The organism is Corynebacterium jeikeium (genome assembly GCA_003955985.1).
GTDB lineage: Bacteria > Actinomycetota > Actinomycetes > Mycobacteriales > Mycobacteriaceae > Corynebacterium > Corynebacterium jeikeium_D.
The window spans coordinates 2,479,877-2,520,251 of sequence record CP033784.1 but is presented as its reverse complement, the minus strand read 5'-3'; the positions used below and the strand labels follow the sequence as shown (position 1 = coordinate 2,520,251).

Here is a 40,375-nt window from a genome sequence, read left to right as displayed (position 1 = left end):
AGCGCGCCAGTGCTTTCGGGCCGTGGATGCTCACGGCCGATGCTTTCGATGCGGACTCCGCGCGGGTGCGCACATACGTCGACGGAGAGCTGCGCCAGGATGCACCGATTGCGGACCTTGTTTTCTCCCCGGCGAAGTTGATCGCCTACATCTCACAGTTCGTGCAGCTGAACCCGGGCGATGTCATCTCCACGGGAACGCCGGCGGGTGTTGGACACGGCATGAGCCCGCAGACCTACCTTCAGGATGGTCAGGAAATGGTCATCACCATCGATGGCCTGGGTAAACAGGCCAACACTGTCCGCATCAACCACTAGCTCGCGCCGCTTTACGACGTTCCCGCGAACCCGGCGGGAATGAATCGACCCCCGCGTGCGTTGTGGGAGACTAACGGGTAAAAACCTACGTAAAGAACGTGAAGTTAGAACACGACGTTAAAGAGTAAGAGGAGTTAGACCCATGGCAACTGTTGATATTACGAACGAGACTTTCGCTGAGACTATTCAGAACAACGACATCGTGCTCGTTGATGCCTGGGCATCCTGGTGCGGTCCGTGCCGCCAGTTCGCCCCGATTTATGAGAAGGCTTCCGAGAAGCACTCAGAGGTAGTGTTCGCAAAGCTGGACACCGATGCCAACCAGGAGGTTTCGGCAGCCATGGGCATTCAGTCGATTCCGACGCTGTTTGTTTTCCGCGAGGGAATCCTGCTGTTCCAGCACTCTGGTGTGCTGCCGGAGGCCGCCCTGAGCGATCTGGTTGGCCAGGCTTCGGAGCTGAACATGGATGATGTCCGTGCGCAAATTGCCGAGCAGGCCGCACAGGATAGCGCTACCGAGTAAACTCTGCGGTTCAGCCCGCATACTGTGCGTTTTCCGACTTGGAGCACTTCCGCGTAAGCCCCCGCGCCTGAACTAGCCCTCAAGCGCGCGGGGGCTTTTTGTATCTAGTCCGCGCGCTGGCCACGAATGAGCCAGCCAATACCAAAGCCAGCGAGTGCTGCTACTAGCGCCCACAGGGCTGGAGCGACTTTGTTTGAGTCCTCCTCAATCGACAGTGGTGCGCTGGTGCGGGCGTGCTTTGTCTCCTTCTCACCTGTTGGCAGAACCTGCCCGTCTGGGAACACGTGCTTGACAGCTTCGGTGAGTTCGTTGGCGGTCAGGTTTTTGCCCAGAACCGCGATAGCGTAACGGTCATCGTCGCCAAGGAATCCGGCAGTGGTGTGCTGCTCTTCGTACCAACCGGACTTGTTGGCAATCGTTTCCTTCGGTAGCGCTGCACGCAGACCGAAGTTCTGGTCTGCATCGCCGTAGGAGTAGCGCGGCAGTGAGTACATCAGCTGACGCATGTATTTGGTCTCCGTGTCGCTCAGCCCGCCTTCTTCGCTCAGCATCCGGTCAAAGTAGGCAACCATGTCGGCTGGCGTACTGGTGGTGGCTCCCCACATAGGTGAGCCGACAGTCTTATCCGAGAGGCCGTAGCGCTGTCGGACATTGTCAACGATGCGTACACCGCCGTAGGAATCCCACAGCTCGTCAGTTGCTTCGTTGTTGGAGTATCGAATCATGTCGTCGCGCAGCATGGCGTCGGGGTTGCCCTCAACCGGCATATCACCCTGGCCAGCGACAATCTCGCCCTTCTTCGGCTGCGTGTAGTTGGAATAGGCCACAACGTCGGCGACGAATACCTTCATCAGGCTGGCGAGGCGAAAAACATCATCACAGTGTGAGTTGCAGATGAACTCACCGGTCTGGCGATCCAGAATGCCCATGCCGAGCATGCCGCCCTTAGCGTCGAACTTCTCAGTCACTTCGTCGAGACGAGTTTGCACGCCAAGGCCCCACTGGGTCTTCGCCCCTGGCACAAGTGGGGGAAACTCCTTCGGCTCACTTTTCACAGTGCTTTCCGACGGCTCCGTCGAGGACGTTTCCGATGTCGGTGAAGAGGTTTTCTCGGTCGACTTCTCAGCCGACTGTTCCGCCGACTTCTCTGCGGTTCGCCCTGTGCTCTTCTCGGGAGCCTTTTCAGTTGGCTTTTCGGTGGTCTTCTTGGTTTTTGCGTCGGAGGGCTTAGCCGGCTCCGTTGACGATGGAGCTGCTACGACTACCTGCGAAAATGCACCGGTATCGGTGGAGTCAGCAGTTGCGGTGACTGTCGCGTTAGCCAGCGGCGCAGTTGCTGACAGAGTAATTACCGCGGCGAGACTCGCGGCCAGTCCGCGGTACGTGCGTTGAGGGCAATGAACCATGTTTAGAGAGTTTACAACTCTGGGGGAGTCTTGCTTGTCGGTAACCAGCTCTTTCCGTTTGCCGAGAGAGAGCGAGCTAGCTCACGTACAATTTTTTAAGAGATGGAATCTTCTCGGTTCCGATTAGTTATTCCGCATATGTTGAGGAAGGTTGGATTTGCATGGCTAATCCATTTGCCAAGGGCTGGAAGTACATGATGTCTTCGTTCGATAAGAAGATCGAGGACAATGCGGATCCTAAGGTTCAGATTGCACAGGCAGCTGAGGCCGAGCGTCAGCGCCATCAGGAGATTCAGCGTCAGGCTGCGGCTATCATCGGCAACCGCAATCAGCTGGAAATGCAGCTGGGGCGGTTGACCTCTGAGCGTGACAAGATTACCGAGAACACCCGGCAGGCACTCGCCAATGCGGATCAAGCTCGTGCCAAGGGCGATGAGGCCACTGCACAGAAGATGGAAAGCACTGCTGAGGTGTTTGCCACCCAGCTGGTGAATGTTGAAAAGGAGCTGGAAAATACTACGCAGCTCCACCAGCAGGCCGTATCTGCTGCTGAGGAGGCACAGCGTCAGGCGCAGCAGTCGCAGGCTCGCTACGAGCAGATTAAGCAGGATATCCGCAAGCTGGAGTCGCAGGCCGATCAGGCCAAGATGCAAGAGACCGCGTCGAAGACTCTCCAGAGCATGCAGGGTATTTCCGAGGATCCGAATGTGCCGACTTTGGATTCGGTCCGTGAGAAGATTGAAGGCCGCTACGCCAATGCGTTGGGCGCTCAGGAGCTCGCGGAATCCTCACAGGCAGGTCGTATGGCTGAGATCGAGACTTCGACTCGCGATGCCGCTGCTGACATGCGTCTGGCCGAAATTCGTGCCCAGATGAATAATGAAAACGCTGCTCTCGAATCCGGTTCTGCCGCGAAGGATAACGCCGGCGAGCTGGAGGCCGCCGAGTCCGCCGAGTCCGTTGAGGCCGTTGAGGACACCACAACGGACGCAGACGAAGCGAAGTAGCGTTCACCAGTTGCCAACAATCGTCAACAAGAAAGTGTCGGGGTTTATGTCAGTTTGAGCGGGAAAAACCACCCTAAACTGACATAAACCCCGACACTTTCTCGCACCAGCAGCGCCAGCAGCGACAGTAGCGCCAGCAGCGACAGTAGCGCCAGCAGTGCTGAAGCCACCGAAACTGCCGAATCCGTGAGGCGCGCTATTACTCCAATTCGCCGTTCTTCCGCGCGAGCAGCACTCCGCGGATACCGGCGTGGAAACCATCGCGCAGATTGACGCGCTGCGTCTCCGTCAGCGTGTATTCGTGCAGGGTTTCGCACGCAAACTGCAGCAGCGGACGATCAATGTCCGGTGGCAGCCCACCACCAGAGAGCAAGTGGGCACTATCGCGCGCCTGCTCGTTTGCAATATTCTCGTACCACCAGTTCGCGTACTGCTGTCCCACATCGAACGGCGTCTGAAAACCCGCGGATGCCCACACCTCGTTCGGCAGGGGCACGTATCGACTACGCAGCTTCCTCCTTGGCGCCATCATCGAAGGATTCGGCCGCGGGCTTGGTTTCGGCGTACTCGTGTTGGCACCGTCTTCGCTTGTCGACGACTCCGTCGCCGACTCCCCACTGCCGGTTGCAGTCGACGACGCGGAATCGGAGGCAGACGCGCCTGCATGCTCGGCTCCGGTGTTGTTCACAGTGTCGTTACCAGCCCCACTGCCAGTGTTGACTGTCGCGCCGGGCATGGTCGCTGGAGAAGGCTGTGCTGGCTGCGTTGGCTGCGTTGGTGAGGCAGCCGAAACGCCCGAAGCAGCGGAATCCACCCGTGTAGCTTCCGAACCGCCGGTGCGCTCTACCTCAGCGCGGTGCTCAGCCTGCGCCGGGATTTCCCGGGCACCCATCTTGGCCGCGTGCTCGACCTCGTTGAACTTCGGCGAGTCGGCCTTGGCCGTCGGCGTGGCTGCGGCATTGTCTTCGCTGCGACAGTCGGAGTCGCTGTCAGCCGTGGGGGATGGCACAACGCGCTGGTCCTGCGGAACCTCCGGAGTGCCGGCCTCCGGCGAAGCAGCGTCACCGTCGGCAGCGGAGGGAGTGTTCTCCGTGCCGTCGTCAAGCGAGCCCTCGCCCGGAGGAGTGATGCGCGTATCCGGCACGCAGGTGGCGCCGAGATCCTCGATTGGTTCGGCATCGCCCAGCGGCTTATTCGTGCGGACGACCGGTGGGATTGGGCCTTCAAGGACGTTGAGCTGCATGGCGTCGGCGAAGTCCTCGCGGGGATCGAGGATTGTCGTCGAATCGCAGGCATGGCGAAGTGCACCGGACATGGAGTCCCAGCCGAAGCCGTAGAGATGCACACGCACACCGGCAGCCGAAGCCTCAGCGACGCCGGGCAGCATGTCCGCATCGCCCGAGACCAGCACGATATCGGAAACTTGGTTGCGCAGGCCGGCGACGACCATGTCTGCGACGAGTCGCGTATCGACGGCCTTCTGAGTCCGTCGGTCACCCCATTCAATGAGCTGACCTGCGCGCAGCTGCACACCATCAATCGTGCGCAGTGAGCGCTGGTAACGATGCGGCCCCGACTCCGGGATGCCGTCGTACCAAAGTTGCCGCTGAACTGGCTGGTTCAGCTGCTGGTTAATCATTCGGTCAAGGACACTAACTACTTCTCTAAGGTCGATTTCTAATTGCCCGCGGGCTCCGGTTTCCCACGAGTTGTAAAAGCTCGCCAATAAATATGACGTATCGACGAACACCAATGTGCGTTCAAGCATGGCTCCTAATTCCTGATTCTTTATTAACTAAATAAGCAAACCGGTTACATCGACAAGGATGCCCGAATAATTCATTCTATGCGCTAAACATGTTTAACTTCAGGGACTATTCTTAATAAGCCGCATCACTTTGACCGCCCTTCGCGGGTTGGCAGGAGTGCGAGTCGACGAGAAGGCACCGATCAATTTAGGTATTGACGTGCAAAGAAATCGCCCCGCGAAGAGTACGACCACACAGGAGAAGGGGAGTTACAAACAGGTATGAGACGCTGGTTCGGCCTATTGGTTCTCATTACTGTGTTGGGACAAGCGGTTTTCAACGGCGGTCGCGTGCTGCTTTCTTGGCGAGTCCTCGATTTTGGCGGTTCCGCCGCCACCGTCGGCTGGTTCACTGCCGCATTTTCACTTGTACCTCTTATTATTGCGCTTCCCGCCGGCAAGCTTGTCGACAGTCATCGCGCCACCGAAGTCATGTACTCCGGTCTCGTCGCCACCGTCATCGCGGCAGCAGTAATGGCGCTCTCGCCGAACCTACCTATTCTTCTGCTCGGCTACGTGGCCCTGGGTTTTGCCCACATGACCACGCTCATCGCCGCTCAAGGCATGGTTTCGCACCTGCGTGGCGGCGTCGCCGGGCTCGATAGCCTCTTTGCTTATTTCACGCTCGGAATTTCCGTCGGGCAGTTCCTCGGCATTGTCGGTGCAGGTCTGCTCACTCCCAACCACGACGGCAGCGCCATGACCGCCACCACTTCTGCGCTCTGGGCGATGACGGGAATCGGCGCGGTCGCCCTGGTCATCGGCTGGCCGGTCGCAACTGCTTATCGACGGCACGAAGCGAATGCAGCCGCCGAAGTGCAAGCTGCTAGCTCAACTGAGCAATCCCCGGCGTCGACTGTTAGCGACCGCAGCCGGATGGACAAGAGGCGGCCGGCGCAGGCCGAAGCCAGCGGCGCATCGGTCCTAAGCATCCTGCGTATCGACGGCATGTCCAGCGCCATGGCTGTATCAATTGCGGTCATCGTAGCCATTGACCTGTTGACGGCATATGTGCCGGTGCTGGGACGCGAACTGGGCTTTAGTGTTGCCGAGGTGACGGCAATCCTTGGTGCGCGTAGTGGCCTCGCGATTATTTCCCGAGCCCTCATGCCGACTGTTTTGAACCGAGCTAATCGCAATCGAGTCCTTATCATTGCAGTTTGTGCCGGTGTCCTGCCGCTTTTGGCAATGCCGTGGCTACAGAGTGCGTGGCTGATGGTTGTCGCGGTTGGTATCTGTGGCTTGGCGTGGGGTTTTGTCATGCCCATGTCAATGACGTGGGTGAGCTCCCTGGTGGATGCCGAGGTGCGCGCTCAGGCGCTATCCATCCGACTGATGGGTAACCGCTTGGCGCAGGTCATCCTGCCGCCGGTTGCTGGTTTGGGTGCTACCGCGATGGGTGCAGGCAGCGTGTTTCTGGGTGCGGGTGCGCTGATGGGGGTCGCGTCTGCCACTGCTTGGCGACGACTCGCAGGTGACAAGGCGGCTCTGACTAAGTAATTGGTCGATTGCTGAGTTGCTGAAAAGTAGCGCCCGAGCCGTAGGAAGGCTCAAATCTGGCGTACAGAGTTAACTAAAGTGATTCGTTTTCCAGGTTCTACCAGCGGATTCGCTTAAATAGGGGCATGTGTGTAATGTATCTGGAGGTCAGCGTGGCCAGGCAGTTTATGTGTTTGGTTGGTTGATGTGGGGGAAATGTTTTCGTGCGGTTAGCCGCTGGGAGTCGTTGGTTTGACTTTCTGGTTAATTGTTTGTTAATGTTTTCTCTCGCTGCTCACGTGGTGGTTGCCCTGGTTTGGGGTGGTTGTCTTCGTGGGTGTGTGTTGTGTGAGAACTCAATAGTGTGCCGATGTACTAACTAATACTTTTTTGGGAAAGTGCTTGTTTGGTTGTCGTTTGCGCGTGTGTGTTGCTGGTGGGTGCCGGGGGCCTTTGTTTGTTTTGGGTCCTTTTGTGCTTGCGGGTGATGGATTGCGTGGCGGCGCCTTTGTTTGGGTGCTTTTCGCGTGGTTTTTTCATTTGTGGGAAAGATCATGGTTGTTCTCTTCTTTTTTGGCCTCGTCGGTTCGAAGGGGAGAACGTTTTATTTTTGGATAACGGCCAGGCCGCGCACTGTTTTTGGTGTGTGGTGGTTGTTTGTCTGTTTTTGTCAGGTTTTTGGGCCTTTCATTGTTTTTTTGATTCTTCTGATTTGAAGGGTTTTTGATGGAGGGTTTGATCCTGGCTCAGGACGAACGCTGGCGGCGTGCTTAACACATGCAAGTCGAACGGTAAGGCTCCAGCTTGCTGGGGTACACGAGTGGCGAACGGGTGAGTAACACGTGGGTGACCTGCCCTGCACTTCGGGATAAGCCTGGGAAACTGGGTCTAATACCGGATAGGACCGCACCGTGAGGGTGTGGTGGAAAGTTTTTTCGGTGTGGGATGGGCCCGCGGCCTATCAGCTTGTTGGTGGGGTAATGGCCTACCAAGGCGGCGACGGGTAGCCGGCCTGAGAGGGTGGACGGCCACATTGGGACTGAGACACGGCCCAGACTCCTACGGGAGGCAGCAGTGGGGAATATTGCACAATGGGCGGAAGCCTGATGCAGCGACGCCGCGTGGGGGATGACGGCCTTCGGGTTGTAAACTCCTTTCACCATCGACGAAGGGTTTCTGACGGTAGATGGAGAAGAAGCACCGGCTAACTACGTGCCAGCAGCCGCGGTAATACGTAGGGTGCGAGCGTTGTCCGGAATTACTGGGCGTAAAGAGCTCGTAGGTGGTTTGTCGCGTCGTCTGTGAAATTCCGGGGCTTAACTCCGGGCGTGCAGGCGATACGGGCATAACTTGAGTACTGTAGGGGAGACTGGAATTCCTGGTGTAGCGGTGAAATGCGCAGATATCAGGAGGAACACCGGTGGCGAAGGCGGGTCTCTGGGCAGTAACTGACGCTGAGGAGCGAAAGCATGGGGAGCGAACAGGATTAGATACCCTGGTAGTCCATGCCGTAAACGGTGGGCGCTAGGTGTGGGTTTCCTTCCACGGGATCCGTGCCGTAGCTAACGCATTAAGCGCCCCGCCTGGGGAGTACGGCCGCAAGGCTAAAACTCAAAGGAATTGACGGGGGCCCGCACAAGCGGCGGAGCATGTGGATTAATTCGATGCAACGCGAAGAACCTTACCTGGGCTTGACATATACAGGATCGCGCCAGAGATGGTGTTTCCCTTGTGGCTTGTATACAGGTGGTGCATGGTTGTCGTCAGCTCGTGTCGTGAGATGTTGGGTTAAGTCCCGCAACGAGCGCAACCCTTGTCTTATGTTGCCAGCACGTTGTGGTGGGGACTCGTAAGAAACTGCCGGGGTTAACTCGGAGGAAGGTGGGGATGACGTCAAATCATCATGCCCCTTATGTCCAGGGCTTCACACATGCTACAATGGTCGGTACAGTGGGTTGCCAGTCCGTGAGGGCGAGCTAATCCCGCAAAGCCGGTCTCAGTTCGGATCGGGGTCTGCAACTCGACCCCGTGAAGTCGGAGTCGCTAGTAATCGCAGATCAGCAACGCTGCGGTGAATACGTTCCCGGGCCTTGTACACACCGCCCGTCACGTCATGAAAGTCGGTAACACCCGAAGCCAGTGGCCTAACACATTTTGTGGGGGAGCTGTCGAAGGTGGGATTGGCGATTGGGACGAAGTCGTAACAAGGTAGCCGTACCGGAAGGTGCGGCTGGATCACCTCCTTTCTAAGGAGATTATTTTTTCTTTGTGTCATGTGTCATCGTGTTGGTGGCGTGTGGCTATTTTTTGTTTTTTGGGTGGAACACCTACTGGTTAGATCACTGAAGTGGTGGTCTGCGCGTGCGTGTGATGATTTTAAACGTTTGTGCTTTCCTTTTTGTGTTGGTTGGTTGTTGGTGCGCTGTTGGGTGTCTGGGATGACACATGTTGTTGTTCCTGTTTACAGGTTGCTGCGTGCTGCGGGCAGGCTGCTGTTTGGTGGTTTGTGTGTGGTGTGTGGGTGTTGTGTGAGAACTGGATAGTGGACGCGAGCATCTTGTTTTTCTGTAAGTTCGATTTTGTCAAGCAGTTTTTCTGTTTGTGATTGTTCTTAGTTATTTGTTTGTGTGTTGTGTTGTAAGGGCGCATGGTGGATGCCTTGGCATAGTAGGCCGATGAAGGACGTGAGAGGCTGCGATAGGCCTCGGGGAGCTGCCAACTGAGCGTTGATCCGAGGGTGTCCGAATGGGGAAACCTGGCCGTCGTTGTGGGCGGTCGCCGTTAGATGAATTCATAGTCTAATTGGTGGTTACGCGGGGAAGTGAAACATCTCAGTACCCGTAGGAGTAGAAAACAATTGTGATTCCGTTAGTAGTGGCGAACGAACGTGGATGAGGCTAAACCGCGTGCGTGTGATACCTGGCAGGGTTTGCGTGCGTGGGGTTGTGGGGATGCATTGTGCAGGGTCTGCTAGTCCTGCGTTGTGTTGTGTGGGTGTAGCGGAAGTGGATTGGAATGTCCTGCCGTAGACGGTGAGAGTCCGGTACGTGAAACACCCGTGCGTGCAATTGGTGTGTTGCCCGAGTAGCAGCGGGCTCGTGGAATCTGCTGTGAATCTGCCGGGACCACCCGGTAAGCCTAAATACCTGCTTATGACCGATAGCGGATTAGTACCGTGAGGGAATGGTGAAAAGTACCCCGGGAGGGGAGTGAAATAGTACCTGAAACCATGTGCTTACAATCCGTCAGAGCCCTTTTTTGTGGGGTGATGGCGTGCCTTTTGAAGAATGAGCCTGCGAGTCAGCGGCATGTCGCGAGGTTAACCCGTTTGGTGGGGTAGTCGTAGCGAAAGCGAATACTAACTAGTGTGTTGTCAGTGGCATGTCCTGGACCCGAAGCGGGGTGATCTACCCATGGCCAGTGTGAAGCAGAGGTAAGACTCTGTGGAGGCGCGAACCCACTTAGGTTGAAAACTGAGGGGATGAGTTGTGGGTAGGGGTGAAAGGCCAATCAAACTCCGTGATAGCTGGTTCTCCCCGAAATGCATTTAGGTGCAGCGTCGTGTGTTTCCTCCTGGAGGTAGAGCTACTGGTTGGTTTAGCGGGACTATCATCTTAGCGACATCAGCCAAACTCCGAATGCCGGTGAGGTGAGAGCACGGCAGTGAGACTGCGGGGGATAAGCTTCGTAGTCGAGAGGGAAACAGCCCAGATCGCCGGCTAAGGCCCCTAAGGGTGTGCTAAGTGGAAAAGGATGTGGGATCGCGAAGACAACCAGGAGGTTGGCTTAGAAGCAGCCATCCTTGAAAGAGTGCGTAATAGCTCACTGGTCGAGTGGTTCTGCGCCGACAATGTAGTGGGGCTCAAGTACACCGCCGAAGCCGCGGCAATCATCTTTTGGTGGTTGGGTAGGGGAGCGTCGCGTGACTGCTGTGAAGCGCTGGGGTAACCCTAGTGTGGAGTGTGCGCGAGTGAGAATGCAGGCATGAGTAGCGAATGAGGAGTGGAAAACTCCTCCGCCGAATGACTAAGGGTTCCTGGGCCAGGTTAATCCTCCCAGGGTGAGTCGGGACCTAAGGCGAGGCCGACAGGCGTAGTCGATGGATAACGGGTTGATATTCCCGTACCCGTGTGTCCGCGCCCATGGTGAATCAGGGATACTAACCCACCTGAACACGCGCCGTTTACTAGCCTTTTAGGTTGGTTGGTGTGTGTGATGCTGGGGACCTGAACTGGTAGTAGCCAAGTGATGGGGTGACGCAGGAAGGTAGCCGTGCCACGTGATGGATATCGTGGTGTAAGCGTGTGGCCCGTGTTCTAGGTAAATCCGGAGCACATGTGGGTGAGGCGTGATGCGTACCCGTTTTGGGGAAGTTGGTGATCCTATGCTGCCGAGAAAAGCCTCTAGCGATGTGGATATACGGCCCGTACCCGAAACCGACACAGGTAGTCAGGTAGAGAATACTAAGGCGATCGGGAGAACTGTGGTTAAGGAACTCGGCAAAATGCCCCCGTAACTTCGGGAGAAGGGGGGCCATGACTGGTGACCGACGTGGTTGAGCTGGTTGTGGCCGCAGAGAATAGAGGGAAGCGACTGTTTACTAAAAACACAGGTCCGTGCGAAGACGGGTAAGTCGATGTATACGGACTGACGCCTGCCCGGTGCTGGAAGGTTAAGAGGACCTGTTAGACCCCTTTTGCGGGTCGAAGCGGAGAATTTAAGCCCCAGTAAACGGCGGTGGTAACTATAACCATCCTAAGGTAGCGAAATTCCTTGTCGGGTAAGTTCCGACCTGCACGAATGGCGTAACGACTTCCCTGCTGTCTCAACCACAGACCCGGCGAAATTGCAGTACGAGTAAAGATGCTCGTTACGCGCGGCAGGACGAAAAGACCCCGGGACCTTCACTATAGCTTGGTATTGGTGTTCGGTTCGGTTTGTGTAGGATAGGTGGGAGACTGTGATGCCTCAACGCCAGTTGGGGTGGAGTCGTTGTTGAAATACCACTCTGATCGTATTGGACATCTCAACCTCGGCCCGTGATCCGGGTTAGGGACAGTGCCTGGTGGGTAGTTTAACTGGGGCGGTTGCCTCCCAAAGAGTAACGGAGGCGCCCAAAGGTTCCCTCAGCCTGGTTGGCAATCAGGTGTTGAGTGTAAGTGCACAAGGGAGCTTGACTGTGAGACTGACAGGTCGAGCAGGTAGGAAACTAGGGACTAGTGATCCGGCACCGGCTTGTGGAAGCGGTGTCGCTCAACGGATAAAAGGTACCCCGGGGATAACAGGCTGATCTTCCCCAAGAGTCCATATCGACGGGATGGTTTGGCACCTCGATGTCGGCTCGTCGCATCCTGGGGCTGGAGTAGGTCCCAAGGGTTGGGCTGTTCGCCCATTAAAGCGGCACGCGAGCTGGGTTTAGAACGTCGTGAGACAGTTCGGTCTCTATCCGCCGCGCGCGTAGAAACTTGAGGAAGGCTGTCCCTAGTACGAGAGGACCGGGATGGACGTACCTCTGGTGTGCCAGTTGTCCCGCCTGGGGCATGGCTGGTTGGCTACGTACGGAAGGGATAACCGCTGAAAGCATCTAAGCGGGAAGCCTGTTCCAAGATTAGGTTTCTTTTGAGGTCCCCTATAGATGATGGGGTTGATAGGCCGGATCTGGAAGCATCGTAAGGTGTGGAGGTGACCGGTACTAATAGACCAAACATTCAACACACAAAGTGTGAATTACAGGGTTTTTGCTCGCGTCCGTTATTCAGTGTCTGGCATGACACCACCCACCCAAAGTTGTGGTGGGGATGGTTGTTGCCTGGTTTTTGTCGGTGGTGTTAGCGGTGGGGTCACGCCCGGTCCCATTCCGAACCCGGAAGCTAAGTCCACCAGCGCCGATGGTACTGCACTCGGGAGGGTGTGGGAGAGTAGGTCGCCGCCGGCATAAAAAGTTTATTGTGTGGGTCGTGGTTGCCTTGCCCCTTGTGTGGGGTTGGGGGCTGCGGCCCACTTTTGTACCTACGGGTAAACAACATTTAATCGACAAATGTCGTGGCTTATATCTCGGGGTAGCTACCGATTTGGCTTAATTGCGGGTACTTAGAAGGGTCCGATGCGCAGTACACCGGTCGGAGGCTCCTCGAATTCTGGCACTGAGCTTGTTGGCATGTCCGATTCAGTTATTGCACTTCTGTGTTTACCACAGCCACTCATCCCGACATGCAGATACCGCGCTTCAATGGGGCTTTACTGCCAAGCTGTCCAAATAGGGATCCATACGCTTATTTGGAATTCGTCCTGATTCTTAAGGCCCTACCTACGAGACAACGCGGCGCCATCCAAGGTCGCGCCAAAAGGAAATCCCGTATGGGCGAGGTATTGCCTGCGCCCATACGGGAATGTGTTGTATTTAATTACGCCAGCGCGGTCTGGGATTGAGCTATCCAGCCACGCTAATCAAAGTACCGAAGTTAGTTATTACTGCTTGGCTTAGCGGGCGGGACGTCGCCGTAGCCGTCGTGGTCCTTATCTTCAGAGTTGATACCTCCGCGGAAGGTGTCGTGAGCGCTCGGAGTAACTGCGTGCGGTGCACGGTCGGCGGTGTTGAACAAAAGGTTCAAGATAATAGCTGCGACGGAACCTACGCAGATTCCTGAGGCCATAAACGTTTGTGCCCATGCCGGCAGTCCGGAGAATAGTTCGGGCGATACAGCCGGAAGCAATGCCAGTGCCAACGGAATACCAACCACGATCACGTTGGATTCAGTGAACTTAACCTTGGATAGGGTGCGGACGCCGGATGCTGCGACCATGCCGAACAAGGCGATACCGGCACCTCCCAAAACTGGAGCCGGGATAGCAGCAACGAGAGCGGCCGTCTTTGGAATCAGTCCCAGAATCAGCAGCATTCCGCCTGCAGCTGCGGTAACCCATCGGGATCGCACGCCCGTGATGGACAGGACGCCGATGTTCTGGGCAAACGCCGTGTATTCGAAGGTATTGAAAATACCGCCGATCACGGTCGCAGCACCGTCGGCACGCAGTGTGTCGGCAATACGGCGATTATCAATCTCGGTCTCGGTAATCTCACCGATTGCAAGCACATCTCCAGTCGCCTCGACCATAGTCACAAGCGAGACAATGCACATGGCAAATACAGCCGAGAAGACAAACTCAGGCATGCCGAAGTAGAACGGATGTGTCAGCCCAAAGATTGGTGAGTCCTTAGTCCCAGACCAATCCACCATTCCCAATGGAATGCACAGCAGCAACCCAGAAATCATGCCCACTAGAACGGCGATTCGGGCGAGCCATTCCGGTGCCCAACGCTCAATACTGAGAATCAAGACCAACACAAACACAGCTACTGCCAAGTTTTGGGGCGTGCCGAAATCAGGAGTGTCCTTGACTTCAGCACCGCCACCAACCCAGTCAGCTGCGACTGGCATAAGCGTCGTACCGATAATCAATAGCACCGTGCCAGTGACCAACGGCGGAAATAGACGTAGAAGCGACGCAAAAAGCGGTGCAAAGAGCATCATGAAAATGCCCGATGCAATCACCGAACCGTAGATTGCGGGCACGCCGTATTGCGATCCGATAGTGACCATCGGAATGGCGGCAGAGAAGGTACAGCCCTGAATCAGTGGTAACCGCACACCAAATCGCCAAATACCCACCGACTGCACGATGGTGGCGATGCCGGCAACAAACAGGTCCGCGGCAATTAGGTGCGGAATATCGGATGGGGACATACGCCCGGCATCCACAAGTGCCCAGCCCACGAAAAGCGGGACTGCCACCGCGCCTGCATACGCGGCGAGCACATGTTGAAAGCCGAGTACAAGCAATTTCACATGGCCCGGATACTCATCGACCGGATGGACCGGCCGGGCATCGGTCTTCGTTGATGTAGTCACAGTTCGACTTTAGTTCCCTAGCCCAGCTTTTCCTCACTGGAGCTTTCTATTGGGGTGGTTTCGCTCCATCTCGCTTTACGACGAAGGCCTCGAGACTTGTCACTTTGCTGAGATAACTCGTGAGTGTGCGTAAGAAGCCGGTGAACGAACGCATTGCCGAACAGCTTTAAGTGAAACTCTAGGGTTATGGTCTTCTATTAGCTCGAAAGTACCCAAGAAAGTCATTGTGACCTGGGGGTTCGCTTTATGTGTGAAGTGTGTGTAATGTATCCGGGGTCAGCGCGACAGGGCGATGTGATTGCTTGTTGTGGTGATGTGGGGGAGAGTTTACTTTGTATTCACGGTCGGTTTGACTTGTGTTTGCAGTGAAGGTAGAGTCTTCTTCTGCTGCTCATGTGGTGGTTGCCCTGGTTGGGGTGGTTGTCTTCGTGGGTGTGTGTTGTGTGAGAACTCAATAGTGTGCCGATGTACTAACTAATACTTTTTTGGGAAAGTGCTTGTTTGGTTGTCGTTTGCGCGTGTGTGTTGCTGGTGGGTGCCGGGGGCCTTTGTTTGTTTTGGGTCCTTTTGTGCTTGCGGGTGATGGATTGCGTGGCGGCGCCTTTGTTTGGGTGCTTTTCGCGTGGTTTTTTCATTTGTGGGAAAGATCATGGTTGTTCTCTTCTTTTTTGGCCTCGTCGGTTCGAAGGGGAGAACGTTTTATTTTTGGATAACGGCCAGGCCGCGCACTGTTTTTGGTGTGTGGTGGTTGTTTGTCTGTTTTTGTCAGGTTTTTGGGCCTTTCATTGTTTTTTTGATTCTTCTGATTTGAAGGGTTTTTGATGGAGGGTTTGATCCTGGCTCAGGACGAACGCTGGCGGCGTGCTTAACACATGCAAGTCGAACGGTAAGGCTCCAGCTTGCTGGGGTACACGAGTGGCGAACGGGTGAGTAACACGTGGGTGACCTGCCCTGCACTTCGGGATAAGCCTGGGAAACTGGGTCTAATACCGGATAGGACCGCACCGTGAGGGTGTGGTGGAAAGTTTTTTCGGTGTGGGATGGGCCCGCGGCCTATCAGCTTGTTGGTGGGGTAATGGCCTACCAAGGCGGCGACGGGTAGCCGGCCTGAGAGGGTGGACGGCCACATTGGGACTGAGACACGGCCCAGACTCCTACGGGAGGCAGCAGTGGGGAATATTGCACAATGGGCGGAAGCCTGATGCAGCGACGCCGCGTGGGGGATGACGGCCTTCGGGTTGTAAACTCCTTTCACCATCGACGAAGGGTTTCTGACGGTAGATGGAGAAGAAGCACCGGCTAACTACGTGCCAGCAGCCGCGGTAATACGTAGGGTGCGAGCGTTGTCCGGAATTACTGGGCGTAAAGAGCTCGTAGGTGGTTTGTCGCGTCGTCTGTGAAATTCCGGGGCTTAACTCCGGGCGTGCAGGCGATACGGGCATAACTTGAGTACTGTAGGGGAGACTGGAATTCCTGGTGTAGCGGTGAAATGCGCAGATATCAGGAGGAACACCGGTGGCGAAGGCGGGTCTCTGGGCAGTAACTGACGCTGAGGAGCGAAAGCATGGGGAGCGAACAGGATTAGATACCCTGGTAGTCCATGCCGTAAACGGTGGGCGCTAGGTGTGGGTTTCCTTCCACGGGATCCGTGCCGTAGCTAACGCATTAAGCGCCCCGCCTGGGGAGTACGGCCGCAAGGCTAAAACTCAAAGGAATTGACGGGGGCCCGCACAAGCGGCGGAGCATGTGGATTAATTCGATGCAACGCGAAGAACCTTACCTGGGCTTGACATATACAGGATCGCGCCAGAGATGGTGTTTCCCTTGTGGCTTGTATACAGGTGGTGCATGGTTGTCGTCAGCTCGTGTCGTGAGATGTTGGGTTAAGTCCCGCAACGAGCGCAACCCTTGTCTTATGTTGCCAGCACGTTGTGGTGGGGACTCGTAAGAAACTGCCGGGGTTAACTCGGAGGAAGGTGGGGATGACGTCAAATCATCATGCCCCTTATGTCCAGGGCTTCACACATGCTACAATGGTCGGTACAGTGGGTTGCCAGTCCGTGAGGGCGAGCTAATCCCGCAAAGCCGGTCTCAGTTCGGATCGGGGTCTGCAACTCGACCCCGTGAAGTCGGAGTCGCTAGTAATCGCAGATCAGCAACGCTGCGGTGAATACGTTCCCGGGCCTTGTACACACCGCCCGTCACGTCATGAAAGTCGGTAACACCCGAAGCCAGTGGCCTAACACATTTTGTGGGGGAGCTGTCGAAGGTGGGATTGGCGATTGGGACGAAGTCGTAACAAGGTAGCCGTACCGGAAGGTGCGGCTGGATCACCTCCTTTCTAAGGAGATTATTTTTCTTTGTGTCATGTGTCATCGTGTTGGTGGCGTGTGGCTATTTTTTGTTTTTTTGGGTGGAACACCTACTGGTTAGATCACTGAAGTGGTGGTCTGCGCGTGCGTGTGATGATTTTAAACGTTTGTGCTTTCCTTTGGTGTTGGTTGGTTGTTGGTGCGCTGTTGGGTGTCTGGGATGACACATGTTGTTGTTCCTGTTTACAGGTTGCTGCGTGCTGCGGGCAGGCTGCTGTTGTGGTGGTTTGTGTGTGGTGTGTGGGTGTTGTGTGAGAACTGGATAGTGGACGCGAGCATCTTGTTTTTCTGTAAGTTCGATTTTGTCAAGCAGTTTTTCTGTTTGTGATTGTTCTTAGTTATTTGTTTGTGTGTTGTGTTGTAAGGGCGCATGGTGGATGCCTTGGCATAGTAGGCCGATGAAGGACGTGAGAGGCTGCGATAGGCCTCGGGGAGCTGCCAACTGAGCGTTGATCCGAGGGTGTCCGAATGGGGAAACCTGGCCGTCGTTGTGGGCGGTCGCCGTTAGATGAATTCATAGTCTAATTGGTGGTTACGCGGGGAAGTGAAACATCTCAGTACCCGTAGGAGTAGAAAACAATTGTGATTCCGTTAGTAGTGGCGAACGAACGTGGATGAGGCTAAACCGCGTGCGTGTGATACCTGGCAGGGTTTGCGTGCGTGGGGTTGTGGGGATGCATTGTGCAGGGTCTGCTAGTCCTGCGTTGTGTTGTGTGGGTGTAGCGGAAGTGGATTGGAATGTCCTGCCGTAGACGGTGAGAGTCCGGTACGTGAAACACCCGTGCGTGCAATTGGTGTGTTGCCCGAGTAGCAGCGGGCTCGTGGAATCTGCTGTGAATCTGCCGGGACCACCCGGTAAGCCTAAATACCTGCTTATGACCGATAGCGGATTAGTACCGTGAGGGAATGGTGAAAAGTACCCCGGGAGGGGAGTGAAATAGTACCTGAAACCATGTGCTTACAATCCGTCAGAGCCCTTTTTTGTGGGGTGATGGCGTGCCTTTTGAAGAATGAGCCTGCGAGTCAGCGGCATGTCGCGAGGTTAACCCGTTTGGTGGGGTAGTCGTAGCGAAAGCGAATACTAACTAGTGTGTTGTCAGTGGCATGTCCTGGACCCGAAGCGGGGTGATCTACCCATGGCCAGTGTGAAGCAGAGGTAAGACTCTGTGGAGGCGCGAACCCACTTAGGTTGAAAACTGAGGGGATGAGTTGTGGGTAGGGGTGAAAGGCCAATCAAACTCCGTGATAGCTGGTTCTCCCCGAAATGCATTTAGGTGCAGCGTCGTGTGTTTCCTCCTGGAGGTAGAGCTACTGGTTGGTTTAGCGGGACTATCATCTTAGCGACATCAGCCAAACTCCGAATGCCGGTGAGGTGAGAGCACGGCAGTGAGACTGCGGGGGATAAGCTTCGTAGTCGAGAGGGAAACAGCCCAGATCGCCGGCTAAGGCCCCTAAGGGTGTGCTAAGTGGAAAAGGATGTGGGATCGCGAAGACAACCAGGAGGTTGGCTTAGAAGCAGCCATCCTTGAAAGAGTGCGTAATAGCTCACTGGTCGAGTGGTTCTGCGCCGACAATGTAGTGGGGCTCAAGTACACCGCCGAAGCCGCGGCAATCACCATTTTTTGGTGGTTGGGTAGGGGAGCGTCGCGTGACTGCTGTGAAGCGCTGGGGTAACCCTAGTGTGGAGTGTGCGCGAGTGAGAATGCAGGCATGAGTAGCGAATGAGGAGTGGAAAACTCCTCCGCCGAATGACTAAGGGTTCCTGGGCCAGGTTAATCCTCCCAGGGTGAGTCGGGACCTAAGGCGAGGCCGACAGGCGTAGTCGATGGATAACGGGTTGATATTCCCGTACCCGTGTGTCCGCGCCCATGGTGAATCAGGGATACTAACCCACCTGAACACGCGCCGTTTACTAGCCTTTTAGGTTGGTTGGTGTGTGTGATGCCGGGGACCTGAACTGGTAGTAGCCAAGTGATGGGGTGACGCAGGAAGGTAGCCGTGCCACGTGATGGATATCGTGGTGTAAGCGTGTGGCCCGTGTTCTAGGTAAATCCGGAGCACATATAGGGTGAGGCGTGATGCGTACCCGTTTTGGGGAAGTTGGTGATCCTATGCTGCCGAGAAAAGCCTCTAGCGATGTGGATATACGGCCCGTACCCGAAACCGACACAGGTAGTCAGGTAGAGAATACTAAGGCGATCGGGAGAACTGTGGTTAAGGAACTCGGCAAAATGCCCCCGTAACTTCGGGAGAAGGGGGGCCATGACTGGTGACCGACGTGGTTGAGCTGGTTGTGGCCGCAGAGAATAGAGGGAAGCGACTGTTTACTAAAAACACAGGTCCGTGCGAAGACGGGTAAGTCGATGTATACGGACTGACGCCTGCCCGGTGCTGGAAGGTTAAGAGGACCTGTTAGACCCCTTTTGCGGGTCGAAGCGGAGAATTTAAGCCCCAGTAAACGGCGGTGGTAACTATAACCATCCTAAGGTAGCGAAATTCCTTGTCGGGTAAGTTCCGACCTGCACGAATGGCGTAACGACTTCCCTGCTGTCTCAACCACAGACCCGGCGAAATTGCAGTACGAGTAAAGATGCTCGTTACGCGCGGCAGGACGAAAAGACCCCGGGACCTTCACTATAGCTTGGTATTGGTGTTCGGTTCGGTTTGTGTAGGATAGGTGGGAGACTGTGATGCCTCAACGCCAGTTGGGGTGGAGTCGTTGTTGAAATACCACTCTGATCGTATTGGACATCTCAACCTCGGCCCGTGATCCGGGTTAGGGACAGTGCCTGGTGGGTAGTTTAACTGGGGCGGTTGCCTCCCAAAGAGTAACGGAGGCGCCCAAAGGTTCCCTCAGCCTGGTTGGCAATCAGGTGTTGAGTGTAAGTGCACAAGGGAGCTTGACTGTGAGACTGACAGGTCGAGCAGGTAGGAAACTAGGGACTAGTGATCCGGCACCGGCTTGTGGAAGCGGTGTCGCTCAACGGATAAAAGGTACCCCGGGGATAACAGGCTGATCTTCCCCAAGAGTCCATATCGACGGGATGGTTTGGCACCTCGATGTCGGCTCGTCGCATCCTGGGGCTGGAGTAGGTCCCAAGGGTTGGGCTGTTCGCCCATTAAAGCGGCACGCGAGCTGGGTTTAGAACGTCGTGAGACAGTTCGGTCTCTATCCGCCGCGCGCGTAGAAACTTGAGGAAGGCTGTCCCTAGTACGAGAGGACCGGGATGGACGTACCTCTGGTGTGCCAGTTGTCCCGCCTGGGGCATGGCTGGTTGGCTACGTACGGAAGGGATAACCGCTGAAAGCATCTAAGCGGGAAGCCTGTTCCAAGATTAGGTTTCTTTTGAGGTCCCCTATAGATGATGGGGTTGATAGGCCGGATCTGGAAGCATCGTAAGGTGTGGAGGTGACCGGTACTAATAGACCAAACATTCAACACACAAAGTGTGAATTACAGGGTTTTTGCTCGCGTCCGTTATTCAGTGTCTGGCATGACACCACCCACCCAAAGTTGTGGTGGGGATGGTTGTTGCCTGGTTTTTGTCGGTGGTGTTAGCGGTGGGGTCACGCCCGGTCCCATTCCGAACCCGGAAGCTAAGTCCACCAGCGCCGATGGTACTGCACTCGGGAGGGTGTGGGAGAGTAGGTCGCCGCCGGCATAAAAAGTTTATTGTTGTGGGTCGTGGTAGCCAGTTCCCGTGTGGGGTTGGGTGCTGCGGCCCACTTTTGTACCTACGGGTAAACAGAATTAACTAGCGTTTTAGTGCTGCATTTTGCTGTTCGTATGCTTATTCCTATGCGGCGCGCTACGTCGGCGCCGTTTTAATTGCTCGACTCAGTCGGCTGTATCTTGGAATTCATGCGAGTGGGAATCGTGACTGGAGCATCTCGGGGCATAGGCGCCGTCTTTGCCGATAGACTTGGGCAGCTACGTCCAGACCTAGATGAAATTTGGTGTGTTTCTCGTAGCTACAACGATGATTCTTCCGGTGAAGACGCTGAGTTCTCGCAGAGGCAAGGTCCTCGTCTTCGATATCTTTGTCTAGATCAGTCCGATGATGATTTTGGCGATAAACTCCGGAATCATGTTGACCGCCATCACGCGACGATAGTTTATTTAATCCTCAATGCCGCGTATGCGAATTATGGCGATGTTAAAACCCAGGATTTTTCGCAGGCTGATCAAATGATACAGACGAATATTCGCGGTACGGTCGCAGCGGTTTACTCGCTAAACGATTTATTCGAAAAGAACGGCCACATCATTTTCGTTTCATCGATCTCAGCTGTAGCACCAACTCCAGGGCTGGCGGTGTACACAGCATCGAAAGCGTTTATTCGGCACTGGGGTATCTGCCTTAGAGAGGAATTGAAACCTAATGGTGTAACTGTAACTATTTGCTACCCGGGAAAGGTTAAGACCAAGGCGCTACGGGACGTCGTGAAGCAGGCGAAGTCGGTGAAGTTGCGTCTTATGCCTGAGCAGAATCTCAGTTATCTGGTGGAGCGCACGTTACGTGCAGCGGAGAGCGGCCGAGCGGAGGTCGCACCCGGTCTATATGGTCTGGTGATGGCTCTATTTAAGGCTGTGCCGAAACGTGTTGTGGCTCGATTCGCGCGGTTAGTTTGAGGCCCTCTAGTTTCGCGGTATCAAACTTTCGTTTAACCCCCTGGGTTTAGTCCATTTAGAAGCCAGTGTTATCTGAGTAGGCTACGAAGTATGCGTAAGTTATTCACAGCCGCTTCGGTCTATCTCGGTCTTGGTCTATTCTCTGGCGTTTTCTATCGTGAATTTACCCGTGCAATGGATTTTGGCGATAAAACGCAGCTCAATACGCTGCACACGCATTTCCTTGTCCTTGGCACGATCTTTTTCTTGGTTGCGCTGGCATTGGATGGTCAATTCAATATTTCAGCTGTCAAGGGCTTTGATCGCTGGTTCATTGTTCAGAATGTCGGCATTGTTTGGACGATCGGCATGATGGTGGCAAACGGTATCGTCCACGTTGTTTCAGGCCCGGAGGCCTGGGGTCCGATGTACTCGGGAATTGCAGGACTCGGCCACATTATCCTGACGGTTGGCTTTGTGTGGTTCCTTATGCTTCTCAATAAGGCGCTGAAGAATCGTGAACGCGAGGTTCGCAAGGCCAACGCAGCCGTATAAATTTCCAGCGGAAATGCGTGAGTCGGATAGCTGATTCGGCCTAGGTAATAAGGCGAAATAAAACCCCGTGCAGAAACTATATCTGCACGGGGCGCTTTCATATAGCGGCGGCTATTCGTCTGCGATAGCGGCCAGAGGTGGTGTCTTCGCGGCCTTCTGACCAGGTCCGAGAGCAGCAATAACGCCTACAAGCGCAGACCCAAGCAGCGTGAGAACAACCTGCAGCCACGGTACCGCAATAGTATTCAGGCCCTCATCCTTCAGCACGGTCAGCAGTGACCAGCCAAGGAACAAGCCGAGGACAATACCCACAACCGCGCCGAAAATGGAGATTTCCACAGATTCCAGGCGAATCATCCGGCGAATCCCCGAGCGCTGCAGGCCGACGGCTCGAAGCATGCCAATCTCCTGGCGGCGCTCGACAACTGAGAGCGCGACAGTATTGATAATTCCCAGAATCGAAATGATGACCGCCAGTGCCAGCAGTGCGTACACGATTCCCAGCATGACATCGATAGAGGCATTAGCCAGGCCCGCAAACTCCTTAGCAGTCATCACTTGTACTACGAGGTAGTCCGCAACTGCGTCGCTAAGCTTTTGCTTCATTTTATCCAAGGAGCCGCTGTCTGCCGCGATGGAATTGGAGACATCGACGTAGGTCTGGAAGGGCAACAGGTGGCTGCTTTTGACATATTTATGGGCGGCTTCGTCGGAGACAATAATCGACTGGCCTGGATCTCTTGTGTCAGCAAAAATGCCGGTGACGGGGAGCCGTGTTATGCCGCCTTTGGAAACAACTGCGAGTTCAGTGCCAACGTTCCAACTATTCTTTTTCGCTGTTGATTCGCTGATGACAATTCCCGCATCCGGCTTGGCCAGATCCAGGGAGCCCTGGATGGCGCGAGTGCCGTACCATTTGCCGACGTTGGAGTTGAAAACCGACGCATTACTAGATTCCGGTCCGACTTCAGTTTGTTCGCCGTCGGAAGCTATCATCGTGGCGGCTTCCTCAGGTGGGATTACCAGTAGCGCGCCAATCGACAAGGTTGCGGTGTCGTCGACACCATCGATATCCTTCACCGCATCCTCGACCCCAAGTGGCAGGGCCGAATGCGCGGTCAGAGGTGGCGAGAGCACGAAGTCAGCCGTCAGATTGGTCTCTGACCACTCATTGACCGCCTCCTTCATGGACACACCGAACATGCCAATCACAGTCACCAGCGCAAGCCCGAGCGTCAGTGCAAACGATGTGGTTCCCGTTCTGCGCGGATTGCGGTGGGAGTTCGTCGCCGCAAGCTTGCCGACGGTTCCAAAAGGCGCACCTACGACGCGCCCCAGTCCTCCGATCAGAGGCATGGACAGCGCGGGGCCGACAAGCCAGACGGAGGCTACGGCCATCACTGCACCGACACCAACGAAGACGGCACGAATCTTGGTTTCTGCGTCGTTCCACTGCAATGCCCAGGCAATGATTACGATCGCGGCGGACGCCAGCACAGTACCGGTCCACGTCCTAGCACTGAGGCTATTGCTGGTTGTTTGATCCCCAGAGCGCATGGCTTCTACAGGAGGGACCGCGCCAGCGCGGGCGGCCGGCGTCCAGGCGGCGATCATGGTGATGGCCACGCCGACAAGGAGAGGAACGATGACTGCCACCGGTTCGAATGTCAGGCCATCGCCGGGCATGGAGATACTCATGGCATCGAGAAGCATGAATAGCCCCTGGCTCAGCCCAAATCCCGTGATGACACCTAGTGCGGAACCGATGAGGCCAACAATGAATGCCTCCAAGAGGACGGACGCAGTGAGCTGTCGTCGTGAAGCACCGAGGGCGCGGAGGAGAGCGAACTCCTTCATGCGCTGAGTGACCAGCATGGTGAAAGTATTGGAGATGATGAAGATGCCCACAAGCAGCCCGATGAGCCCGAAAGCGATGAGGAAGTAGTTGACAAAGCTTAAGGCAGAGGAGACACGTTCGGAGGCCTCCTCGGCGAGCTTAGAGCCTGCCTCTACCTTGAGCTCGGGGAATGCTTCTGCGACATCACGGGTAAGCGTGGCAGCGTCAGTGGTGGAATCGGCGGCGAGGGTGAACATGTCCATATGGCTGTCCGCGCCGTAGAGCTTGCGCCACTGATTCTGGGTGAAAAAGACCGCGAGGTAGCCGGTTTCGTCGATGGAGGTATCAGCGATGCCGACAACCTTCACCGTCGCCCGATCGAGGCGGGTGGCTACTTTGATTTCAGTGCCGACGTGGAGGTTGCCGAGTTCGGCGGTGGTGGAGTTGACGACCACCTCACCTGGTGTTTCCGGCGCGTGCCCCTCGGTAACCGTGACCTTGTTGCCCACCGCTTCGGCCGCTGGATAGTAGGGAAGACCCATCGATGGCGAACCATTGGTTTGAATCGGCTTGCCGTCGGCTCCCGTGGCCGTAATGCTGTTGTTGGGATCGCCAATGTTGAGGGCTCGGACCCCGGGGAAGCTTTCGATTTCCTGCGCGGTTTCTTCGGTGAGAGCACCGGGATTGTCAGCTGGGGCCGTCACCACCACGTCGACACCGTCATAAGCGGTACTCATTGCGCCCTTAAAGGCCTTGTCCAGCGATGATGTGAACACAAATGCGCCGGTGATGAAGGCTGTGCCCAGCACGACCGAAATAATTGTGAGCACGAGGCGCAACTTGTGCGAGGTGATATTACGCCAGGCGACGCGGCTTAGCGTGGAAGACGATGATGCCATGGGGAGAGATGACCTGCCTTCCTAAAGATTCTCAATATCTGCCATGCGCGCCAAAATATCGGCGGGCGTGGGGTTGCGAAGCTCGTCAACCACGCGGCCATCCGCGAGGAACACAACACGGTCTGCGTAGGACGCGGCGGTGGCATCATGCGTCACAATGACAACGGTCTGGCCGATGTCATCAACCGCATCGCGGAGAATCGTCAACACCTCACGGGATGAGTTCGAGTCCAAGTTGCCCGTCGGCTCATCTCCAAAGATGATCTCCGGCCGGCTGACAATGGCACGCGCACAGGCGACACGCTGCTGCTGGCCACCGGACAGTTCCGAGGGGCGGTGCGTAAGCCGTTCTTTAAGCCCGAGGCGCGTGGTGATTTCCTCGAACCACTGCTTATCCACCTTACGACCAGCGATATTGATAGGCAGGGTGATGTTCTCCGCCGCTGTCAACGTCGGCACCAAGTTGAAGGACTGGAACACAAAGCCCAGGCGGTCACGCCGCAGCGCCGTAATCTCCTTGTCCGACAGCTTCGACAGTTCCGTCGTGCCGATGTACGCGCTTCCCGACGTCGCGGAGTCCAAGCCGGCCATGCAGTGCATCAATGTCGACTTACCCGACCCGGACGGCCCCATAATCGCGGTGAACTCACCAGCGGCAAAAGAGATATCGACATGGTCCAGTGCAGTAACAGCGGCATTGCCGACACCGTACTTCTTGGTGAGCCCCTCAGCGTAGGCCGCCGCTGGTGGGGCGGAATGCTTCAAAGAAGACTCAGCGGATGATTTGGTGGGGCGTTTTGCATGCTTGGCAGACATGGGGGAGGGGCTCTCTTCTAATTAGATTTGATCAACGGCGAATTAATATCCGGCAGCGAAAGCGGATTGAAAACGCTGCGGCGGGAATGGAACGTTCGTTGTTCACCAGTCACGGGGTCAGCGAAACTCATTTCTACACAGACCAGGTGCAGGGGCTCCGAGGTATTCTCGGCCTCCAGCGGCAGAATCTCCGGGTAGTACTGGTCACCCAGGATGGGAAAGCCCAGTTCACTCAAGTGCAGCCGCAGCTGATGAGTGCGTCCGGTGATGGGTTTCAATTGCCACAGCGCAACGCGACCACTGTCGGCAGCGAGGCCGTCGGCGTCCGAAGGCACGTCGACAAGCGAAATGTGCTCGATGATGGTGTGGGCGTTTGGCTCGCCCTCGAGAGTATAAGCCTGCATTTGGCCAGCAATTTTGTGCTGTCGTGTGCGCAATTCCAGTGGGGTCTCGGGCAGGGCTTCGCTGGTCGCGCCAGCGATGGGTGTGGGCGATGTCAGTGCGTGGTAGCGCTTAGTGACTTCCCCCGATGCGAAAAGCCCCTGGTAGGCGCCACGAACTTCGCGCCGGGCGGTAAAGATGAGCAACCCCGACGTCAGTCTGTCGAGGCGATGCGCGGGAACCAACTCCGGATTTCCCAGCTCCCGCCGCAGGCGTACGACAGCGGTTTCCGTGATGTGTCGGCCGCGTGGCATCGTTGCCAAAAACGACGGCTTGTCGACGACCACAAGGTTGTCATCTTGAAAGACAATCGGCATCGGCCCCGCGATTGTGCGCTCCGGTGCCGGGGTGCGGTAAAACCACATTTCCGCGCCGGGCTTCACCATGTCATCTGGACTGTAGGGCACTGAGTTGGCGCGAACGACGAGCCCATCTGCAAAACGCTTGGCCACAGCCGTTTCATCATCGTCTGGGTGGCGGTGGGTTTGACCTGCGATAGCGCCTGCGAGCAGATCCCACGCACGGGTGGGGGCATCGCCACGACGCCCGGGAGCGGCGATGCGGGAGGGGTTGAGCCCATCGCGAATGGGCAGTGGCATGCGACGCATACGGCTGACTTTAACAGGTGCCCCGGATTCACCCGGCGGGCAAGCGGAGCTGCTGGCGCAGGGCTGTGTTGGTACCGCCCCTAATGGCGTAGGTGGACAACATTCTGCCCTGTCGGTCGCAACATAATGGGGGTAGGGTGGAGGTGAAAGTAATAAAAGGGTTGGCTCGGAAGAGTTGACTAAATAGCAAAGCTTGTCCATTAAAATGGCGTCCAAGCAGGTGCGATAGGTGTAGCTGCGTTGCGGTCGGGCCGCGGAGAGCCAATTTTTATGGATCGCATAATAAGGAGGCAATCAATGCCAAGGCAGAACATCATTGTGTGCGCGGTCGATGGCTCGGAGGCATCCAAGACCGCCGTCAAGTGGGCCGCTAACACCGCAGTGAAGCGCGGTGAGCCGCTCCGTCTGGTCAGCAGCTACTCCATGCCGCAGTTCCTCTACGCAGAGGGCATGGTTCCGCCGCAGGAGCTTTACGACGATCTTGAGGCCGAGACCCTGGAGAAGATTAACGAGGCCAAGAAGATTGCCCTCGACTTCGCACCGTCGGTAGATGTCAGCCACCAGATTGAAGAGGGCAGTCCGATTGACATGCTGCTCGACCTGTCTGAGCAGGCAACCATGGTGGTTATGGGCTCTCGCGGTCTGGGTGGGCTCTCTGGCATGGTCATGGGTTCGGTTTCCGCCGCTGTTGTTTCCCACGCATCGTGCCCGGTTGTTGTTGTCCGCGAGGACAACCTGGTAACCGATGAGACCAAGTACGGTCCTGTCGTTGTCGGTGTCGATGGCTCCGATATTTCCGAAAAGGCAACGGAGTACGCATTCCGTGAGGCCGATGCTCGTGGTGCCGAACTGATTGCGGTTCACACCTGGATGGACATGCAGGTACAGGCTTCCCTGGCTGGCCTTTCTGCAGCTCAGAGCCAGTGGCAGGTTGTGGAAGAGGAGCAGAAGGCTCTGCTCGGCCACCGTCTGGAGAAGTACGCTAAGAAGTACCCGGAAGTGGCCATCAAGAAGGTTGTTACCCGCGACCGCCCGGTTCGTGCTCTGGCTGATGCCTCGGAAGGCTCGCAGCTGCTGGTCGTCGGCAGCCACGGCCGCGGAGGTTTCAAGGGCATGCTGCTCGGCTCCACTTCGCGTGCACTCCTGCAGGCGGCTGCTTGCCCGATGATGGTCGTCCGCCCGGAGACTGACGCCTAAAGCGCCCTTCGAGGGGGCTGAGAAAAGACGCCGGCGGCGGTCGTCGAGGCGCGGTTAGCGCCGAGAGTAGAAACCGTTACCGAATATTTATAAGTAGAACCTAGCCGGTTTCCGACAGGTGTCGGGGCCGGCTTCGGTTTATCCAAATGAGGCCTCTCGTCTGCATAAACCCTGTTTTCATGCAGAAAGTGCAGATTTTATAAGAGTTTTCCTGTGGCTATCCGACTGTTATCTCGCTAGTTTCTCAGTGGCCGAAATGGCCTGATAGTGCTTGCAGTGTATGCAAGAGTTTTCGGAAAGACTTATAGTTGAGTCAGAACGATTTCGGGAAAGGAATATCTATCATGAACGAGATTCTTCTTGCTGCCTCCTTTAGTCCCACGATGGGCTTCATCAGCTGGATTATCATCGGTGGTCTTGCCGGCTGGATCGGCTCTAAGATCATGAACACCGATGAACAGATGGGCGTCGTCCTGAATATCGTCGTTGGTATCGTCGGTGGTTTCTTGGGCGGTTGGCTGCTCACCCTGTTCGGCGTTGATGTCGCCGGTGGCGGAAAGTTCTTCAGCTTCCTCACCTGTCTGCTCGGCGCCGTGATCCTGTTGTGGATTGTCGGCCTGGTTCAAAAGCGCAAGTAAGCCAAGCAAAACAGCGCGACTATGCACGAAGCGTCGTAACGCTGCTATCTACTGGATAGTGAGCTAGAGCGCGGGGCATCTCATCAACATTGAGATGCCCTTTTTTTGTTGTGCGGTTGTCGTGACGTTGGCGTTCTGCGATTGTCGCGACATCTGTTGGGGGCGGCAATCATCGCACGCTAAAGTAGGACTAGAGGCTGAAAGACTGACTAGTTTGTTCTTTTACAAAATCACAGTCGCAGATACGCCTACAATGGAATATCACAGACTATGAACGCCCTGTTCAGTGCTCTGAAAGCAATGGCGCTAATGCCGGTGTTTGCGAGTAAGCAGCTGTTAGAACGGGGTGTGACTTTGGAAGGACGAGAGGTACTGCCGTGGCAGAAGCGACAACGGGCAAGGGCGCAAAAGGCGGCCGCGCTTCCTCTCGCCGTCGTAACCGCCCCAGTCCGCGGGAGCGCCTCCTGGCATCAGCGACAACTCTGTTTACAACAGAGGGTATCCGCGTTGTCGGCATTGACCGCATCCTGCGGGAAGCTGATGTGGCCAAAGCCAGCCTGTATTCGTTGTTTGGATCCAAGGACAAGCTAGTCATTGCATATCTGCAAGACCTCGACGCCAAATGGCGGGAGGCTTGGGAGCAGCGAGTGGCCTCGTTGGATACCCCGGCGGAGAAGATTCTCGCGTTCTTTGATCAGTGTATTGCGGAGCAGCCGGCAATCGACTTCCGTGGTTCACACTTCCAGAATGCGGCTAGTGAATATCCGCGGCCGGAAACGGAGTCGGAGCAGGACATCCGTCAGGCCGCAGCCGATCACCGTTCCTGGGTTTGGCAACAGCTACACACGCTGCTGACTGAAAATGAATCTAGTATGCCGTCTGCTCACGCAAATATGCTGTTGCTCTACCTCGACGGCGGCCTCGCGGGTGCCAAGATGTCCAAGGATCTGAACCCGCTGCAGATGGCGCGCGACCTGGCCCGTGACTTGGTCACGTAAATACCTAATTCCCTTTTTTAACGCGCCCTAGTTCTCGCCTTTTGCTCACGGGCTAATCCCGGAAGCGTTTCCAGTCCGACTCCTTTGAGCCGGTGGCTTTCTTAACCATATTCTTCGTATTCTGGCCGAGCAGCATTCCCAGGTTCTTTGCAATCAGAATTGGTTTCGGCCGCTTCTGCGCCTTTTGTGCTTTCTCGGCTTGTCGTTTCATGTCTGCCCGCACTTTAGCCAGGCCGGGAAGCGGCGGAACTATACCCGAGGAAATCTTCATATCCTGCGTCAGGGACGGCAAATTGTCCTGAGCGCCAGGCCTCATCTGGGTCACCATGTAGCGAACCTTCGCAATTTTCAAAGCCTGGGCATATTCTTCGTCCTGCTTTGCTTTACGACGGTCCCGCGATTCCTTCTCAATAGCGGCATATTCGCTCTTATACTGCTTTATTTTCCACGGAGCGAATGCGGATTTGATATAAAAGCGACGCTTGGCCTGCTTTAACTTCTTCTTTTCTTCCCGCTCCGATTCGTATTCACCCTTTTGGTGGTTTTGCAGAGTTCGGAAATCGTCCGTGAGTGGGTAGGTCTTTTCTACATAGCGGGTGAGAATAATATTTTGGGTCAGTGTCCAGAAGTTATTGGTGACCCAGTAGACAATTAGAGCCACAGGTGTTGGGCCAAAGAACCCCGCGAAGAGGATCATCAGCGGTGCGTAGATAAGCATTACGCGCATGAACTTGCTGAGGAATACACTGACGCTATTGGAATAGTCGAGAGTGCGCTGCAACCGGCGGTAGGAAATGACCAAGTTAAAACCGGTGAAAATGGCCGCTGCCACGATGCCGATAATGCAGAAAGCTAACAGCGAATCATGATTGCCCCCAAGGATTTGTAGTTGCTCCGGGTCCATGCGCAGATACGCGGGTAGAGGCTGCCCCAAGAATGTCGCGCTCAGGAAGTCGGAAATCTCATCCTTAGAGATGAATCCGACATTATGAGACGCAGGCAGTCCAGGCCCCTCAGACGCCCGCAGCATGTGCCTCAGCATGCGAACAAGGCCCATAATCACGGGAATCTGGACGAAGAGGGGCGCCAGCATTACGGAGGTCTTAATACCTTCGGCTTTGCGCATTTCCTTGCTGGCAAAGTTTACGTATTGTGGCGAGTTCGGCTCGATGCTCCTGCGGTAGCGCTCCTTGAGTATAAAAAGCTGCGGCCGTAGGTTGGCCGTCTTGCGCGCCGAGATAAATTGCTGGAACGCGAGAAACGCCAGAGCGCCACGCACCGTAAACACCAGCAGGAAGAGAGAAAGCGTCCAGGACAGAGAAGATGGCAGGTGAAACACTGAGGCCAGTAAAAGGTGCCACGCCTTAAGGACAAACGAGACCAGCCAAACAAATGGTTCCAAAATAACCACGGGCCGACTCCTCCATGTCAAGGATAAGAAAAGTAAGACAACCGGATTAGGCCGGTGTGCCAATTCCAGCCGCTATCCTAGCGACTCGAATCACCTGCCCCAACTTTAAAACAGGGCCCCGCTGTGGCGGGACCCTGTTTTAAAGATAGTAAACCTGGGTGAAACCCAGTGGAAGGCAAACGAACCTGGGTGAGAACTAGTTAGCGCTCTCGTACTTTTCAATAATGTGCTTTGGCAGCGCACCGCGGTCTGCAACATCCATGCCATTCTCTCGTGCCCACTGGCGAATCTTGCGATTGCGATCACGGGCCTCAGCGGCATTGGGATTAGCGGAAGAGCGCTTACGCGGAGCTACAACCGTGCTGTGATCAATAGAAGCGTTCGCAATATACGGTTCTAATACCTGCTCGAACTTCTCAGCATTTTCCTGAGAGAGGTCGAGAATGTAGTTCTTACCGCGGAAAGAGAAACGAACGACTTGGTGATCTGCGGAATCAAGCGGAGTCCCATCGAGGTCGTCGATGTACTGAATTAGTTCGCGGCGTGCCATAGAATCCCTGCCTAAGCTTGGTGCTGAACTTGTAATAATGAAGAAGGCTTACGGTGAAACTTCAATACGGTGAAATTTCAAATTAATATCAAGCCCTGTTTTCTTTCCCCCACAGTATAAGTGCAAAGAAATTTAATGTCTATTGACGATAATTGAGTTAGATTGTGCAACTTATATCGAATACATGGTTTGTTAATAATTCGATTAATTGTGCACAAGAACTTGGGGTAATAAAAAGACGGCCCTGCATGTTGTGCAGGGCCGTCGTGAACAGCAACTACGCTACTGAGAGCGCAATGCGGGGTGCGCTCTCAGTGGTCGTCGGAAAGCGAAAGGATGAGAAGGCGCTTAAGCCTGGGTCATGCCCTCACCAGGCTTGCCTCGGTAGGTAGCGGCGACGAAAAGTGGCTGGTTCGGTTCCTCCTTGACCTCGACGAGGCGGTACTCAGAGGTAACGTCCTCGCGGCCGAAGTAGACAGCGGTGTAGCCGTGGCGGTCGAACTCGAGGTAGTTGACGTACGGGTTCGCAGCCTTGAGTCCAGCGGTAGCAGCCAAGGAAATCGGGTTGTCCTGAGGCAGCTTCACAATGTCATCGATGTTCGGGGCGCTGACGGAAGTACAGACAATCTCAATGGCGGCAATACCGGCACTCGGGTACTGGCCCGGGACCTTCGGTACGTTGCAGTTCCAGGAGGAGTGAATATCGCCGGTGAGGAAGACAACGTTGTCGTAGCCCTCCTTACCCATGATGTCGATCAGCTTACGACGCTCAGCAGCGTAGCCATCCCACTGATCCAAGTTGTACGGCAGGCCGTCCTGAGGCAAGCTCAGCAGCTCAGTGACAGCGCGAGTGGCCTCCGGATCCAGCGGCGGAACCAGCACTGGAGTGAACATGACGGAGTTGCCCACGACACGCCACTTTGCGCTCGAGGAACGCCACTGGCCGAGCAGGTAATTGAACTGCTCAGAGCCGAGCATGGAGCGACTCTCATCATCGGTTTCGCCAGCGCGGATGAACTTCAGCTGCTGGTCACGGTAGGTGCGCAGGTCCAGCATGGTCAGGTCGGCGAGATCGCCGAAACGGAAGCTGCGGTAGAGCTTGCCGCCCTGGGAGAAGGGGACAGCGCGAACCGGCAGCCACTCCAGGTAAGCCTGGATAGCGGCGTCGCGGCGGGCAACGTAGTCGCCTTCGGTCTCCGGGTCGTGGTTCTCAGCGCCACTGTGCCAATCATCGTTGGCGACCTCGTGGTCATCCCAGGTCACAATCCACGGCTTTGCGCGGTGAGCTTCCTGCAGGTCCGCATCGGTGCGGTAGGTGGCGTAGCGCAGGCGGTAGTCAGCGAGAGAAATAATCTCGTGAGCCGGCTTGTGGTCACGAACCGGGCCCTTGCCGGAGTAGCCACCGGCCTCGTACTCGTAGATGTAGTCACCGACACACATAATGATGTCGATGCGGTCATTTTCCGCCATATCGCGGTAAGCGGAGAAGAAGCCACTTTCCCAGTTAGCGCAGGAGGTCAGCGCGATGCCCAGGTGATCTGGCGAGGAGTTCACCGGCGGCGCAGTGCGAGTCTGGCCAATCGGGGAAACCTGGCCCGCGTGATTACCAGCGGTGACGGTAAAGCGGTAGAAGTAGTAGGAATCAGCGGAGAGACCCTTGACATCGATCTTGACGGTGTTGTCAGCATCCGGGTCGGTGTTCAGGGCACCAGAGGCAACGATGTTGCCGAAGCCCTCATCAGAAGCGACTTCCCACTTCAGTGCAACAGGGCGGCCCTGGTTTGCACCTGCGGTGTCGCCTGGGTGCGATGTCACACGAGTCCAGATAAGAACGGAGTCCGGCAGTGGATCGCCAGAGGCCACACCGTGTTGGAAGACCTGAAAACCACCAGAACCGCCAGCATTAGCTGGGGACTGCGACTCAGGATTGGCCCCCGCACTAGTAGCGGTCGCCAGGCCGATGGCGCCAGCAGCAGCACCGGTAGCGCCGGCACGCAGTACGGCACGACGAGTAGGGGTGAATGGCTTTTGGGCTGTTGCGTCGCTGTTCGAGACTGCGCCGTTCAGATCCGAGGCTGCAGTCTGAGATTTATCTGAAGATGGCATAGCCCTCATTACAGTAGTTCTCAGTCCGTAGCGCCATCGGAGGGAGAAAATAGCCCGATACGGGGGTACTAAGAGCGAAAGCGCGACTATTGCTGCTCAACAACAGTCGCGCTTAGTTCGACGAATCTCGGCGAGTGGCCTTAACCCGAAGCGGCCAGGTTTACGCGCCCAGCTCCGAAATGATCTGGCGATCCAGAGAATCCAGCTCTGCGGTAATGGAGTGGTGTGCGCGACGACGCTGCTCCGGGGTCATCTTCTCGGCAGTGTTAATGGCGTCAGTCATGACATCCAGACGCGAGTTGGCGTCCTTGATAAAACCATCGGTACCCTTGACACCCGACTTACGCAGCTCTGTCAGTGAACCACGAGTGGCCTCAATGCGGGCCAGCAGCGGCGCACCGTGCCCCTGGTAACGAGCGGCATCATTAGCGGAAACACCGAACTTCTGCGCGGCCGAAGAGTGTTCACGGCGCTGAATGGCAGTGATGGCGCGGTAGGCCAGCGGAACCAGCACCGGTACCAGCAGGCGTGCGCCACCGATCCACGACTTTGCCTTGTCCTTGTTGAAGCCCTGGCTGCGCTGCTGTTGCAGGATCTTCTCGGCCATCTTGGTCTGGTGGCGCTGCTTGGCGGCCAGCGCCTTCTTCTCGTCCTTGGCACTCGCCTTGCGGATCTTCTCCGCGCGCTTCAGAGCACGGTTTTCCAGCTTGAGTTCCTTCTTACCGAGCTTTTCCTCAGAACGAACGCGGCCAGCGGCCTCCTTCAGCTCCAGCTTGTGTTGGTGCTTCTGGTCGCGCTTAGCGGCCTTGACCTCAGCCTTATGTGCCTTGCGATTAAGTCGAGCTGCGTGGCGAGCCTCTTCCTTAGCCTTCGCCTTGGCAGCCTTCACCTGCTTGGCGGTTTCGCGCCGACGCTCACGGATGTCACCCAAGAAGCTCATTTTTTCCTTCGCCTAGTTGCTCGCAGATAGTCCCTCCGGAAAAGTGGGGCGGAAAACCCGTAAACCCCACCGCGCCGGAGTGCGCTTGCCAGATGCAGTGGCTGCATCACGATTCTTGCTATCCAAGCTTAACGTGAAACTTCCTACCGAGTGGCGATACGCTAATTCTCATTGTGACTGATTCATCCGTTTCGCGCCCGCTTCTCCACGCGAGCGACCTCATCGGCTGCCGCTACCGGCTGAGCCTCGACCTCCGCGAGGGGCGGCTAGTCGAACCTGCTTCTCACCATGAGCACCGCTTGCCGACGTCCATCGCGTCCATCCCCGGCCTGTACACAGTGGCCTCGGGACCGGACGCTCACCTGGATACCCTTGAGGCCATCGCCCGCGGAGAAAGCGTCATCACCGGTGGCGTGCTCATGCATGAGCGTCCGATTCCCGGTGGGGTGTACTCGGGAATCGACGAGATTTGCCACCCCGATCTGCTGGTCAAGGTCGATGATTCACCACAGACGACCTCACCGACGTACATGCCGGTCCTGGTTGTCACACGGCACCTGCTCTCTGCGCGCAAACCGGGCCGGCGGCGTAAGCCGTCGTCAAGCAATGCGGCGCGTGCGGCGGCGATGAAGGTGCGACTGCTGGGCGTTGATCGGCTCGGGCGTGCTGGCGTGATGGGGCGGACCCTGCGTCAGGCGATGGTTGTCACGGACGAGTGGAAGCTACGGCATTACGGACCCGATGCTGTGAAGCTTGGGCAGGCAGCGGCGATACTGCACCGCCTGGGCGTGTCCTGTGGTCTGGTGGGGGCGATTAGTGCCACCGGGATGAACCTGGATACACGGCATATTGTCATTGCCGATGAAGGTTCGCGCGTGGCCTCGTACCGGATGGCGTTGCGGGATGCGCGTGATGCCGTCGCTGCCACTCAGGGGCGACCGTCACGGTTTACGCCAGGCACCTGGCCGCTGGCGCCACGGCGCATCCGGGAGTGCCGAACCTGCCGTCACCACGACCTTTGCTTGGATGAGCTGACCGCAAGTGACGATATTTCCCTCCTCCTACCTGGCGATAAGTCCATGCGGTTGCGCAGTGTGGGCATCGACACAGTCACGGCACTGGCGCAGGCCAGTACCAACACTCCGCACGTCAGCAAGGAGCAGGTGTGGATGGCGAGGGCGCGGCTTGCCGACGTCGACGCGCTCCGGGTAGCCGCTAAGACATCGGCCACGCGTGGCGATATTGAGATGGATATCGATATGGAGGCGTACCCCAACGATGGCGCCTACCTGTGGGGAACGTGGGTGCCTGGGGAGGACTACCGCGGGTTTATCACCTGGGAGCCACCGGGGCCAGAAGGGCTCGGTGGCACGGCAGAGGCCAGGAACTTTGCGATTTTCTGGGATTACCTGATGCGTCGTCGAAATGCGGCGCATGAACAAGGCAAGACCTTCCGCGCCTATTGCTGGGCGGCAGAGGGTGAGAACTATTGGCTGCGTCAGAGCGCCACCCGGTTCGGCGGCCAGGAATTTGTGGTGCCCGCAGATTCGGCGGAGCTGGCTACAGGCGATGCGGCTGGTTCCAGTTCCGAGGCAGCTGGCCCGACAAAGATTGTGCGGGTGCCGACCCGCGAAGAAGTGGACAAGTTCATTGCCTCGGAGGACTGGGTGGACATGCTGAAGGTCGCCCGTCGCCAGATCCTCTCCACCGTCGGCATGGGGCTTAAAGTCGTGGCCCCGTGGTCGGGCTTCCACTGGCGCGACGCCGATGTTGACGGCGAGGCATCGCTGGATCTGTATCGCATTGCGACGGCCACTGACCTTGACTTTGTCTCGGAACAGTCCTTTGAAAAGCTCACGCAAGCCGAGGCTCGCGCCATGCTGCTGCGCTACAACGGCGATGACTGCCGATCGGTAGCCCACGTCCGCGACTGGCTGGATTCACAGCGCGCGGCCGCGGACCTGCCGCATGGGGATGACCTGCCGGTTCCTTAGCGCGCTAACCACGCGCCCACGTGCCGCGCCGGGCGAACTTAGGTGAGACCTTCTTCATCGCAGCATTGCGAATAATGGCCGTGTTCTTGCGGGCTAACAGCAGCAGCTGCTGTGTGCGCTCGGCACGGAATGTTGCGCGAGGAGAGCGGTGCACATCGCGGAAAAGCCGCTTCGTCGCCGCCAGCTGATCCGGCGAGCGTGTCGCCAGCTGTGCCAACTTCTCCTTGGACAGCTTGAGTGCAGCGTCCTCCGTGTCCACGGCCCACGTCGCCAGACCGATCTCAGTTGCTTCCTTGCCGTTGAGTTCTTCGCCAGACATGGTCAGCCAACGTGCAGTATCGGCGCTGACCTCATCGAGGATGGTTCGCATACCGGACATATCCGGAATCAGTCCCCACTTCGCTTCGAGGATTGACCACTTGGCATCGCTCGTAGTAATGCGGAAATCAGCACCTAGTGCAATCTGTAGACCACCGCCGTAGCAGTGCCCATGCACCGCCGCAATGACCGGCACCGGCAGGCCTCGCCAGTCCCAGCAGGCGCGCTGGAACAGGTTTGTGCCGTGGATATCGGGGACGAATGAGCGCAGGATGCGTGAGGGCTTCTTAAATGCCGAGGCGAAATCGAGTCCAGCGCAAAACGATTTGCCCTCGCCACGTAGGATTACGCCACGCAGATCACGGTCAGCTGCCAGTTTCCGGGCGACGGCGGACAGCTCGGTCAGCATCTCAAGTGTTAGACCGTTGAGTTTGTCTCCGCGGTCCAAACTGACGACAGCGATTTTCGCCGCCTCTGAATCAGCTACGGCGAGGTGTTCATAGGCGACGTTGACATTGTTGCTGGTGTTCATGGGCACTAACGCTAAACGACGGCTACGTGTGCCGCCCGGGAAATACCAAAAGTGGTCTCAAACAAGACACAAAAAACCGACCCGCTGAGGGTAAGCCCCGTCAGCGAGCCGGTAAGCCATCTTTAGCGCGCGGCAGGGACGCGTAAAAAGCCGCGCGCTGTTAGCTGAAATTACTTGGCAGCTGCGAACAGCTCTGCAGCGTAATCCCAGTTGAAGACGTTCCAGACAGCCTTGACGTAGTCAGCCTTGACGTTCTTGTACTGCAGGTAGAAAGCGTGCTCCCACATATCCAGCAGCAGAACCGGCTTCAGGTTGATGGACAGGTTGCCCTGCTGATCCGTCATCTGCTCAATAACCAGGCGCTCTGCAATGGTGTCGTAACCCAGAACAGCCCAGCCGGAGCCCTGCAGGCCCAGAGCAGCAGCGTTGAAGTGAGCCTGGAACTTCTCGAAAGAGCCGAAGTCGCGCTCGATAGCCTCAGCCAGCTCACCGGTCGGCTGGCCGCCACCGTTCGGGGACAGCAGCTTCCAGAACAGGGAGTGGTTGGTGTGGCCACCCAGGTTAAAGGCCAGGTCCTTGGACAGGCCGGTAACAGCTGCGAAGTCGCCGGACTCGCGAGCAGCAGCGAGCTTCTCCAGAGCAGCGTTGGCGCCGTTGACGTAATTAGCGTGGTGCTTGCTGTGGTGCAGCTCCATAATCTCGCCGGAGATGTGCGGCTCCAGAGCGTCGTAAGCGTAATCCAGCTCAGGAAGTTCGTACTTAGTCATTAGGAAAACTCCTCCTCAACACGTTTTTAGGTTGTGCCGTCGATGGTACTCAAGATGAGTGGATGCGCAACCATTTAAGCAATACAATTAATGCGAAATTCATAAAAAATGCTGTTCAGGGATATCTGTCACAAGTTTATGAACGCGGCGGCTGAGTGCGGCGAATCCACTTACTCACGCGCTTGAAGCGCATTCCGGCTGCGCCACCCAGGTCGTCGTCAAGCGGAATGTCGAGGATGGAAGCCCACGTTGGCAACATTTCTTCCTCGTACCGGTGGCCGTGACCACCGGGGACGGTGACGGAGGCGAGGCCGTCGATAAGCACCTGCCAGAAGGTGACGAACGGATGCCAGCGCATGGAGGGGAGAACATCGCGGCCGACGCGCTCTGCAAGCCAGTCGGGGCGGCGCCAGGCCAGTGGGTAATCCCACCAAACGATGGGGTCAGAGGCATGCTGCAGGAATGCGACGCGCGGGAATTCCCACGGCCCGAACTTGGTGCCATAGAAGGAGTGGTACAGCTCGTCGGGGCGCGTAGCGAAGCGGATGTTTCGCCCCTCGTCGATGACTGGAGCGATTTCCGGAGACCCCTTTGTCCGACGGTGCGTCAGCTCTTTCCACATCGCGGAGAACTGTGGTGCGCCCGTCCAGACAGCACCGTCGACGCGTGCGAGCATGTCAGCGGAATTCTCGAATGCGCCGAGACCGCCAAACCCGCCGAGGGATTCACCGGCGACGTAGACCTTTGGCCGGTCGTTCTCCGGCATCTTGTCGACTTCCTGCAACACCCGATGGATAAGGGTGTGGCCAGCCGCGATTGGGGTTTCGTGGTCCGTTAGCCATGCCACTGGGGAGGGGAGGTCAGAGTACTGCAGAGCGACAGTGGCGCAGTTGCCAAGGGTCAAGAACTCTGCAGCCTGCGCCGACCACGGTGGCACCCAACCGGTGCCGGTGGTGGTGAAGACAACCAGATGATCGCGCCGAAACGCGCCGGTGCGGTGCATCTCGCGGATGATGAGCTCCGCCTGTTCCCGCAGAGAACGACCTGGCACCTTGCCCGCATAAATGCGGATGGGTTCCTGCAGTTCGGAGAGCGGCTTGCCAGTGACCACCGCCAAATCTCGGGCACGGGGGCCTTCGGCGACGAAGACGCGCCCCTCGGCGCCGAGTGCGTACCACGGCTCCAAAGACCATGGACTCCCGGAACGTTCCGGCTCCCAGGGCTGCATGCGGCCTGGAACTACCAGGGTATTCAGGTATCGGGACTTCTTGGCGATGGACTCCAAAGTCCGACGGATAAGCAGTCGATCAATGCTGGCGGCCACGGCACCACCGACGATGGCACCGCTGAGAACCGGGGCGAGACCGCGCGGCAGCCAGGGGCGGAGGTTGTCCCGCAGTAAGTCATAGCCGCGATTGGCCAGCGCGGAGAGCCCCCGAGTGGTCAGGTAGAGACCACTGGCAATCATTGTGGAGGCGAACTGGCTGCGTGCGGATTCCTGCTCATCCTTGCCCACCAGGCGGCCAATTTCGCGCTGCTGGGAAATGGAGCGCAGCCACAGCGCCGCGGTGGTGGCCGTGGTGGCAACATGCCAGGTCACGGCCAGTGCGCGCTCGTGTCGAGGTGCCGGCGCAAAGCGGCTGAGCGGAGTGCTGGCCAGACGCCGCATCGTCGTGTTGTAGCCATAGCCGATAGCCACCCCGGTGACATGGCCCGCCAGCTGTGCCAGGAAGGTCACAGTAACGGTGGCGATCCGAGTACGCGGCATCAGCGAGGGGCTAAAGGCAGCCCATGACGCAATTTCTGCACCAATTAGACCGGGGTTGGAGGGAATGCCCGCTCGCAGTGCGCTGCGGATAGTGCCAGGGCCGGTACCTAGGAGACGTTCGCGAAAGACTTTGGTCGCCATCAGACTGCCGGTGCCGACTGCGCCCAGCGCTTTGGCCATGCCAGCTGTGCCAGCGACTCCTGTAATTCCCGTTCGCGCTGCTCGTGCAGCTCGCACTGTCCTGGTGGTTTCGATTGGCTGAGCTACAGGTGTGTTGCCCGTAGACGCAATCGAGGGCGCAATCGAAGTAAATGCGCGACGCAGGAATCCCATAACTCCCATCATGGCAAAATTTTTTCCACGGGGTTTATTCATCTCGCGCCAGTTTTCCGCACAAAGCGTAGCCTGTGGGGTGTCGCAACGTTTTCCGAATCGGTTGAGAAGGATCCGAGGGCTATGAAGCTATCCACAGGAAATAAGGTCGTGCTGATCGGCGCTGGCGACGTCGGCGTGGCATATGCGTACTCACTGGTCAACCAAGGCACTGTCGACCATTTGGCAATCATT

The 40,375-nt window shown here is 56.7% G+C and carries 23 protein-coding genes, 6 rRNA genes and 1 pseudogene (1 of these 30 only partly in view); 17 read left to right on the top strand and 13 right to left on the bottom strand.

Translation table 11 applies throughout. From position 1 onward, the window contains the following. Both EGX79_11050 and trxA read left to right on the top strand, forming a co-directional pair. Positions 1-317: pseudogene (locus tag EGX79_11050) on the top strand (fumarylacetoacetate hydrolase family protein). Positions 318-459: 142 nt separating this feature from the next. Further along, positions 460-840: a thioredoxin gene (gene trxA, locus EGX79_11045; protein AYX82655.1), complete on the top strand. Its 381-nt coding sequence runs from the start codon at positions 460-462 to the stop codon at positions 838-840. A 104-nt stretch (positions 841-944) separates the two neighbouring features. On the opposite strand, the gene EGX79_11040 is transcribed toward trxA, so the two are convergent. Then, the gene (locus EGX79_11040; protein AYX82654.1) at positions 945-2,246 is read right to left on the bottom strand and encodes a serine hydrolase; all 1,302 of its coding nucleotides are present in this window, start codon (positions 2,244-2,246) and stop codon (positions 945-947) included. Positions 2,247-2,407: 161 nt separating this feature from the next. On the opposite strand from EGX79_11040, the gene EGX79_11035 reads away from it, so the two are divergent. Beyond that, on the top strand, positions 2,408-3,253 hold the full coding sequence (locus EGX79_11035) for a PspA/IM30 family protein (protein ID AYX82653.1): 846 nt from the start codon (positions 2,408-2,410) through the stop codon (positions 3,251-3,253). Between the two features lie 199 nt (positions 3,254-3,452). On the opposite strand, the gene EGX79_11030 is transcribed toward EGX79_11035, so the two are convergent. After that, positions 3,453-5,021, bottom strand: coding sequence for an NYN domain-containing protein (locus EGX79_11030; GenBank protein ID AYX82652.1), 1,569 nt, complete (start codon positions 5,019-5,021; stop codon positions 3,453-3,455). 261 nt (positions 5,022-5,282) lie between these two features. Between EGX79_11030 and EGX79_11025 the strand changes: the two genes are divergently transcribed. The 4 genes from EGX79_11025 (at position 5,283) to rrf (EGX79_11010) (ending at position 12,474) form a co-directional block, all read left to right on the top strand. Beyond that, positions 5,283-6,560 carry an MFS transporter gene (locus EGX79_11025; GenBank protein AYX82651.1) on the top strand — a complete coding sequence of 426 codons (1,278 nt, stop codon included), beginning with the start codon at positions 5,283-5,285 and terminating at the stop codon, positions 6,558-6,560. Between the two features lie 701 nt (positions 6,561-7,261). After that, positions 7,262-8,793, top strand: a 16S ribosomal RNA gene (locus EGX79_11020). Positions 8,794-9,166: 373 nt separating this feature from the next. Continuing rightward, positions 9,167-12,261: ribosomal RNA gene (locus EGX79_11015) — 23S ribosomal RNA — on the top strand. Between the two features lie 96 nt (positions 12,262-12,357). Next, positions 12,358-12,474: ribosomal RNA gene (gene rrf / locus EGX79_11010) — 5S ribosomal RNA — on the top strand. The 16S, 23S and 5S rRNA genes sit together here, the layout of an rRNA operon. Before the next feature lie 526 nt (positions 12,475-13,000). Here rrf (EGX79_11010) and EGX79_11005 read toward each other — a convergent pair. Then, positions 13,001-14,449, bottom strand: a complete 1,449-nt coding sequence (locus EGX79_11005; GenBank protein AYX82650.1) for a purine permease — start codon at positions 14,447-14,449, stop codon at positions 13,001-13,003. A gap of 817 nt (positions 14,450-15,266) precedes the next feature. Between EGX79_11005 and EGX79_11000 the strand changes: the two genes are divergently transcribed. From EGX79_11000 to EGX79_10980, 5 genes are all read left to right on the top strand, one after another. Beyond that, positions 15,267-16,798: ribosomal RNA gene (locus tag EGX79_11000) — 16S ribosomal RNA — on the top strand. 373 nt (positions 16,799-17,171) lie between these two features. Then, positions 17,172-20,270 (top strand): 23S ribosomal RNA (locus EGX79_10995). 96 nt (positions 20,271-20,366) lie between these two features. Beyond that, positions 20,367-20,483 (top strand): 5S ribosomal RNA (gene rrf / locus EGX79_10990). Positions 20,484-20,683: 200 nt separating this feature from the next. Further along, a complete protein-coding gene (locus EGX79_10985; GenBank protein AYX82649.1) occupies positions 20,684-21,454 on the top strand; it encodes an SDR family NAD(P)-dependent oxidoreductase in 771 nt (256 codons plus the stop codon). A gap of 90 nt (positions 21,455-21,544) precedes the next feature. Beyond that, on the top strand, positions 21,545-21,988 hold the full coding sequence (locus EGX79_10980) for a DUF2871 domain-containing protein (protein AYX82648.1): 444 nt from the start codon (positions 21,545-21,547) through the stop codon (positions 21,986-21,988). A gap of 111 nt (positions 21,989-22,099) precedes the next feature. On the opposite strand, the gene EGX79_10975 is transcribed toward EGX79_10980, so the two are convergent. The 3 genes from EGX79_10975 to EGX79_10965 form a co-directional block, all read right to left on the bottom strand. Continuing rightward, positions 22,100-24,724 (bottom strand): ABC transporter permease, encoded by a 2,625-nt coding sequence (locus EGX79_10975; GenBank protein ID AYX82647.1) that lies wholly within the window; start codon positions 24,722-24,724, stop codon positions 22,100-22,102. Positions 24,725-24,745: 21 nt separating this feature from the next. Further along, positions 24,746-25,489, bottom strand: coding sequence for an ABC transporter ATP-binding protein (locus tag EGX79_10970; GenBank protein AYX82817.1), 744 nt, complete (start codon positions 25,487-25,489; stop codon positions 24,746-24,748). Positions 25,490-25,557: 68 nt separating this feature from the next. Further along, positions 25,558-26,589, bottom strand: a complete 1,032-nt coding sequence (locus EGX79_10965; GenBank protein ID AYX82646.1) for a 23S rRNA pseudouridylate synthase — start codon at positions 26,587-26,589, stop codon at positions 25,558-25,560. Positions 26,590-26,886: 297 nt separating this feature from the next. On the opposite strand from EGX79_10965, the gene EGX79_10960 reads away from it, so the two are divergent. From EGX79_10960 to EGX79_10950, 3 genes are all read left to right on the top strand, one after another. Further along, entirely contained in the window at positions 26,887-27,786 is a 900-nt protein-coding gene (locus tag EGX79_10960) for a universal stress protein (GenBank protein ID AYX82645.1), read from the top strand. Between the two features lie 344 nt (positions 27,787-28,130). Beyond that, entirely contained in the window at positions 28,131-28,424 is a 294-nt protein-coding gene (locus EGX79_10955; GenBank protein ID AYX82644.1) for a GlsB/YeaQ/YmgE family stress response membrane protein, read from the top strand. A gap of 377 nt (positions 28,425-28,801) precedes the next feature. Beyond that, positions 28,802-29,422 carry a TetR/AcrR family transcriptional regulator gene (locus EGX79_10950; protein AYX82643.1) on the top strand — a complete coding sequence of 207 codons (621 nt, stop codon included), beginning with the start codon at positions 28,802-28,804 and terminating at the stop codon, positions 29,420-29,422. Between the two features lie 52 nt (positions 29,423-29,474). On the opposite strand, the gene yidC is transcribed toward EGX79_10950, so the two are convergent. The 4 genes from yidC to EGX79_10930 form a co-directional block, all read right to left on the bottom strand. Next, positions 29,475-30,833, bottom strand: coding sequence for a membrane protein insertase YidC (gene yidC, locus EGX79_10945; protein ID AYX82642.1), 1,359 nt, complete (start codon positions 30,831-30,833; stop codon positions 29,475-29,477). A gap of 196 nt (positions 30,834-31,029) precedes the next feature. Beyond that, positions 31,030-31,383 (bottom strand): Lsr2 family protein, encoded by a 354-nt coding sequence (locus EGX79_10940; GenBank protein ID AYX82641.1) that lies wholly within the window; start codon positions 31,381-31,383, stop codon positions 31,030-31,032. A 348-nt stretch (positions 31,384-31,731) separates the two neighbouring features. Beyond that, the gene (locus tag EGX79_10935) at positions 31,732-33,498 is read right to left on the bottom strand and encodes an alkaline phosphatase (protein AYX82640.1); all 1,767 of its coding nucleotides are present in this window, start codon (positions 33,496-33,498) and stop codon (positions 31,732-31,734) included. A 151-nt stretch (positions 33,499-33,649) separates the two neighbouring features. Next, on the bottom strand, positions 33,650-34,429 hold the full coding sequence (locus EGX79_10930) for a hypothetical protein (protein ID AYX82639.1): 780 nt from the start codon (positions 34,427-34,429) through the stop codon (positions 33,650-33,652). A 173-nt stretch (positions 34,430-34,602) separates the two neighbouring features. On the opposite strand from EGX79_10930, the gene EGX79_10925 reads away from it, so the two are divergent. Beyond that, positions 34,603-36,423 (top strand): recombinase RecB, encoded by a 1,821-nt coding sequence (locus tag EGX79_10925; protein ID AYX82638.1) that lies wholly within the window; start codon positions 34,603-34,605, stop codon positions 36,421-36,423. Positions 36,424-36,427: 4 nt separating this feature from the next. On the opposite strand, the gene EGX79_10920 is transcribed toward EGX79_10925, so the two are convergent. The 3 genes from EGX79_10920 to EGX79_10910 all read right to left on the bottom strand — a co-directional run bounded on the left by EGX79_10920 (position 36,428) and on the right by EGX79_10910 (position 40,153). Next, positions 36,428-37,273 (bottom strand): crotonase/enoyl-CoA hydratase family protein, encoded by an 846-nt coding sequence (locus EGX79_10920; GenBank protein AYX82637.1) that lies wholly within the window; start codon positions 37,271-37,273, stop codon positions 36,428-36,430. A gap of 170 nt (positions 37,274-37,443) precedes the next feature. Continuing rightward, on the bottom strand, positions 37,444-38,040 hold the full coding sequence (locus EGX79_10915) for a superoxide dismutase (GenBank protein ID AYX82636.1): 597 nt from the start codon (positions 38,038-38,040) through the stop codon (positions 37,444-37,446). A 136-nt stretch (positions 38,041-38,176) separates the two neighbouring features. Continuing rightward, positions 38,177-40,153 carry a hypothetical protein gene (locus EGX79_10910; GenBank protein AYX82635.1) on the bottom strand — a complete coding sequence of 659 codons (1,977 nt, stop codon included), beginning with the start codon at positions 40,151-40,153 and terminating at the stop codon, positions 38,177-38,179. A 111-nt stretch (positions 40,154-40,264) separates the two neighbouring features. Between EGX79_10910 and EGX79_10905 the strand changes: the two genes are divergently transcribed. Further along, on the top strand, positions 40,265-40,375 hold the start of the coding sequence (locus EGX79_10905) for an L-lactate dehydrogenase (GenBank protein ID AYX82634.1). 837 nt of this gene lie beyond the right edge of the window; the window shows 111 of its 948 coding nt (coding positions 1-111); it begins with the start codon at positions 40,265-40,267; its stop codon lies off the right edge, out of view.

Bases quoted from the DNA above. Each gene is read 5' to 3' on its own strand.
- trxA (AYX82655.1), top strand. From the start codon at position 460: ATGGCAACTGTTGATATTACGAACGAGACTTTCGCTGAGACTATTCAG.
- EGX79_11040 (AYX82654.1), bottom strand. From the start codon at position 2,246: ATGGTTCATTGCCCTCAACGCACGTACCGCGGACTGGCCGCGAGTCTC.
- EGX79_11035 (AYX82653.1), top strand. From the start codon at position 2,408: ATGGCTAATCCATTTGCCAAGGGCTGGAAGTACATGATGTCTTCGTTC.
- EGX79_11030 (AYX82652.1), bottom strand. From the start codon at position 5,021: ATGCTTGAACGCACATTGGTGTTCGTCGATACGTCATATTTATTGGCG.
- EGX79_11025 (AYX82651.1), top strand. From the start codon at position 5,283: ATGAGACGCTGGTTCGGCCTATTGGTTCTCATTACTGTGTTGGGACAA.
- EGX79_10985 (AYX82649.1), top strand. From the start codon at position 20,684: ATGCGAGTGGGAATCGTGACTGGAGCATCTCGGGGCATAGGCGCCGTC.
- EGX79_10980 (AYX82648.1), top strand. From the start codon at position 21,545: ATGCGTAAGTTATTCACAGCCGCTTCGGTCTATCTCGGTCTTGGTCTA.
- EGX79_10975 (AYX82647.1), bottom strand. From the start codon at position 24,724: ATGGCATCATCGTCTTCCACGCTAAGCCGCGTCGCCTGGCGTAATATC.
- EGX79_10965 (AYX82646.1), bottom strand. From the start codon at position 26,589: ATGCGTCGCATGCCACTGCCCATTCGCGATGGGCTCAACCCCTCCCGC.
- EGX79_10960 (AYX82645.1), top strand. From the start codon at position 26,887: ATGCCAAGGCAGAACATCATTGTGTGCGCGGTCGATGGCTCGGAGGCA.
- EGX79_10955 (AYX82644.1), top strand. From the start codon at position 28,131: ATGAACGAGATTCTTCTTGCTGCCTCCTTTAGTCCCACGATGGGCTTC.
- EGX79_10940 (AYX82641.1), bottom strand. From the start codon at position 31,383: ATGGCACGCCGCGAACTAATTCAGTACATCGACGACCTCGATGGGACT.
- EGX79_10935 (AYX82640.1), bottom strand. From the start codon at position 33,498: ATGAGGGCTATGCCATCTTCAGATAAATCTCAGACTGCAGCCTCGGAT.
- EGX79_10930 (AYX82639.1), bottom strand. From the start codon at position 34,429: ATGAGCTTCTTGGGTGACATCCGTGAGCGTCGGCGCGAAACCGCCAAG.
- EGX79_10920 (AYX82637.1), bottom strand. From the start codon at position 37,273: ATGAACACCAGCAACAATGTCAACGTCGCCTATGAACACCTCGCCGTA.
- EGX79_10915 (AYX82636.1), bottom strand. From the start codon at position 38,040: ATGACTAAGTACGAACTTCCTGAGCTGGATTACGCTTACGACGCTCTG.
- EGX79_10910 (AYX82635.1), bottom strand. From the start codon at position 40,153: ATGATGGGAGTTATGGGATTCCTGCGTCGCGCATTTACTTCGATTGCG.